Source organism: Streptomyces kryoterrae, from assembly GCF_054072135.1.
The window spans coordinates 8733466-8790492 of the sequence record NZ_CM133358.1 but is presented as its reverse complement, the minus strand read 5'-3'; the positions used below and the strand labels follow the sequence as shown (position 1 = coordinate 8790492).

General features: G+C 72.1%; 50 protein-coding genes (2 of these 50 cut by a window edge). 30 read left to right on the top strand and 20 right to left on the bottom strand.

Going from position 1 to position 57027, the window contains the following annotated elements; all coding sequences use genetic code 11:
* The 3 genes in view from bioB to bioD are tightly spaced (at most 2 nt apart) and all read left to right on the top strand, a layout consistent with a single transcriptional unit that may run on beyond the window.
* A protein-coding gene (gene bioB, locus ACW4TU_RS39125; protein ID WP_457421277.1) for a biotin synthase BioB crosses the window boundary here: on the top strand, positions 1 to 815 show its 3' portion. The gene continues 340 nt to the left of window position 1, outside the view; the window shows 815 of its 1155 coding nt (coding positions 341-1155); its start codon lies off the left edge, out of view; it ends in the stop codon at positions 813 to 815.
* The gene (locus ACW4TU_RS39120) at positions 808 to 2088 is read left to right on the top strand and encodes an adenosylmethionine--8-amino-7-oxononanoate transaminase (RefSeq protein WP_457421275.1); all 1281 of its coding nucleotides are present in this window, start codon (positions 808 to 810) and stop codon (positions 2086 to 2088) included. The genes bioB and ACW4TU_RS39120 overlap by 8 nt, the downstream gene beginning before the upstream one ends.
* Before the next feature lie 2 nt (positions 2089 to 2090).
* Positions 2091 to 2813: a dethiobiotin synthase gene (gene bioD / locus ACW4TU_RS39115; protein WP_457430540.1), complete on the top strand. Its 723-nt coding sequence runs from the start codon at positions 2091 to 2093 to the stop codon at positions 2811 to 2813.
* Between the two features lie 68 nt (positions 2814 to 2881).
* On the opposite strand, the gene ACW4TU_RS39110 is transcribed toward bioD, so the two are convergent.
* Positions 2882 to 5230 carry a helix-turn-helix transcriptional regulator gene (locus tag ACW4TU_RS39110; protein ID WP_457421273.1) on the bottom strand — a complete coding sequence of 783 codons (2349 nt, stop codon included), beginning with the start codon at positions 5228 to 5230 and terminating at the stop codon, positions 2882 to 2884.
* A 115-nt stretch (positions 5231 to 5345) separates the two neighbouring features.
* Between ACW4TU_RS39110 and ACW4TU_RS39105 the strand changes: the two genes are divergently transcribed.
* Entirely contained in the window at positions 5346 to 6032 is a 687-nt protein-coding gene (locus ACW4TU_RS39105) for an esterase/lipase family protein (protein ID WP_457421271.1), read from the top strand.
* A 107-nt stretch (positions 6033 to 6139) separates the two neighbouring features.
* Positions 6140 to 6844, top strand: coding sequence for a class I SAM-dependent methyltransferase (locus ACW4TU_RS39100; protein WP_457421269.1), 705 nt, complete (start codon positions 6140 to 6142; stop codon positions 6842 to 6844).
* Between the two features lie 15 nt (positions 6845 to 6859).
* On the opposite strand, the gene ACW4TU_RS39095 is transcribed toward ACW4TU_RS39100, so the two are convergent.
* Positions 6860 to 7234: a fic family toxin-antitoxin system, toxin component gene (locus ACW4TU_RS39095; RefSeq protein ID WP_164323466.1), complete on the bottom strand. Its 375-nt coding sequence runs from the start codon at positions 7232 to 7234 to the stop codon at positions 6860 to 6862.
* A 4-nt stretch (positions 7235 to 7238) separates the two neighbouring features.
* On the bottom strand, positions 7239 to 7478 hold the full coding sequence (locus ACW4TU_RS39090) for a toxin-antitoxin system HicB family antitoxin (RefSeq protein ID WP_164323469.1): 240 nt from the start codon (positions 7476 to 7478) through the stop codon (positions 7239 to 7241).
* Positions 7479 to 7649: 171 nt separating this feature from the next.
* On the opposite strand from ACW4TU_RS39090, the gene ACW4TU_RS39085 reads away from it, so the two are divergent.
* From ACW4TU_RS39085 to ACW4TU_RS39060, 6 genes are all read left to right on the top strand, one after another.
* Positions 7650 to 8504 (top strand): ABC transporter ATP-binding protein, encoded by an 855-nt coding sequence (locus ACW4TU_RS39085; protein WP_457421267.1) that lies wholly within the window; start codon positions 7650 to 7652, stop codon positions 8502 to 8504.
* 6 nt (positions 8505 to 8510) lie between these two features.
* Positions 8511 to 11078, top strand: coding sequence for an ABC transporter permease (locus ACW4TU_RS39080; RefSeq protein WP_457421265.1), 2568 nt, complete (start codon positions 8511 to 8513; stop codon positions 11076 to 11078).
* A 283-nt stretch (positions 11079 to 11361) separates the two neighbouring features.
* A complete protein-coding gene (locus ACW4TU_RS39075; RefSeq protein WP_457421263.1) occupies positions 11362 to 12021 on the top strand; it encodes a hypothetical protein in 660 nt (219 codons plus the stop codon).
* 140 nt (positions 12022 to 12161) lie between these two features.
* A complete protein-coding gene (locus ACW4TU_RS39070) occupies positions 12162 to 12845 on the top strand; it encodes a class F sortase (RefSeq protein ID WP_457421261.1) in 684 nt (227 codons plus the stop codon).
* 76 nt (positions 12846 to 12921) lie between these two features.
* Complete coding sequence (locus ACW4TU_RS39065; RefSeq protein ID WP_457421259.1) at positions 12922 to 14001, top strand: right-handed parallel beta-helix repeat-containing protein; 1080 nt, start codon at positions 12922 to 12924, stop codon at positions 13999 to 14001.
* Positions 14002 to 14060: 59 nt separating this feature from the next.
* Positions 14061 to 15119, top strand: coding sequence for a methyltransferase (locus ACW4TU_RS39060; protein ID WP_457421257.1), 1059 nt, complete (start codon positions 14061 to 14063; stop codon positions 15117 to 15119).
* 69 nt (positions 15120 to 15188) lie between these two features.
* On the opposite strand, the gene ACW4TU_RS39055 is transcribed toward ACW4TU_RS39060, so the two are convergent.
* The 7 genes from ACW4TU_RS39055 to ACW4TU_RS39025 all read right to left on the bottom strand — a co-directional run bounded on the left by ACW4TU_RS39055 (position 15189) and on the right by ACW4TU_RS39025 (position 20502).
* Positions 15189 to 15521 carry a TcmI family type II polyketide cyclase gene (locus tag ACW4TU_RS39055; protein ID WP_457421255.1) on the bottom strand — a complete coding sequence of 111 codons (333 nt, stop codon included), beginning with the start codon at positions 15519 to 15521 and terminating at the stop codon, positions 15189 to 15191.
* A 25-nt stretch (positions 15522 to 15546) separates the two neighbouring features.
* On the bottom strand, positions 15547 to 16023 hold the full coding sequence (locus ACW4TU_RS39050; protein WP_006380470.1) for an SRPBCC family protein: 477 nt from the start codon (positions 16021 to 16023) through the stop codon (positions 15547 to 15549).
* Between the two features lies 1 nt (position 16024).
* Positions 16025 to 16285 carry a phosphopantetheine-binding protein gene (locus tag ACW4TU_RS39045; RefSeq protein ID WP_164323487.1) on the bottom strand — a complete coding sequence of 87 codons (261 nt, stop codon included), beginning with the start codon at positions 16283 to 16285 and terminating at the stop codon, positions 16025 to 16027.
* A 26-nt stretch (positions 16286 to 16311) separates the two neighbouring features.
* Positions 16312 to 17568, bottom strand: a complete 1257-nt coding sequence (locus ACW4TU_RS39040; protein WP_457421252.1) for a beta-ketoacyl synthase N-terminal-like domain-containing protein — start codon at positions 17566 to 17568, stop codon at positions 16312 to 16314.
* Positions 17565 to 18833 carry a beta-ketoacyl-[acyl-carrier-protein] synthase family protein gene (locus ACW4TU_RS39035; RefSeq protein WP_457421250.1) on the bottom strand — a complete coding sequence of 423 codons (1269 nt, stop codon included), beginning with the start codon at positions 18831 to 18833 and terminating at the stop codon, positions 17565 to 17567. Before ACW4TU_RS39035 ends, ACW4TU_RS39040 begins: the two co-directional genes overlap by 4 nt.
* Positions 18830 to 19312, bottom strand: a complete 483-nt coding sequence (locus tag ACW4TU_RS39030) for a cupin domain-containing protein (protein WP_164323492.1) — start codon at positions 19310 to 19312, stop codon at positions 18830 to 18832. The genes ACW4TU_RS39035 and ACW4TU_RS39030 overlap by 4 nt, the downstream gene beginning before the upstream one ends.
* Positions 19313 to 19377: 65 nt before the next feature.
* Entirely contained in the window at positions 19378 to 20502 is a 1125-nt protein-coding gene (locus ACW4TU_RS39025; RefSeq protein WP_457421248.1) for a SchA/CurD-like domain-containing protein, read from the bottom strand.
* Between the two features lie 283 nt (positions 20503 to 20785).
* Between ACW4TU_RS39025 and ACW4TU_RS39020 the strand changes: the two genes are divergently transcribed.
* From ACW4TU_RS39020 to mug, 9 genes are all read left to right on the top strand, one after another.
* A complete protein-coding gene (locus tag ACW4TU_RS39020; protein WP_457421246.1) occupies positions 20786 to 22447 on the top strand; it encodes an FAD-dependent oxidoreductase in 1662 nt (553 codons plus the stop codon).
* 90 nt (positions 22448 to 22537) lie between these two features.
* On the top strand, positions 22538 to 22963 hold the full coding sequence (locus ACW4TU_RS39015; RefSeq protein ID WP_457421244.1) for a GNAT family N-acetyltransferase: 426 nt from the start codon (positions 22538 to 22540) through the stop codon (positions 22961 to 22963).
* Positions 22964 to 23149: 186 nt separating this feature from the next.
* Entirely contained in the window at positions 23150 to 24544 is a 1395-nt protein-coding gene (locus ACW4TU_RS39010; RefSeq protein WP_457421242.1) for a hemolysin family protein, read from the top strand.
* Positions 24541 to 25578 (top strand): hemolysin family protein, encoded by a 1038-nt coding sequence (locus ACW4TU_RS39005; RefSeq protein ID WP_457421240.1) that lies wholly within the window; start codon positions 24541 to 24543, stop codon positions 25576 to 25578. The genes ACW4TU_RS39010 and ACW4TU_RS39005 overlap by 4 nt, the downstream gene beginning before the upstream one ends.
* 70 nt (positions 25579 to 25648) lie before the next feature.
* Positions 25649 to 26488, top strand: a complete 840-nt coding sequence (locus ACW4TU_RS39000; RefSeq protein ID WP_457421238.1) for an SGNH/GDSL hydrolase family protein — start codon at positions 25649 to 25651, stop codon at positions 26486 to 26488.
* Positions 26489 to 26585: 97 nt separating this feature from the next.
* Entirely contained in the window at positions 26586 to 28607 is a 2022-nt protein-coding gene (locus ACW4TU_RS38995) for a LodA/GoxA family CTQ-dependent oxidase (protein WP_457421236.1), read from the top strand.
* Positions 28604 to 29851: an NAD(P)/FAD-dependent oxidoreductase gene (locus tag ACW4TU_RS38990; protein WP_457421234.1), complete on the top strand. Its 1248-nt coding sequence runs from the start codon at positions 28604 to 28606 to the stop codon at positions 29849 to 29851. The genes ACW4TU_RS38995 and ACW4TU_RS38990 overlap by 4 nt, the downstream gene beginning before the upstream one ends.
* Before the next feature lie 203 nt (positions 29852 to 30054).
* Positions 30055 to 31497, top strand: a complete 1443-nt coding sequence (gene purB / locus ACW4TU_RS38985) for an adenylosuccinate lyase (protein ID WP_457421232.1) — start codon at positions 30055 to 30057, stop codon at positions 31495 to 31497.
* A complete protein-coding gene (gene mug, locus ACW4TU_RS38980) occupies positions 31494 to 32036 on the top strand; it encodes a G/U mismatch-specific DNA glycosylase (protein WP_457430539.1) in 543 nt (180 codons plus the stop codon). Before purB ends, mug begins: the two co-directional genes overlap by 4 nt.
* A gap of 27 nt (positions 32037 to 32063) precedes the next feature.
* Here the strand turns inward: mug and ACW4TU_RS38975 are convergent, their stop codons facing one another.
* Together ACW4TU_RS38975 and ACW4TU_RS38970 are read right to left on the bottom strand one after the other, a co-directional pair.
* A complete protein-coding gene (locus tag ACW4TU_RS38975; protein WP_457421230.1) occupies positions 32064 to 32792 on the bottom strand; it encodes an ABC transporter permease in 729 nt (242 codons plus the stop codon).
* 2 nt (positions 32793 to 32794) lie between these two features.
* Positions 32795 to 33766 carry an ATP-binding cassette domain-containing protein gene (locus ACW4TU_RS38970; RefSeq protein ID WP_457421228.1) on the bottom strand — a complete coding sequence of 324 codons (972 nt, stop codon included), beginning with the start codon at positions 33764 to 33766 and terminating at the stop codon, positions 32795 to 32797.
* A gap of 107 nt (positions 33767 to 33873) precedes the next feature.
* Here ACW4TU_RS38970 and ACW4TU_RS38965 point away from each other — a divergent pair, with 107 nt between their 5' ends.
* The 3 genes from ACW4TU_RS38965 (at position 33874) to ACW4TU_RS38955 (ending at position 37155) form a co-directional block, all read left to right on the top strand.
* Entirely contained in the window at positions 33874 to 35154 is a 1281-nt protein-coding gene (locus ACW4TU_RS38965) for a sensor histidine kinase (protein ID WP_457421226.1), read from the top strand.
* Positions 35155 to 35231: 77 nt separating this feature from the next.
* The gene (locus ACW4TU_RS38960; RefSeq protein WP_457421224.1) at positions 35232 to 35897 is read left to right on the top strand and encodes a response regulator transcription factor; all 666 of its coding nucleotides are present in this window, start codon (positions 35232 to 35234) and stop codon (positions 35895 to 35897) included.
* Between the two features lie 100 nt (positions 35898 to 35997).
* Positions 35998 to 37155, top strand: a complete 1158-nt coding sequence (locus ACW4TU_RS38955) for an ROK family transcriptional regulator (RefSeq protein WP_457421222.1) — start codon at positions 35998 to 36000, stop codon at positions 37153 to 37155.
* 131 nt (positions 37156 to 37286) lie between these two features.
* On the opposite strand, the gene ACW4TU_RS38950 is transcribed toward ACW4TU_RS38955, so the two are convergent.
* Positions 37287 to 38048 carry a GntR family transcriptional regulator gene (locus ACW4TU_RS38950; RefSeq protein ID WP_457421220.1) on the bottom strand — a complete coding sequence of 254 codons (762 nt, stop codon included), beginning with the start codon at positions 38046 to 38048 and terminating at the stop codon, positions 37287 to 37289.
* 111 nt (positions 38049 to 38159) lie between these two features.
* Positions 38160 to 39062 carry an RNA polymerase sigma factor SigJ gene (gene sigJ, locus ACW4TU_RS38945; RefSeq protein WP_457421218.1) on the bottom strand — a complete coding sequence of 301 codons (903 nt, stop codon included), beginning with the start codon at positions 39060 to 39062 and terminating at the stop codon, positions 38160 to 38162.
* Positions 39063 to 39222: 160 nt separating this feature from the next.
* Here sigJ and ACW4TU_RS38940 point away from each other — a divergent pair, with 160 nt between their 5' ends.
* From ACW4TU_RS38940 to ACW4TU_RS38925, 4 genes are all read left to right on the top strand, one after another.
* Positions 39223 to 40065, top strand: coding sequence for an alpha/beta fold hydrolase (locus ACW4TU_RS38940; protein ID WP_457421216.1), 843 nt, complete (start codon positions 39223 to 39225; stop codon positions 40063 to 40065).
* A gap of 428 nt (positions 40066 to 40493) precedes the next feature.
* Entirely contained in the window at positions 40494 to 42083 is a 1590-nt protein-coding gene (locus ACW4TU_RS38935; RefSeq protein ID WP_457421214.1) for an alkaline phosphatase D family protein, read from the top strand.
* A gap of 113 nt (positions 42084 to 42196) precedes the next feature.
* Positions 42197 to 43456 (top strand): GNAT family N-acetyltransferase, encoded by a 1260-nt coding sequence (locus ACW4TU_RS38930; protein ID WP_457421212.1) that lies wholly within the window; start codon positions 42197 to 42199, stop codon positions 43454 to 43456.
* Positions 43457 to 43577: 121 nt separating this feature from the next.
* Positions 43578 to 45269, top strand: coding sequence for a DUF885 domain-containing protein (locus ACW4TU_RS38925; protein WP_457421210.1), 1692 nt, complete (start codon positions 43578 to 43580; stop codon positions 45267 to 45269).
* 197 nt (positions 45270 to 45466) lie between these two features.
* Here the strand turns inward: ACW4TU_RS38925 and ACW4TU_RS38920 are convergent, their stop codons facing one another.
* Positions 45467 to 45949: a rhodanese-like domain-containing protein gene (locus ACW4TU_RS38920; protein ID WP_457421208.1), complete on the bottom strand. Its 483-nt coding sequence runs from the start codon at positions 45947 to 45949 to the stop codon at positions 45467 to 45469.
* A gap of 140 nt (positions 45950 to 46089) precedes the next feature.
* On the opposite strand from ACW4TU_RS38920, the gene ACW4TU_RS38915 reads away from it, so the two are divergent.
* The gene (locus tag ACW4TU_RS38915) at positions 46090 to 46536 is read left to right on the top strand and encodes an Lrp/AsnC family transcriptional regulator (RefSeq protein ID WP_164412408.1); all 447 of its coding nucleotides are present in this window, start codon (positions 46090 to 46092) and stop codon (positions 46534 to 46536) included.
* 34 nt (positions 46537 to 46570) lie between these two features.
* Here the strand turns inward: ACW4TU_RS38915 and ACW4TU_RS38910 are convergent, their stop codons facing one another.
* The 3 genes from ACW4TU_RS38910 to ACW4TU_RS38900 form a co-directional block, all read right to left on the bottom strand.
* Positions 46571 to 49555, bottom strand: coding sequence for an AAA family ATPase (locus ACW4TU_RS38910; RefSeq protein ID WP_457421206.1), 2985 nt, complete (start codon positions 49553 to 49555; stop codon positions 46571 to 46573).
* A gap of 361 nt (positions 49556 to 49916) precedes the next feature.
* On the bottom strand, positions 49917 to 51080 hold the full coding sequence (locus tag ACW4TU_RS38905) for an exonuclease SbcCD subunit D (RefSeq protein WP_457421204.1): 1164 nt from the start codon (positions 51078 to 51080) through the stop codon (positions 49917 to 49919).
* Between the two features lie 88 nt (positions 51081 to 51168).
* Positions 51169 to 51795: a YigZ family protein gene (locus tag ACW4TU_RS38900; RefSeq protein ID WP_457421202.1), complete on the bottom strand. Its 627-nt coding sequence runs from the start codon at positions 51793 to 51795 to the stop codon at positions 51169 to 51171.
* Positions 51796 to 51915: 120 nt separating this feature from the next.
* On the opposite strand from ACW4TU_RS38900, the gene ACW4TU_RS38895 reads away from it, so the two are divergent.
* On the top strand, positions 51916 to 53898 hold the full coding sequence (locus ACW4TU_RS38895; RefSeq protein ID WP_457421200.1) for an APC family permease: 1983 nt from the start codon (positions 51916 to 51918) through the stop codon (positions 53896 to 53898).
* A 21-nt stretch (positions 53899 to 53919) separates the two neighbouring features.
* Here the strand turns inward: ACW4TU_RS38895 and ACW4TU_RS38890 are convergent, their stop codons facing one another.
* Both ACW4TU_RS38890 and ACW4TU_RS38885 read right to left on the bottom strand, forming a co-directional pair.
* Positions 53920 to 54465: a SixA phosphatase family protein gene (locus ACW4TU_RS38890; RefSeq protein WP_457421198.1), complete on the bottom strand. Its 546-nt coding sequence runs from the start codon at positions 54463 to 54465 to the stop codon at positions 53920 to 53922.
* Positions 54462 to 55190, bottom strand: coding sequence for a hypothetical protein (locus tag ACW4TU_RS38885; RefSeq protein ID WP_457421196.1), 729 nt, complete (start codon positions 55188 to 55190; stop codon positions 54462 to 54464). The genes ACW4TU_RS38890 and ACW4TU_RS38885 overlap by 4 nt, the downstream gene beginning before the upstream one ends.
* A 486-nt stretch (positions 55191 to 55676) precedes the next feature.
* Here ACW4TU_RS38885 and ACW4TU_RS38880 point away from each other — a divergent pair, with 486 nt between their 5' ends.
* Positions 55677 to 57027 carry the 5' portion of an MFS transporter gene (locus ACW4TU_RS38880; protein ID WP_457421194.1) on the top strand. 113 nt of this gene lie beyond the right edge of the window, so 1351 of the gene's 1464 nt are visible here — the first part of the coding sequence; its start codon is at positions 55677 to 55679; its stop codon lies beyond the right edge, outside the window.

The following is a 57027-nucleotide window of genomic DNA, read 5'->3' as shown; positions in this document are numbered from 1 at the left end:
GGCGCGGTCCGACGGACCGGGACGTGGACCGGGTGGCCGGCACGATCAAGGCGATCAAGGACCAGAACGAGGGCGTCGAGGTGTGCGCCTGCCTGGGCCTGCTCTCCGACGGCCAGGCGGAGCGGCTGCGCGAGGCCGGGGCCGACGCCTACAACCACAACCTGAACACCTCCGAGGCCACCTACGGCGACATCACCACCACCCACACCTACGAGGACCGGGTCGACACGGTCCAGAAGGCCCACGCCGCCGGGCTGTCCGCCTGCTCGGGCCTGATCGCGGGCATGGGCGAGAGCGACGCGGACCTCGTCGACGTCGTCTTCTCCCTCCGTGACCTCGACCCGGACTCGGTTCCGGTCAACTTCCTCATCCCGGTCGAGGGCACCCCGCTGGCCAAGGAGTGGAACCTCACCCCGCAGCGTTGCCTCCGCATTCTGGCGATGGTCCGGTTCGTGTGCCCGGACGCGGAGGTGCGCATCGCCGGTGGCCGCGAGGTCCATCTGCGCACGATGCAGCCGCTCGCCCTGAACCTCGCCAACTCGATCTTTCTCGGCGACTACCTCACCACCGAGGGCCAGGCCGGTCAGGCCGACCTCGACATGATCGCCGACGCCGGCTTCGAGATCGAGGGCTCCGACCAGGTGACGCTGCCGGAGCACCGGGCGGCCGACGGCGGCTGCGGCACCGCGTCGGCGGGGTCGTGCGGCACGGAGGCGGGCGCCTGCGCCTCGGACGCGGCGACGCCGGAACCGCGTACGGACCTGGTCACCGTTCGACGCCGAGGTGCCGGAACGGACCTCGCGCCCAATGCCTGACCTGCCCCTGTCCGACCTGCTCGACCTGGACCGGCGCCACGTCTGGCATCCGTACGGGCCCATGCCGGGCCGGGTCGAACCGCTCGTCGTGGAGTCGGCGAGCGGGGTGCGGCTGCGGCTGGCCGGCGGGGTGGGTGAGCTGGTCGACGGGATGTCGTCCTGGTGGTCGGCGATCCACGGCTACAACCACCCGGTGCTCAACGAGGCGGCGCGCGAGCAGCTCTCGCGGATGAGCCACGTCATGTTCGGCGGGCTCACCCACGAGCCCGCCGTACGGCTGGCGAAGCTCCTTGTCGACTTGTCGCCGGAGGGACTCGAGCACGTCTTCCTCGCCGACTCCGGGTCGGTGTCGGTAGAGGTCGCCGTCAAGATGTGTCTGCAGTACTGGCGTTCTCTGGGCCGTCCCGCCAAGCAGCGCCTGCTGACCTGGCGCGGCGGCTACCACGGCGACACCTGGCAGCCGATGTCCGTGTGCGACCCCGACGGCGGCATGCACGAGCTGTGGCAGGGCGTCCTGCCCCGCCAGGTCTTCGCGGACGCGCCACCCACGGAGTACGAGGAGTCGTACGCCGACCACCTGCGCTCCACGATCGAGCGGCACGCCGACGAACTGGCCGCCGTGATCGTCGAACCGGTGGTGCAGGGCGCGGGCGGGATGCGGTTCCACTCCCCCGCCTATCTGCGGGTACTGCGCGAAGCGTGCGACGCGTACGGCGTGCTCCTCGTGTTCGACGAGATCGCCACCGGGTTCGGGCGGACGGGCGCGCTGTTCGCGGCGGAGCACGCGGCGGTGACGCCGGATGTGATGTGCGTGGGCAAGGCGCTGACCGGCGGCTATCTGACGATGGCGGCGACCCTGTGCACGGCACGGGTGGCCGACGGCATCTCGCGCGGCGAGGTCCCGGTGCTCGCCCACGGCCCGACCTTCATGGGCAACCCGCTGGCGGCGGCCGTGGCCTGTGCCTCGATCGGGCTGCTGCTCGACCAGGACTGGCAGGCGGAGGTCAAACGCATCGAGACCGGACTCCGGGACGGGCTCTCCGCGGCGGCGGAACTTCCCGGGGTCCGGGACGTACGCGTACTGGGCGCGATCGGGGTGGTGCAGCTCGACCACGAGGTGGACATGGCGGCGGCCACGGCGGCGGCCGTGCGCGAGGGCGTCTGGCTGCGGCCGTTCCGCGACCTCGTCTACACCATGCCGCCGTACGTCACCGGCGACGCGGACGTCGCCCGGATCGCGCGCGCGGTGTGCGCGGCGGCACAGGAGGGATGAGCATGCCGATCCTGGTGATCACGGGGACGGGCACGGAGGTCGGCAAGACGGTCACGACGGCCGCCGTCGCCGCCACGGCCCTCGCGGCGGGCCGCACGGTCGCCGTGCTCAAGCCCGCGCAGACAGGGGTACGTCCGCACGAGCGCGGGGACGCCGACGAGGTCGCGCGGCTCGCGGGCGCCGTACGGACCCTCGAACTCGCCCGCTATCCGGACCCGTTGGCCCCCGCGACGGCCGCTCGCCGGGCCTCGATGCCCCCGGTACGGCCGGCCGAGGTGGCGGAGGCCGCCGCGAAACTGGCCGCCGAGTACGACGTGGTCCTGGTGGAGGGCGCCGGCGGCCTGCTCGTACGCTTCGACGAGGAGGGCGGCACCCTGGCGGACGCGGCCCAACTGCTGGACGCCCCGGTCCTGGTCGTCGCGTCGGCGGGCCTGGGCACCCTCAACGCGACGGAACTGACGGCCCGTGAACTCGCCCGCAGAGACGTCAGCTTGACGGGCATCGTCATCGGCAGCTGGCCCGACTCCCCGGACCTGGCGGCCCGTTGCAACCTGGCCGACCTGCCGTTGGTCGCCGGGGCCCCTCTGCTCGGGGCGCTGCCAGCGGGGGCGGGGGCGCTCTTCCCGGCCAACTTCCGCACGAAGGCCGGGCATTGGCTGGCGCCGGCACTGGGCGGAACATGGGACGCGGCGGATTTCACGGGGCGCGAAGGGCCCCTTCCTTAGGGGCGCGGGGCTGAATCGATCTGCGGCTCCGCCGCGGGCGCGACCGGCCCCACCGGCGGCAGGCCAACTCACAACCGCTCCTCCCCCAACAACCGCACCAACTCGATCCGCGACCGGATCCCCAACCGCGAGAACACCCCCCGCAGATGGTGATCGATCGTCCGCGGACTCAACGCCAGCCGAACAGCGATCTCCCGATTGGTCGCACCATCCGCAGCCATCCGCGCGACCATCAGCTGTTGCGCCGTAAGGCGAGCAGTGAGATCCGCCGGCCTCGACGTGATCGTCACCGGCGCACCCAGCGCCCGCAGCTCCGCCCGTGCCTGCGTCGCACAGTGCGGCGCACCGAACGTCTCGAACGCCTCCAAGGCGCTGTGCAGCCGGTCACGGGCCTCGGTCCGCCGGCGCAGCCGGCGCAACGCGCTGCCGAACAGCAGTTCCGTGCGGGCACGTTCGAAGTCACGCGTGCCGTGGCCGTGCAGGTCGAGGGCCATGCGGTAGTGATCGACCGCTTCGGCGCCGGGGGCGAGCAGCGCGCGGCAGCGGGCGCTGAGGGCCAGGTCGTCGGGGCTGCGGACGGCGGTGGCCCAGCGGTCGTAGTCGGCGTGGGCGGCCCGGGCGACGCGGGTGTCACCGGTGCGGACGGCGGCCTCGACGTAGTGCGGGGTGGCCAGATGCCGGATGGCCCGGTGGCCGTGACCGGGGCCGAATCCGGCGAGGGCGCGCAGCCGGGCGGCGGCGCTCTCGAAGCGGCCGGTGGAGAGGTCGAGGAAGGCGAGCGCCCACAGGGCGAGCGCGGCGGGCAGACCCAGACCGTGGGCCCGGGCGTGGGTACGGGCGGCCTCGGCGCGTTCCCGGCAGACCTCGCCGTCGCCGGTCACCGCCGCGAACATGGCGAGGGCGGCCTGCAGATGACAGGCACCGTTGTCCTGACCGGTGGCGTACGCCTGCCAGAGGGCGTCGGCCGCGGCGGCCTCGGCGGCGCGTGGGCGTCCGGTCCAGAAGTCGGCGTAGGCCCGGAACTCCATGGCCTGTGGGACGGTCACCGTCTCGCCCCGGGCGCGGGCGGAGGCGGCGGCCCGTACGGTGGCGCGTTCGGCGCCGGAGTGGTCGCCGAGGAGCAGCGCGGCGATGCCGGAGTGGATGAGCAGGGTGGGGTCGCCACCGGGACCGCAACGCCCGGCGGCGGCCTTGAGGAGGTTGCGGGCGTCCTCGTACCGTCCCTCGACGGCGGCGGCGAGTCCCGCGAGGGTGCCGGGCGGGATGATGCCGAGCCGTGCGGCCACGGTGGCCGCCTCCCGGCAGCGGCGGAGGTCGCCGGTGTAGACGGCGGCCTCGGTGGCACGTGCCAACAGGTGCACGGCGACGTCCAGAGCGGGGTTCGGGACGCTGCGCGACGACTGTGAGTCCGGGTGCGGGTACCGGGTCGCGTACGGGTACGCATAGGGGTCGTCCGGTGGGCCGAATCGTTCCGGTGTGCCGGAGTGAGGCCCTTGATCCTCGGCGGAACGATTCAGCGAGCTCCCCTGCTCCAGCGCGGCCCGCGCGTGCCGGACCGCGGCCGTCAGCAGCCCGTCGAAGGCCTCGGTCGCGTTGCCCGACCGCAGGGCGAGCATCCCGTTGAGCGCGCTCTCGTCCGAGGACGCCACCAGACCGCGGGCCCGGTCCCCGTCACCGCGGTGCCAGGCGTCGGCGGCGGCCCGCGAGAGCAGCCGGGACCGTTCGCGCGGGTCGGGCGAGAGGGCGGCGGCGCGCTCGCCGAGGGCGCCGGCCAGGAGGTGGTCGCCCAGCTCACGGGCCTCGTGCGCGGCACCGCCCAGTTCGGCGGCGAGCCGTGCACTGGGACCGAGGGCGCCGGCGCCCCGGTGCCAGGAGCGCCGGGGCGTCTCGGCGTCACCGTGCAGGACACGGGCCAGCAGTTGGTGCACGTCGCGCCGGGCCGCCGAGGACCCGGACTCGTAGGCCGCGATGCGCGTCCACGCGTCGCGGAAGACGACTCCGCTCGCCGTCGCGTGGGCGATCCCGGCCGCCTCGGCGGCTTCGAGGGCGCCGGTGTCGAGGTGGGCCGCGGCGACCGCGCGCAGGAAGGCGTGGGTCGCCACCGGGTACTGGTCGGCGGCGGCGAGGAGGAGCAGCAGGCGGGTGTCGTCGGGCAGGACACGGATCGCCCGGCGGTGCGCGCGCAGCAGTTCGGGGGCGAGCGTGGCGGGTTCCGCCGGGAGCGGATCGAGTCCCGCCGCCTGCCGCTCGGTGAGGAGCGGGACGAGTTCGGCGGCGGCCCGCGGATCGCCGTACGCGGCACGCAGGACGCGCACGCGGACGCCTTCGGGAAGTGGGGGGCCGAGCTGCTGCCACGCGTCCGTGAGCTCCGGTGGCGAAGTGCGCGGCTGAGGCGGGGGGTTCACCGAGGTCACCACGCCACTCACGTTACTGGCGAGTTACAAGGCACGTAAAGACCGGCGATTTCACCGATGCGGCGCGCGTAGACCCGGCCTGACACTCCAGCCAACCCCACGCATATCAGGAGGCACCATGCAGCGCCATATGCGACGCGTCACAGCAGCCGTCTCGGCCGTCGTGTCCTCGATGCTCCTGTCCCTCTCGCTCGCCGCGACACCCGCCCAGGCCGCGACCCACAATCCGATCGTCTTCGTGCACGGCATCAGCAGCTCGTCGAGCAGCTGGAACGACTGGGTCGCCGACTTCAAGGCCGACGGCTACACGGCCTCCGAGCTGGACGCCTGGTCGTACTCCTGGTCCCAGTCCAACGTCACGACGGCCCAGCAACTGGCCACCGAGGTCAAGAGAGTTCTGGCCGCGACGGGCGCCTCGAAGGTCGACCTCGTCGTCCACTCCATGGGCGCGCTCAGCGCTCGCTACTACCTCAAGAACCTCGGCGGAACCGCGTCCGTCGACGACTTCGTCTCCACGGCCGGTACCAACCACGGCACGTCGCTCGCCTCCTTGTGCGCGTGGCTGTACACCTCTTGCTCCGAGATGAACACGGGAAGTTCGTTCCTCACCTCGCTGAACTCGGGCGACGAGACGCCGGGCAGTGTGTCGTACGCCAGTTACTGGTCCAACTGCGACGAGGCGCTCAACCCGGACACGACCGCGATCCTGAGCGGCGCCACGAACGTCGAGGTCGGCTGTGTCTCGCACGACGAGATGAACAACGACTACGGCGTCTACTCGCAGGTCCGCGACTTCATCGCCTGATCCCGCCGGATACGGCCTGATTCCGCCGGTTTCCGGCGACAGCGAGGGTGCGCGGGTCCCGTGCGGGGGACAATCGCGGTGAGGCCATTCCTCCTCAGGAGGTCCCCATGCCGCTACGGTCCACCGCAGGCTCCGGCAAGGTGCCGCGGGATCCCGTGCACCATCCGCTGTTCGCCCGTTACTACGCCCGGCTCAGCGTGGCCGCCGAGACGGGCATCGGCCTGGGCGCCCTGCGGCAGCGGCTGCTCGCCGGGCTCTCCGGACGGGTGATCGAGATCGGCGCCGGCAACGGGCTGAACTTCGCGCACTATCCGGGCACGGTCTCGGAGGTCGTCGCGATCGAACCCGAGCGCCTGCTGCGGCAGCTGGCCGTGGAAGCGGCGATGCGTGCCGAAGTGCCCGTCGATGTCGTCCCGGGCATGGCCGAGGCGCTGCCCGTGAAGGGCGAGGCCTTCGACGCGGTCGTGTTCTCGCTGGTGCTGTGCAGTGTCCGGGACGTGTCCCGGGCGCTCGGTGAGGTACGGCGGGTGCTGCGGCCCGGTGGCGAGGTGCGGTTCCTGGAGCACGGTGCCGGGGGCGGGCCCGCGATGCGGTTCACTCAGCGCGCCCTCGACCGCACGGTGTGGCCCGCGCTCGCCGGCGGCTGTCATGTGGCCCGGGACCCCATCGCCGCGCTGCGCGACGCCGGGTTCGAACTCGGCCCGTACAAGCGGCTGTCGCTGCCCGAGAAGGGGCCGCGGCTGCCCACCTCGTACTGCGTGCTGGGCAGCGCACGCCGTCCCCCTCAGCCGGGAGCGGAGCCCGGCCCGTAGACAGAGCCGGACCCCTTACAGGCTCCACTGGCGCAGTTCGTGCGCGATGTCGTGCACCGAGGCGTTGCCGGTCTTCACCAGCCGGGCCAGGTCACGCACCTGCTCGGGCGAGGTGACGACCTTGACCCCGCTGGCGATGAGGTAGGCGTAGGCGACCGCGGACGCGAACAGCGCGTTGGAGCGCTCCAACGCGGGCACGTGCAGCAGGAGTTGGAGCAGGGCGGCGGCCCGGGCGTGGGGGTTGTCGTAGACGGGGATGTCGAATATCTCGGCCTCGTGGCGGGCGACGGCGGCCACCAGGGCGCCCCAGTCGGAGACCTGGGGGTCTCCGGGCGTCTTCCGTTCCGCGATCATGAGGAGCCAGGCGAGGTCGATCCTGAGGTTGTCCAAGGGTTCAGTGACGACCTTCGCGCTTGCCTTCGCGGTCCGTGCCGAACTCCTCGGCGAAGACGGACTCGTACTGCTTCATGAAATCGGCGGCGGCCTCCACGAAGGTGTGACCCGCCTCGCCGGTGTCCTGCTGGACCAGCTCTTCTATGTAGCGGTTGACGCTCATTCCACGGGACAGGGCTTTTTCGCGCGCCGCGCGGGCGGTGCCCTCGTCCACCCGGACGTTCAGCTGAGTCTTGGCCATACCACGAAGCTAGCGCGAGAGTGCTAGCACCCGCAAGGGGGCCACCCCAGAGCGAAAAGGGATACCGGGTGTGCGCCTCGTCACACTACGCTCGGCCGGGACAAGGAACGAGGGGCGTCGGCACGACATCGGGACGGCCACGACCAGCACAAGCTACCGAAGGAGACAGCCTTGTCCACACCTGCTGCGGAGCACGCCCCCGGGCACGCGGAGGCGGACGGGACCGCGGCCCGCGCCCGCGCGCTGACCAAGGCGTACGGCTCGGGCGAGACGACCGTGCTCGCCCTCGACTCGGTCGACGTGGACATCGCGCGCGGGCGCTTCACCGCGGTCATGGGGCCCTCGGGGTCGGGCAAGTCCACGTTGATGCACTGTCTGGCGGGGCTCGACACCGTGTCGGCGGGGCAGGTGTGGCTCGGCGACACGGAGATCACGGGGCTGAAGGACCGCGACCTGACCCGGCTGCGGCGGGACCGGATCGGGTTCATGTTCCAGTCGTTCAACCTGATCCCGACCCTGAACGCCGTCGAGAACATCACCCTGCCGATGGACATCGCGGGCCAGAAGCCCGACCAGAAGTGGCTGGACCAGGTCATCGACACCCTGGGGCTGCGGGACCGGCTGAAGCACCGGCCGGCCCAGCTCTCCGGCGGGCAGCAGCAGCGCGTGGCCTGTGCCCGGGCGCTCGCCTCGCGCCCCGAGCTGATCTTCGCGGACGAGCCGACCGGCAACCTCGACTCCCGCGCCGGGCTCGAAGTCCTCGGCTTCCTGCGCGAGGCCGTCGACGACCTCGGCCAGACGGTCGTCATGGTGACCCACGACCCGGGCGCCGCCGCCCACTCCGACCTGGTGCTCTTCCTCGCCGACGGCCGGATCGTGGACGAGATGGCCCGGCCCACGGCGGAGGCGGTCCTGGAGCGCATGCGCCTCTTCTCCGGAGGACCGGGACAGCCCCAGGCCGGCTCCCCCGACGCCCCCGGCGACGCGGGCGCCCCTTCCCTCACCAAGCCCACCGACGAGGACTGACACCCCGTGCTCAAGGCAACGCTCAGGAGTTTCCTCGCCCACAAGGGCAGACTGCTGCTCTCCGCGCTGGCCGTCGTCCTGTCCGTGGCGTTCGTCGCGGGCAGCCTCATCTTCTCCGACACGGTCACCCGAACCTTCGACCGGCTCTTCGCCTCCACGTCCGCCGACGTCACGGTGAACCCCCGGAAGGACTTCGAGTCGTCGGTGCCGTCCGGCGAGGTCCTCACCCTCCCCGCCTCGCTGGCGCGGCGGGTCGCCGGTGTCGACGGCGTCGAGGAGGCCCACGCGGACGCGTCCGTCGACAACCTCACCGTGGTCGACGACCACAACGAGTCGGTCTCACCGACCTCCGGCGCCCCGACCATCGCCACCGACTGGTACCTCACCGACCGCAGCCCCGTCGAACTCACCTCCGGTCACGTCCCCCGGGGCGACGGCGAGGCGCTGCTGGACGCGGACACCGCCGACAGCAAGGACGTGGGGATCGGCGACACGCTCACCGTCCAGGCGCAGCCGGGGTCGTTCAACGTCAGGATCGTCGGGATCGCCACCTTCACCACCACCAACCCGGGCGCGGCGCTGCTCTTCCTGGACCCGAAGACCGCGCCGACCATGCTGTTGGGTGCGCCGGGCCGGGCCACGAGCATCTCGGTGACCGCCGCGAGCGGGGTGAGCGACGCCGAACTGAAGAGCCGTATCGCGCAACAGATCGGCACCAGCGACTACGAGTTGGAGACGGCCGCCGAACAGGCCGAGTCCGCCGCGGCCCAACTCGGCGGATTCCTCGACGTGATCAAGTACGTGATGCTGGGCTTCGCCGGGATCGCTGTGCTCGTCGGGGTCTTCCTGATCGTCAACACCTTCTCGATGCTGATCGCCCAACGCACCCGCGAACTGGGCCTGTTGCGGGCGCTCGGCGCCGACCGGCGGCAGGTGCGCCGGTCCGTGCTGACGGAGGCGGTACTGCTCGGCCTGGTCGGCTCGACGCTCGGCCTCGCCGCCGGGATCGGGCTCGCGGCCGGACTGATCCAGCTGATGAGCGCGTTCGGCATGAACCTCACGTCGGCCGACATGGTGGTGGGCTGGGTTACTCCCGTGTCGTCGTACGCCGTCGGGCTCGGGGTCACCTTCGTGGCGGCCTATCTGCCGGCCCGGCGAGCCGCGGTGGTCTCCCCCATGGCCGCGCTATCGGACGCCGAGATCGCGGGCGTGGGGCGGCCGTTGCGGGTACGGGCGGTGGTCGGCGCGATCGTCGGGGCACTCGGGGCCGCCGCACTCGTGGGCTGTGCCACGGCCGGTGAGACATCGACCTCCGCCTCCCTGCTGGGACTCGGTGTCGTCCTCACGCTCGTCGCGACGGTCATCGCGGGCCCGCTGCTGGTCCGGCCGGTCATCCGGGTCCTCGGCGGCGCGTTCCCGGCGATCTTCGGGCCGGTCGGCCGGATGAGCCAGCGCAACGCCCTGCGCAATCCCCGCCGTACGGGGGCCACGGCCGCCGCGCTGATGGTCGGCCTCGCCCTGGTCGGCGGAATGTCCGTGGCCAGCGCCTCGATGACCAAGTCCTTCGACCAGCAGATCGACAGGACACTGGGCGCCGACTTCGTCGTGCAGAACGACAACTTCGTGCCGTTCCCCCGGGAACTCACCGCCAAGGTGCGGGCCACGGACGGTGTCGGTCTCGTCGTACGGCAGCGGTTCGTGCCGGTCGCGGTGCGGTTCCCGGACGGCAAGCGCCTCGAAACCACGGCCGCCGGGTACGACGCGCGGCTCGACGACGTCGCCCATGTCGCCTACGCCCGGGGCGACACGGCCGCCGCGCTCGCGGACGGCCACCTGGCGATGTCCGCCGACTACGCCAAGGACCACGGCGTGCGCGTCGGCACGGTGCTGCCGGTGGAGTTCCCGGACGGGGGCCGGACCGAACTGACGGTCGGCGCCCTCACCGACCAGGACAGCGCCGAGGGGTTCGGCACGCAGGGCGGGATCTACTTCGGGATCGCCGTCGCCGAGAAGTACGTGCCGGGCGGCCAGGACTCCGCGTTGTACGTCAACGCCTCGAACGGCACGAGCGCCGACTCGCTGCGTCCCGCGCTGGAGCGGACCCTCGACCCGTATCCGCAGGTCAAGGCGCGTGACCAGGCCGACTACAAGGAACTGATCCGTAACCAGATCGCCGTACTGCTCTACCTCGTGTACGCGCTGCTGGGGCTGGCCATCGTCATCGCGGTGCTCGGCGTGGTCAACACCCTCGCCCTGTCGGTCGTGGAGCGCACGCGCGAGATCGGGCTGCTGCGGGCCATCGGACTGTCCCGGCGGCAGCTGCGCCGGATGATCCGGCTGGAGTCGGTGGTGATCGCCGTGTTCGGTGCGGTGCTCGGGCTGGGGCTGGGGCTGGTGTGGGGCGTGTGCATCCACCGGGTGCTGGCTCTGCAGGGCATGGAGGCACTGGCGATTCCCTGGGGAACGATCGTCGCGGTGGTCGTGGGTTCGGCGGTGGTCGGCATCGTGGCCGCGCTGCTGCCCGCCCTGCGTGCGTCCCGGATGAACGTACTGGCGGCGATCGCGCACGAGTGACGGGCGATACGTGCAGTCGTGTCGCCGCCGATCGGGTTGTGCGTACGGCGTGGCGCGGGCCGGGAAGTGACTGCCGGTCAGCCGATCAAATACCTGGTCAGAGCTTTGTTGCTCGCTCCGGGGACGATCGGCCGCCCGAGCCGGGTACCGCCGTGCGGGTCAGTCGGGTGGGTGGCTCGAGTGGTGCGCCGGGCCGGTCTGGCTGACGGTGGATCACGTCGGGGCCGGGTCTCGTCAGCTGACATCACGTCAGCGCCCCAGCCGCGGCGGAAGGATTTCGACCATGCGCTCTGCCCGCCTGCTCCTCGCTACCGCGACGGCCACGGCCGCTCTCGCGATCGCCGCACCCGGCGCCTTCGCCGCCGACGGCGGCGACTGGGACAACGGTGACTCTTCGTACAGCAAGGAGCACGACAAGGACAGCAAGCACGACAAGCCGAGCGGTGGAGTGCACACGGGTGGCGGTGCGCTCACCGCGGTGAACGAGGGCGGCGACTGGAGCAAGGACGACAGCGCGGACGAGAGCAAGAAGGGCGACTGGAGCAAGGACGACAACACCGACGAGGCCAAGAAGGGCGACTGGAGCAAGCACGACAAGCCGAGCGGTGGAGTGCACACGGGTGGCGGTGCGCTCACCGCGGTGAACGAGGGCGGCGACTGGAGCAAGGGCGACAGCGCGGACGAGAGCAAGAAGGGCGACTGGAGCAAGGACGACAGCACCGACGAGAGCAAGAAGGACGACTGGAGCAAGGACGACAGCAGCGACGAGGGCGGCAAGGGCGACTGGGGCTCCAAGCACGAGAAGCCCAGCGGTGGCATGCACACCGGTGGCGGCGCGCTGGCGGCCCCGAGTGTCACGGCCGGCGGGCTGGCGGCCCTGGCGGTCGTCGGCGCCGGTGCGTTCGCGATGCGTCGCAGGAACGCGGCCGACGGCGCGTCCTGACCGATGCCTGACATAGCAGCCGGGGCCGTCGCGTGCGCACATCCGCCTGTGCGCACTGCGGCGGCCCGGCCGGTTCACTCCCTCGGGTCCCTCTCGGTCCCCTACGTGCTGTGCCCGTGTTCCAGTGAGGTGGTTTTCCGATGGCAACCCGGTTGCCTTCCCCTGTTGGGTCCACATCGGTGTCGCCCCGGCGGCGCTTCGTCGTACGTCTGCTCGCGTGGACCGTCGTTCTCCTGATCCCGGCGGTCTTCCTCTTCTCCGGGAACGGCGGGTCGACCGACGACGCCCGCGCGCCGCGCGCCGCCGCGGCCCACGCCCCGTCCTCGTCGGCGGCGCCGAGGTCCTCGGCCGCGCCGCAGCCCGGAAAGCATCTGCCGCGGGCCCGGCCGACGCGCCTGCTCATCCCGGCCATCGGCGTGGACGCCCCCTTCGTCGGCCTCGCCATCGGCGACACCGGCCAGCTCGAACCCCCGCCCGCCGACGACGTGAACATGGTCGGCTGGCAGGAGAACGGCGTGTCCCCGGGCGAGGCGGGTACCGCGATCATCGCCGGGCACGTCGACACGGCGACCGCCCCCGCGGTCTTCGCGGGGCTCAGCGAACTGAAGAAGGGGAACCGCTTCTCCGTCAACCGGTCCGACAGGCGCACGGCCGTCTTCGTGGTCGACAGTGTCGAGACCTTCGCGAAGGACGACTTCCCCGACCAGCGCGTGTACGCCGACACCCCGCAGGCCCAGGTCCGGCTGATCACCTGCGCCGGTGACTACGACCACTCGGCGCGGGACTACACCGACAACCTGGTGGTCTTCGCCCACCTCGTCTGACCCGTCGGCGTCCGGCGGGGGCCCACCTGGGGGATCAGCGGTGGCGAGCCGGAACACCCGCTCCTAGCTTCGGCATATGACCAGACGACAGATCACCCACCTCGTATGCACCGCGGCAGTAGTGGCGTCGGGGCTGGGTGCCGCCGCGCCGGCGGACCACCGCACGGCGCATCAGATGCTCCGAACCCACCGGGTACAGCCCGGCGAATCGATCCAGCAGGCGGTGGACGCCGCCCGGCCGGGGGACACCGTTGTCCTCTCCCCCGGCACCTACCACGAGAGTGTCCGCATCACGGTGTCGGACCTGACGCTGCGGGGTTCCGTCGCCGGACCCGCCGTCATCGTCCCCGGCCCGGCCGCCGCCGACAACACCTGTGCCACCGCGGGCAACGGCATCTGTGTGACCGGCACCAAGAGCCACCCCGTCAAGGACGTCACCCTGCGCTCACTGACACTCCGGGGCTTCGCCAAGAACGGCCTGTGGGCGTCGTGGACCGATCGGCTGAAAGTCAAGTACGTGACCGCCGAGAAGAACGGGCAGTGGGGCATCGCCCAGGAGCGGTCCGTGCGCGGTGTGTTCAGCCACAACACCGCCGAGCGCAACGGTGACGCCGGGCTCTTCGTCGCCAACACCGTCGACCGCGAGGACGGGGCCCAGGACTCCAAGGGCACCGAAATCAATCACAACCGGCTGCTCGGCAACCGCATCGGCGTCACCGTGCGGCGCCTGCGGAACCTGACCGTCGAACACAACGAGGCGACCGGCAACTGCGCCGGGGTGTTCGTCGTCGGCGACGAGGGCAAGCCGCGCGCCGGGGCGATGTCCGTGAGCCGGAACCACATCCACGCCAACAACAAGCTGTGTCCGAAGACCCCCCGGCTGCCCTTCCTGCAGGGCTCGGGCATCGTCCTCACCGGCACCGAGAAGACGCTGGTGACGAAGAACAGGGTCGAGGACAACGTGGGCACCTCCCCGCTGTCGGGCGGCATCGTGCTGTTCAAGAGCTTCGTGGGCGCCCCCAACGAGAGCAACGAGATCCGCGACAACGTGGTGCTTCGCAACAGCACGGCCGATCTCGCCGACCGGGACACCGGCACGAACAACACCTTCCGCGACAACACCTGCGGGGTCTCCGAACCCGCGGGACTGTGCTGACCGACCGACGCCCCACCACTCCCCCCCCGCACGGCACAACCACAGAGGCGAGGATCCACATGACGACCGTTGACCCGGCACCCCCCACTTCCATGGCTCCCCCCGCTCCCCCGGCTCCCATGCGGCTGAGGGAGCTCGTGTTCGGGGCGGCCTGCGCCGCCGCCGTACGCGCCGCCGCCCGGCTGGGCGTCGCGGACGCCCTGGACGCCGACACGCCCACGACCGTGGAGGACCTGGCGGCGGCGGTGAAGACCCAGCCCCACACCCTCAGGCGGCTGCTGCGCGCGCTGTCCTGCCAGGGCGTCTTCGAGGAGCGCCCCGACGGCACCTTCGTCCACACGGAGATGTCCCGGCTGCTGCGCGAGGACGACCCGCACAGCCTGCGGTACATCGCGCTGTGGTGCACCGAGCCGTGGACGTGGAACGTCTGGCCCCAGCTCGACGAGGCGGTGCGCTCCGGGCGCAACGTCTTCGAGGACATGTACGACAGGGAGTTCTTCGCGTACCTCAACGAAGAGGCCCCCGAGTCGGCGTACGTCTTCAACCGGGCCATGACGACGTCCAGCGAGCAGTCCGCGCGGGACGTCGCGAACCTGCTGGACCTGACCGGGGTGTCCTCGGTCGCCGACATCGGCGGCGGACAGGGGCAGGTCGTGGCCAGCCTGCTGGAGAAGCACCCCGGGATGCAGGGCACGCTGCTCGACCTGCCCGGAGTGGTGGAGAACGCCGATCCGCGGCTGCGCGCCGGAGGTTCACTGGCCGCTCGGGTGAGCGTCGTGGCCGGGGACTGCCGGGAGGACATCCCCGTACAGGCGGATGTGTACATCATCAAGAACATCCTGGAGTGGGACGACGAGAGCACCCGCAGGGCGCTGGCGAACGTCCGGAAGGCGGCGCGGCCCGGTGCGCGGGTCGTCGTGATCGAGAACCTCGTGGACGACACACCGTCGATGAAGTTCACGACCGCGATGGACCTGCTGCTGCTCCTGAACGTCGGCGGTGCGAAGCACACCCGGCAGAGCATGGTCGACCGGCTGACGGACGCGGGCCTGGTCATCGGCGAGATCCGCCCGGTCAACGCGTATCTGCACGCCTTCGAGTGCACCGTCCCCAGCTGACCGCACCACAGCCGAAACCCCGAGGCCGGTACCGCGAATCTCGCGGTACCGGCCTCGGGGTTTCGGTGCTCAGGAGCTGCCGGTGCGCTCCCACTGGTAGAAGCAGCGCGCCATGGCGTCCTTGGGGCTGCGCCACGTCAGCGGGTCGTACGCGGAGACGTACGCGGACAGCTTGTCGCTGACGCTCCGGAACTCGGGGTGGCCGGCCACCTTCGCGATGGCGGGCGCCGGGTCCTGGTCGGCCTCGATGAAGTGCAGGTACACGTCGCCGTACTGGAAGAGGCTGCGGCGGGTGACACCGACGAGGTGCGGGAGTTCGCCGCTGTCGGAGGCGGCGAACAGGTCGGCGATCGCCGGCGCCGACTCGGGTGCCATGCGGGCGACGATCAGGGCGTGGTGCATCGGGGGTCCTTTCCGGGCCGGTGGCTCAGCGGGGCAGGGGCGCGTTCTGGCGGTCGCGGGCGACCTGCTCGATCCGGTCCCGGATGAGCGCCATCTGCGTGCGGGAGTTGCGGTTGATGTTGTCCGTCATCCAGTCGTCGTCGACCGGGGCGTCGGGCTTCATCGCGAAGTCCTGCGTCCAGCGCATCTGGGTGCCGCCCGGCAGCTCCGTGTACTCCCACAGGATGTTCATGTGGGCGAAGGGGCCCGTCTCCACCCGGCGGGCGCGGACGGTCCGGTTGGCGCGGTCCACGGTGCGTTCCGAGACCCAGCTCCAGACCTTGCCGTTGTCGTCCGGGTACATGGTCAGACGGAAGGCCGTCGTGTCGCCCTCGCGGGAGAGCACTTCGAGCGACGAGTACTCGGTGAAGAGCCGGGGCCAGTTCTCGATGTCGTTGGTGATGTCCCAGACGAGGTCGAGAGGGGCGTCGACGGTGATGCTGTTCTCGGTGTGTCCGGCCACTTCAGGCTCCAGCCTTGAGGGTGCTGTTGACGAGGTCGAGGAACTCCTGGGGCGTCCTGCAGCGCTCCGAGTCGGGGGGAAGCGAGCGGCCGTACTGGTTCTCCAGCTCGCCGACGATGCCGAGCAGGCCGAGCGAGTCGAGGCCGAGGATCCCGAAGGGGGTGTCCGAGGCGCGCTCCAGCTCGCCGGGGTCGACGGTGACTCCGGCTCCCCTCTTCATCAGGGCGGCCAGCTCGTCGTAGGTCACTTGGGTGGTGAGCATGCGGGTGTCTCCTTCCCGCCCGGTGGTCATCGGGCGGAGTCGTCTCCACGGCGCACTACCAGCGCCGCGTTGGAACCCATCAGTCCCCGGCTGAGGACCAGGGCCGTGCGCGGCTCGGCGGGGCGAGCGCGGGACATCACCAGGTCGAGGTCGTGGCAGATGTCGAACACGTTGGGGGTGGGCGGGATCAGGCGGTGCTCCATGGCGAGCACCGCGGCGGCGATGTCCAGCACGGGCGCCCCGCAGTAGGCGCGCCCGATGCCGGTCTTGGGCGCCGTGACCGGGACCTTGGCACCGTGCGCCCCGAGGGCGTCGGCGATGGCACCGGCCTCGGCGCGGTCCGCCTCCGGGACGCCCAGGGCGTCCGCGAACACGACGTCGATCTCCTCGGGGGCGCACCCGGCCTCGTCGAGTGCGCCCCTGATCGCGTGGGCGAGCCCCTCCCGGGACCGGTCCCAGCGGGAGGCGCCGGTGAAGGTGGCGGCGTGACCGGCCACGGTGGCCCGGACGGCCGCTCCCCGTTCCCGGGCGCGGTTCTCGTCCTCGACGACGAGCATGGCGCCGCCCTCCGCGGGCACGAACCCGCAGGCGCCCTTGGTGAAGGGACGGTAGGCGCGGGCCGGGTCCTCGACGGTGCTGAGTTCGGCGTAGCCGAGCTGGCAGACCATCGAGTAGGGGGCGAGGGGTGCCTCCGCACTGCCGACGACGACCGCGCCGGTGCCGCGCCGTACGGCCCGGGCGGCGTGCGCGACGGCGTCCAGACCGCCGGCCTCGTCGCTCGCGACCACCCCGCACGGTCCCTTGAAGCCGCCGCGGATGGAGATCTGGCCGGTGCTGGCGGCGTAGAACCAGGCGATGGACTGGTACGGGCCGACGTACCGGGATCCCTGGCCCCACAGCTTCTGGAGCTCCCGCTGCCCGAACTCGCCGCCGCCGGACCCGGCCGCGGTGACCACACCGATGTCGAAGGGCTCGGTGGGCTCGCCCCGGCCGATTCCGGCGTCGTCGAGGGCGAGTGCGGCGGCTGCCATGGCGAAGTGACTGAACGGGTCGGTCTGGACGAGGAAACGTTCCTCGATGAGGTCCGCGGCGTCGAAGCCCCGGACCTCCCCGGCCACCCGGAGCGGCAGGTGTCCGCAGCCGTCGCGGGTGATCCCGTCCAGGACGACGAGGCCTTCGCCGACGGCCTTCCAGTACGCGTCGGTCCGCAGGCCGTTGGGCGCGATCACACCGATACCGGTGATGGCCGCGCGCGGGGTGCGCCGAGTCTGCCGTGTGGTCATCGTTTCCTCCCGCCCGGCCCGGTCAGCAGTACGGCCGACTGGAAGCCGCCGAATCCGCTGCCGACGGAGAGCACGTTCCTGAGCCTGCGCTGGCGCGCGGTGCGCGGCACGTAGTCCAGGTCGCACTCGGGGTCGGGTGTCTCGTAGTTCGCCGTCGGCGGTACGACCTGGTGCTTCAGCGCCAGGACGCACGCGACGATCTCGATCGCGCCGATCGCGCCCAGTGAGTGACCCACCATGGATTTGATGGAGCTCATGGGTGTGTCGTAGGCGTGGGCGCCCAGGGACCGTTTCACCGCGGCGGTCTCGTGCCGGTCGTTCTGTTTGGTGCCCGAGCCGTGCGCGTTGACGTAGTCGATCAGCGTGGGATCGAGGCGGGCCTGGTCGAGCGTGGAGTCGATCGCCCGGGCCATCTCCAGTCCCTCGCAGGTCAGACCGGTCATGTGGTACGCGTTGCCGAACGTGGCGTAGCCGCCGACCTCGCAGTAGATGTGCGCGCCGCGGGCCCGGGCGTGCTCGTACTCCTCCAGGACGAGCACCGCCGCGCCCTCGCCCATCACGAACCCGTTGCGGCGGGCGTCGAAGGGCTTGGAGGCGTGTCCGGGGTCGTCGTTGTTGTCCGACGTCGCCTTGATGGCGTCGAAGCAGGCCATGGTGATCGGCGATATCGGCGAGTCCGCCGCCCCGGCGATGCAGATGTCGGCCCGGCCCTCCTCGATGGTGTGGAAGGCGTAGCCGACCGCGTCGATCCCGGAGGTGCAGCCGGTGGAGACGGTCTGCACCGGGCCCTGGGCGCCGAACTGCTCGGCGACGACCGAGGCGAGGGTGCTCGGCGAGAACGCCCGGTGCAGTTCCGGGTCGGCGCCGCGATGGTCCACGTCCCACCGCCGGCCGCCCTCGCTGACCTTGACGTAGTCGTGCTCGAGGCGGGTGGTGCCGCCGACGGCGCTGCCCAGGGAGACCGCGACGCGCCAGGGGTCCTGGGTGCCGGTGTCGAGGCCCGAGTCGCCGACGGCTTCGGCGGCGGCGACCATGGCGAACTGGATGTAGCGGTCCGCGTGCTGGCTCAGTTCCGGGTCCAGGCCGTGCGCGAACGGGTCGAAGTCGCATTCGGCGGCGATGCGCGAACGCAGTCCCACCGGATCGAACAGCGTGATGCCCCTGGTCGCGGTACGGCCGCCGGCGAGGAGGTCCCAGAACGCCGTCGCCCCGGTGCCGCCTGGAGCGACCACACCGATACCGGTGACAGCCACCCGCCGGGTCACCGTATGGCCCCGCTCCGCTCGGACCGCTGTCCGTGGTCCGGAGCGAGCCGGTCCGGCCCGCCGACGGCGAACTCCGTGCCGGGTACGGCGGTTTCGGTCACCTCCGTGTCGACGTGCCCGAGGCTGGGGCGGGGGGCGAGCGGGCCCAGGTGGAAGACCATGCGGGCCTCCACGTCACCGACGTTGCGGAAGCGGTGGCGCACGTCGATCGGGATCAGGAGGCCCTGGTCGGGCCTGAGGGCGTGCGTCTCGCCGTCCAGATCCACTTCGAGGCTGCCTGCGACGACGTACACGAACTCCTCGGAGTACGGGTGGTAGTGCTCCCCGATGCGCTCACCGGGCTGGACGATCGCCAGGCCCATGAAGCCGCTGGTGGAACCCACCGTGGCGGGCGTGAGCATGGCCCGCAGGTCGCCTCCGCGTCTGCGGTTGGGTTCTGTCTCGCTCAGGTCCACGATGCATGGGTGCTGCTTGTTCATGGTTGACACCTCCGGGTGGGGCTGGGAAGTCGTCCGGGCGGCGCGGAGAGCGCCGGGGCGGTCGGTCAGGAACGCGCCGAGCTGCGGTCGGTGACGGGCATCATGTCGGCGTGCGACAGGAGGCGGTTGAGGTTGCGGTCCGTCTCCAGGGAGCCCTCGACACCGATCGCGGAGCCGTCCAGGAGACGCTCCAACTCCGCTGCCTTTCCGGGGCCCTTGAGGCCGAGGGAGGCCATCGGGTCGGCGTCGAGCTCGCAGGTGATGTCGACGAGCCTGACAACGATGTCATCACGCTGGAAGACGGTGCTGCCGTACACCGGGCAGGCCGGGTCGTCCGCCGCGGCCTCGTCCTGGTGGGCGAGCAGCCGGGCCAGGTCCATCCCGCGGCCCTCCTTCGCCGGGTAGTACAGCGCGTGGCGCCGCAGTCCGGCGGGTGCCTCCTCGGCTGAGACCACGTGGTGGACCGCCGGGAGCGCCGCCCGGGTGAAGAACACCCGCGCCGAGTCGGGGTCGCTGAGGTCCCGGTCCTGTTCCAGGTACGGGTTGATGGCCTCCTCGACGGCCCGCACCTCGGGCTGGCGGGCGACGTGGCGCAGGGCGGCGAGGAGGTCGCCCTCGACCTCCACGGCCCGTACGACGCGGTTGCCGTGCATGAAGAGGGAGGTGCGGCGCAGCCGGGTGGTGTCGTCGACCTGGGCCTCGGGCGAGGTGTAGCCGGCCAGGATCTCGGCGACCTTCGACTCGGAGCCGGGCTTGACGGTGAAGGTGAGGGCGTGGCGTGCGACACCGTCGCCCACGCGGGCCGCCACCTGCATGCCGGCTGTCGACTGCTCCGGCGTGAGGGGGGCGTTGGGGGTCGTCTCCCGGACGATGCTGTAGCGCATCGAGCGGGTGTCCCGGACGCAGCTGTGCATCGGCCGGACGGTCTCGACGTGCTCCTCGCTGTTCACCCAGGCGAGGAAGGGCGGGGCGCTCTCCCACTCGCTGGTGATGAGCCACTGCGAGGGGTTCTCGATCGACTGGCAGAGCTGGTCACTGAGGTGACCGGGCACGGACGCGACCTGGTTGCGCATGAGTTCGTACGCGTCCAGGAACTGCTGCTGGGCTCCTTCGTACAGGTCGAGCAGCAGGATCACCCGCAGCCTGGAGCCGTCGAACGCCGACTGCGATATGCGTCCCGAGATGGTCATCCGGCGCACCTCTCCTCTTCGTCGTGGAAGTCCGTCATGGAACTCGTGGTGGATGTTCGCCGTGGAAGGCGGGAGCGGCCGTCGTGTCCGAAATGCCCGGTCCGCCATGAGCCGATCGTTGACGCGAGTGGCGATGTGCGCGACTCCCACGGGGTCGGGCGGGTGAATCGTGCGCCATCCGGGTGCCCCCGGCGGGCGGAACGGTCCCCGGGGAGGCACTGTGCAGGGGCATCCCCTCGCTGACCCGCGTCCGGCCTCGACCGGCAGACACTGGAGGCATTCAATGAACCGCGCGGAAGAGGCCGACGGCACAGGCGGCCACCACACACCCGTTCTGATCGTCGGCGGCTCCCTGGTAGGGCTGTCCACCTCCCTGTTCCTCGGGCGTCTGGGGGTGCCCCACACACTCGTGGAGCGTCACTCGGGCACCTCGATCCATCCACGTGGGCGCGGGAACAACGTGCGCACCATGGAGTTGTTCAGGGTGGCCGGAGTGGAGCGGCGCATCGAGGAGGCGGCGTCGGTCCTGGCGGACAACCACGGCATCCTGCAGACGCCGGGCCTGGTCGGCGACGTGGGCGAGTGGCTGTTCAAGGAGATCGACCCCGGCGGCGGGCTCGCCCGGTTCAGCCCCAGCGGTTGGTGCCTGTGCAGCCAGAACGACCTGGAGCCGGTCCTGCTGGAGAACGCGCGGGCGCTCGGCGGGGATCTGCGGTTCTCGACCGAGCTGATGTCGTTCGAGCAGGACCCCGACGGGGTGACCGCGCGGCTCAAGAGCCGGGAGACCGGTGAGCACACCACCGTCCGGGCGGACTACCTCGTCGCGGCGGACGGTCCGCGCAGCCCCGTCCGCGAGCAGCTCGGCATCGGGCAGAACGGCCCCGGCGACCTGTTCCACAACGTGAGCGTCACCTTCACCTCCCGCGGCCTCGCGGACGTGGTCGGCGACCGGCGCTTCATCGTCTGCTACCTGACCAGCCCGGACGCCGACGGGGCCCTGCTGCCGGTCGACAACCGGGAGCGCTGGGTGTTCCACGCGCCCTGGCACCCCGAACAGGGCGAGACGCTGGAGGAGTTCACCGACGAGCGGTGCCGGGAACACATCCGGCGGGCCGTCGGCGTACCGGACCTGGATGTGGAGATCACCGGCAGGGCCGCCTGGCACGCCGCCGAGCGGGTCGCCGAACGGTACGCGGACCGCCGGGTGTTCCTCGCCGGCGACTCGGCCCACGAGATGTCCCCCACCGGGGCGTTCGGCTCCAACACCGGTATCCAGGACGCCCACAACCTCGCCTGGAAGCTGGCCGCCGTGCTGGGCGGCTGGGCGGGTCCCGGTCTGCTGGGGTCGTACGACATGGAGCGCAGGCCGGTCGCGGAGGCGACGAGCGCCCGTGCCTCCGCGCGGTCGGTCGAGCACAGCCACCCCGGGTACACGCCCGCGCCCGGAGCCGCCGGCCCCGGCGGCAGGAAGGGCGGAATCCTCAACGTGGCCCTCGGTTACCGCTATCCGCGGGGCGCGGTCCTCGGCGCCGATCCGGCGGTGCCGGTCGTGCCCGAGGGCGTACGGCTGACGGGTGAGCCGGGGAGCAGGGCTCCCCACCTGTGGCTGAACCGCGCCGGCACCCGGATCTCCACGCTCGACCTGTACGAGGGTTCGCTGGTGCTCCTCAGCTCGGCGGGCGCGGACGGCGGATGGCACGACGCTGCGACCGAGGTCGCACGGCAGCTGTCGGTGCCGCTCGACGCGTACCGGATCGGCAGCGGGCCGGACGCCGAGCTGTCCCCCGCGAGCGACCTGGAGTGGGCGGAGGCGCACGGCGTCACCCCGGAGGGAGCGGTGCTGGTGCGCCCCGACGGGTTCGTCGCCTGGCGCTCCGAAGGGCCGCAGGCGGACCCGGGGGCGGTGTTGCGGGAAGCTCTGTCGGCGCTGCTTGACCGGGACTGACCACTCGGTACACGTCCGTGCACGGAAACTTCACTTCCGTGCACGGAAACGAGTTGGCCAGATAGGTCGCCGCTCTGCTTGGCTCGGCCCATGAGTGATCTGCGCATCCGCCCCGCCACCCACGCGGACATCGACTCCGTGCTGAGGTTCTGGCGCGAGGCCGCCGAGGGAACCAGCATCAGCGACGACCGCGACGGCGTGGCCCGACTCGTCGACCGGGACCCGGAGGCCCTGCTCCTCGCGGAGCGCGACGGGGTGCTGTCGGGCACCGTGATCGCCGGTTTCGACGGCTGGCGCTGCCATCTCTACCGGCTGGCGGTGCACCCGGAGCGGCGTCGGCAGGGCATCGGTTCGGCGCTGCTGGCCGCCGCTGAGGAACGGTTCGTACGACTGGGCGGGCGGCGCGCGGACGCCATGGTGCTGGAGCGCAACGAGAGCGGGCAGCATGCATGGCGTGCGGCCGGGTACGGGGCCCAGGAGCAGTGGCGGCGCTGGGTGAAACCCCTCACCGACTGAGCCACTTTGCGCATCCTTTACTATTGGTGGACCAGTTGGTTCCCGGTACTTCCCCGGTACCTCCCCGGTACTTCTCCAGGAAAGGTGTGAGCGTCCGCCCATGGGCGAGCCTCCCAGTAGCGACAGCACCACTCGACGTCGAGCGATCCCGCCGGCCCTGCCCGATCATGGGACGGAGGTGACCCGATGACAGAAGTGCTCCTCCTCCTGGTGGCGATCCTGCTCTCCCTGGCGTGCGGTGCCTTCGTCGCGGCGGAGTTCTCCCTGACCACGGTCGAGCGCGGTGAGCTGGAGCGCGCGGTGGAACGCGGTGAGCGGGGTGCCGCCGGCGCCCTGAAGGCCGTGCGGAACCTCACGTTCCAGCTCTCCGGCGCGCAGCTCGGCATCACGGTCACCAATCTCGTGGTCGGTATGCTCTCCGAGCCGTCGATCGCCGCGCTGATCGCGGGCCCGCTCGAGTCGCTCGGCGTCTCGGCCTCCATGTCCTCCACTCTGGCGCTGGTGATCGGGACGGCGCTGTCGACCGTCTTCCTGATGGTCTTCGGCGAACTGGTGCCCAAGAACTGGGCGATCTCCGCACCGCTGGCCGTGGCCAAGCGGGTGGCGACGCCGCAGCGCCTGTTCAGCGCCGCGTTCCGGCCGTTCATCACGCACCTCAACAACACGGCGAACCGCATGGTGCGCCTCTTCGGCATCGAGCCCGCCGAGGAGCTGGCCTCCGCGCGCGGCCCCCAGGAACTGGCCGCGCTGGCCCGGCACTCCGCCAAGGCGGGCGCCCTGGAGCCCGACACCGCGGAACTGTTCGTACGGACCCTGAACCTCGCCGACCTCACCGCGGAGAACGTGATGACACCGCGCGTCCAGGTCGTCGCCCTCGACGCCCAGGCGACCTGCGAGGACGTGGCGAACGCGACGCGCGCGACCGGGCTCTCCCGGTTCCCCGTCTACCGCGGCAACCTCGACTCGGTCGTCGGCGTCGCGCACATCAAGGACTGCCTCGCGGTGCCCGCGGAACGCCGCACCCGGGTGCCCGTCTCCGAACTGATGCGCGAGCCGCTGCTGGTCCCCGAGTCACTGACCGTCGACCGGCTCCTCGACCGGCTCTCCGGCAAGCGCACGATGGCCGTCGTCATCGACGAGTACGGCGGTACGGCGGGCGTGGCCACGCTGGAGGACATCGTCGAGGAGGTCGTCGGCGAGGTACGGGACGAGCACGACCCGCACGAGACGTCCGACCTCGACCCGGCCGGCGTGGACGACGAGGGCCGCACCCTCTACTCCGCGGACGGCGCCGCCCGCACCGACCAGCTCGCCCGCGTCGGCCTCCGGCTGCCCGAAGGGCCGTACGAGACGCTCGCCGGCCTGATCGCGACCGAGCTGGGCCGTATCCCGCAGGCCGGCGACACCGTCGAGATGGCCGACTGGCGCCTGGACGTACTGGACGCCTCGGGCCGCAGGGCCGCCCGCGTCCTGCTGCACGCACCGCGCGCGCACGAGGAGCCCGAGGGACCCGACGCGAGCAGGGCAGACAGGGCAGACAAGCCGGAGAAGACAGACGCGAAGGAAGGGGAGGCGAAGTGACCACCGTCCAACTGCTGATCGGTCTGGCGACGCTGGTCGTCAACGCCTTCTTCGTGGGGGCCGAGTTCGCGCTGATCTCCGTACGCCGCAGCCAGATCGAGCAGTACGTCGAGGAAGGCGCCGACGGGGACCGTGCGGACGGCGACCGGCGGGCGAAGAGCGTGCTGTGGGGCCTGGAGCACGTGTCCGCGCTGCTGGCCGCGGCCCAGCTGGGCATCACGCTGTGCACGCTGATCCTCGGTGTGGTCGCGGAACCGGCGATCGCGCATCTGCTGGAGCCGGTGTTCCACGCGGTGGGCGTCCCCGAGAGCGCGGGCCACGCGGTGTCCTTCGTGATCGCCCTCGCCCTGGCGACGTATCTGCACATGCTGCTCGGCGAGATGGTGCCGAAGAACATCGCGCTCGCCGAGCCGGTGCGCAGCGCGCTGCTGCTCGGTCCGCCCCTGGTGGCCGTGGCGCGGGCACTGAAACCGGTGATCTTCACGATCAACGCCTTCGCGAACATGCTCCTGAAGCTGCTGCGCGTCGAGGTCAAGGACGAGGTCACGGCGACCTTCTCGGACGCCGAACTGGCCCGTCTGGTCCGGGACTCCGGCGAGGCGGGGCTCATCGACGACCGCGCGCGGGAACGCCTTCACGACGCCCTGGAACTGGGCCGGCGCCCGGTGCGTGACGTCGTGCTCCATCTGGAGAGCGTCGTCTACGCGCGCGTGGGCGTCACTCCGGAGGAGTTGGAACGGCTGTCGGCCGAGTCGGGCTTCTCCCGCTTCCCGGTGGTGGACGACGAACGCCGGATCGCCGGGTACCTGCACGTCAAGGACGCGCTGGACGCCGCGCCCCGGGACCTCGCCTTCCAGGTCCGGGACATGCGGCCCATCGCGAGCGTACAGGCGGACACCCCCCTGGACGACGTCCTCACGGCGATGCGGCGCAGCCGTACGCACCTGGCGGCGGTACAGGGCGAGGACGGGCTGCTGGCGGGCATGGTGACGATGGAGGACGTGTTGCGCGAGCTGTTCGGACAGCCGGCGTAGACCGCTGCGGGACGCCTCCCACAGGTCGACCGACCGCCGGGTATGTGTACGGGTTATCATCTCTGTCGCCATGCAGACGAATGCCTCTTACACCAGCCTTGTCGCGGTCGGCGACTCCTTCACCGAGGGCATGTCGGACCGGCTGCCGGACGGTACGTACCGCGGCTGGGCCGACCTCCTCGCGGCCCGGATGGCCGCCCGCACGCCCGGCTTCCGGTACGCGAACCTCGCCGTGCGCGGCAAGCTCATCGGGCAGATCACCGCCGAGCAGGTGCCCGTGGCCGTGGCCATGGAGCCCGATGTGATCACGCTCGTGGGCGGGCTCAACGACACGCTGCGCCCCACGTGCGACATGGGGCGGGTCCGCGGGCTCCTGGAGGAGGCCGTGGAGCAACTGGCACCCGCGTGCAAGCAGCTGGTGCTGATGCACAGCCCCGGCCGCCAGGGCCCGGTCATGGAGCGCTTCCGGCCGCGCATGGAGGAGCTGTTCACCTGTATCGACGACCTCGCGTCCCGGCACGGCGCGCTCGTGGTCGACCTGTACGGGGCCGCCTCGCTCGGTGACCCCCGCCTGTGGGACGTCGACCGGCTGCACCTGACGGGCGAGGGCCACCGGAGGGTCGCCGAGGCGGTCTGGCAGACCCTCGGCTACGAGGCCGAGGACCCGGAGTGGCATACGCCGGTGCCGGCCACGTTGCCTCCCGGCTGGGCCGCCCGCCGGGTCGCGGACGCCCGCTTCACCCGGCAGTACCTACTGCCGTGGATAGGCCGCCGGCTGACGGGGCGCTCGTCGGGGGACGGCCGGACAGGCGCCCAGTTCAGCACCGAGCTGGGCAAGGCCTTCTGGATCACCCCTGCGGACCACACGGACCCCGGCCCTGTGACGGACTGGCGCCGGGTAGGACCCTGACCGGAACCCCGCCCTCGGAACGCGAGCTTGGCCTGCGCCCTCTTCATGTGCGACCACATACCTTCGACCGGTTGAACCCTCAACGGAAGGTTCTTTGATGGACAGTCACATCGTGCAGGTGAAGATCCACCCCGCCATCGGTGTCGCCCGGGTCGGCAACAGCGCGGAAGCACCCTTCATCGGCCCGGAATCACCGGACCAGAAACCAGCGGACGCCGGCTCCTACAAGGACGCTTCCGGGGCGCTCCGGAGGCAGGCCGCACGATTCCGCGTGTACGGCTACAACGCCGCGGGGGAGGTCGTACGGGAGCTGAAGCCGGGTACCGAGGGGGTCACCGAGATCCAGTGGACGGTGCATCTGGCCAACAAGAAGGCCGCCTGGTACCAGTTCCATCTGGCGCTGGACATCCCCGAGGGCAAGACGCTCACGGCAGAGCAGTACGGCCGACGCAACGCCGCCGTCGTGGTCGCCGACAGGAAGAAGCTGGTCAACGATCCCGGCACCCGCACCGTTCGCGGCTCGAAGACCGAGACGCAGAAGTTCGACACCGGCAAGGTCATGGACAAGGCGGTGTACCTCGGTGAGATCTCCACCCGTTCCGACGGCCGCCTGGTGGTGCTCGGCGGCCGGGGAAACTCCGCCTCCTACAAGAACCAGCCGATCACCGGGGTCACCAACAACGACACCTGGTACGACGACGTGTCCGACGGCCCGGTGACAGCGAAGGTCACAATCGACGGCCACAATCTAACCGCCGTGCCGGCCTGGGTCGTGGTGGGACCTCCGCACTACGCCCCCGGCGTGAAGTCCGTCCGTACCCTCTACGACCTGCTCTTCGACGTCTTCGTCCAGGCCGGTTCGCTGACCCGCCCGCAGCAGATCTCGTACACCGATCACATCGAGCCGATATTCCGCAGGTTCTGCGATCTGCAGTGGGTCAACCACGGTTTCGCGACCCAGTTCGGCTGGAACGGCCCCAACTTCTTCCTCTCCCCGGCGATGCGCAAGAGGCTCGCCGATCCGTCCAACCGAACCCGGGAACTGCGCCGCCAGGTGTACGCCTCCTTGCGCGACTACGACCGCGACGGAAAGTCCCCGCTGCCGTGGCCTTGGCTGTACGGCGACGCCATGGCCAGCAAGCCGAAGTCCGTGCTTCAGCACCTGACGCTGTCGCCCACCCAGGACTGGATGCTGCAGCGTTGGGCGGACGGGGCGTTCGTGGCCGGACCCCTGCGGCAGCCGCGCCCCACGGTCGACGAGGCCCCTGCCGCCGAGCAGCCGGGGCTGCTGGACCGGGCGGCCCTGGAGGGCTGCGCCGCCGACGCGTTCCACCCGGGGATCGAGGTCACCTGGCCGATCAGGCACGCGAGCATGTTCAGCGCACCCTTCCGCATCCGGCACCGCGCCCCCGCCACCGCGGAACCCGACTACGGGCCCACCCTCACTCCGGAGGAGGCGGTCTCCGCCACCGGCCCCCTGCAGGCGCAGGGCCCCGGGGACCTCACCCGCTGGATGGCCGCCCCCTGGCAGGCGGACACCGCGAGCTGCCGCTCGGGCTACGAGGTGCTGGCCAACCTGGGGCCCCGGTACAGCCCGTACCTGCCGACCTTCTGGCCTGCGCAGGTGCCCAACCATGTGCTCAAGCTGGAGGACTTCGAGAAGGTCAACACGCCGTCGGCCGGGAGCGACGACAGCGCCCGGGAGGAGGCGTTCGAGCGGCGGGCGACCTGGCTGCGCGGACTCACCGGCACCATGAACGAGCAGCGCACCCAGATGATCAAGGACTGGGCCAAACTCGGCGTCGTCGAGGTGCGCGACTACACCGTGGGCGACGGGAAGTTCCCCGCACGGATCCTGGTGGAGTCGCGCCCGGGACAACCGCTCGATCAGGCACCGGCCACGGCGAACCTCGTCAACGTGCAGGTGCCCGAGGTGGGGCCGCACGTGTTGGCCGCGGCGGCGGGCCGCTCGCCCGAGGGAATGCTCGCCCCCGAAACCGTCGAGGCCGAGTCCGCGGCACGGGCGGTCGGCGAAGCGGCCAGGGCGACCGGCTACCGCGAGGAGGAGATCACCGCCGGGTACCTCGAGAAACTCGACCCGTTCCGCGACGCGCGGTGAGCGCCGCACTCCCTCCCGGCGCGGACACCTACGACGTCGTGGTGGCGGGCGGCGGCCCGGCCGGCTGCGCCGCCGCGCTCATGCTCGCCCGGGCCGGCCGTACGGTTCTGCTGGCGGACGCCGGCACCGGGCCGCCCAAGGTCGGCGAGACGCTCGTGCCCGCCGGGCGGGTCCTGCTCGGCGACCTCGGCGTCGCCGACCGCGTTCTCGACTCCGGCCATCTGCCCTGCTACGGCAGTCTTTCGGCGTGGGGCTCGGCCGACCTGCACGCCGTCGACTTCATCAACGACCCGCACGGCCATGGCTGGCACCTCGACCGGCGGTTGTTCGACCGGCGACTGCGCGACGCCTCCCGCGCGGCGGGGGCCGAGGTCGCCGAGGGCACGACCGTACGCGAGACGACGCGGACGCCGGACGGCGGCTGGACTCTGGTCCTGCGCGGAGGCACGGGCCCTGCCGGCACCGGGTCGGGGTGCGGGTCCGGGTCCGGCGGCGAGTCCGGCGGCGGGAGCGGGTCCGCAGGCGGAGGTGGGTCCGGGGGCGGGTCCGGGTCCGCGTCCGGTGGCGAGCGTACGGTGCGCTGCCGCTGGGTGATCGACGCCACCGGCCGCGCCGCCGCGATCGCGGTCCGGTACGGGGCCCGGCGGCGGGTCCGGGACCGGCTCACAGCCCTGTACGTGCCCCTGGAGGCGGACCCGCTGGACACCGACCGCCGCGCCCTCGTCGAGTCCGACGAGGACGGCTGGTGGTACACCGCCCCGCAGCCCTCCGGCGGGCGCCTGGTCGCCTACTTCACCGACACCGACCTGCCCGCCGCCACCCACACCGCACGCCACTTCCACCGACGGATGTCGGCCACCCGCCACGTGTCCCGATGGGTCCACCGGGACGGGCCCCCGACCACGTCACCCACCGCACCCCGCCGGGCCGCCGCGCACACAGCGCACCTGGACCGGGTGTACGGAGAGGGCTGGACCGCCGCCGGGGACGCGGCCGTCGCCTTCGACCCGCTCTCCTCCCAGGGTGTGCTGACCGCCCTCTACACCGGGCTGAGCACGGGCCTGGCCGTCGATGACCATCTGAGCCGCGTTGCTGACGGCGCGGACTCGGCCCTCGCCGCGTACGCGGAGCAGGTCGTGGCCGCACAGCGCGCGTATCTGCGCGGCCACCGTGTCATCCACGCCCAGGAGGCCCGCTGGACCGACCGCTCCTTCTGGGCGCGGCGCGTGGCCGACATGCCCTGACAGCCTCGGCCGGTGCGACCTGAACTGCTCAAGCCGCATCGGCCTGAGCAGTTCAGGGGCAGACTTCCGGTGATCCGCCGCGCTGCCGAGAGTTGCGCACCTTCCGGCGCGGAGATCACGTCGTACAGCGGCGGCCTCTCGTAGCTTCCTCCGAACAGGACCGTGGCGCCGGCCTGCACGAAGCGCCAGTAGAATCCGTGCACGTGACCGCCGCACCCGCAAAGCCCCGCATCCCGAACGTCCTCGCCGGACGTTACGCCTCCGCCGAGCTCGCCACGCTCTGGTCGCCCGAGCAGAAGGTGAGGCTGGAGCGCCGGCTCTGGCTCGCCGTGCTGCGGGCCCAGAAGGACCTCGGTATCGAGGTGCCCGACGCCGCCCTCACCGACTACGAGCGGGTCATCGACACCGTCGACCTGGCGTCCATCGCCGAGCGCGAGAAGGTCACCCGGCACGATGTGAAGGCGCGGATCGAGGAGTTCAACGACCTCGCCGGGCACGAGCACGTCCACAAGGGCATGACCTCCCGCGACCTCACCGAGAACGTGGAGCAGCTGCAGATCCGGCTCTCGCTGGAGCTGGTGCGCGACCGTACGGTGGCCGTGCTGGCGCGGCTCGGGAAGCTCGCGGGTGAGTACGGCGAGCTGGTCATGGCCGGCCGCTCGCACAACGTGGCCGCGCAGGCCACCACCCTCGGCAAGCGGTTCGCGACCGCCGCCGACGAGCTGCTCGTCGCGTACGCCCGGGTCGAGGAACTGCTCGGGCGGTATCCGCTGCGCGGCATCAAGGGTCCCGTGGGCACCGCCCAGGACATGCTCGACCTGCTCGGCGGCGACGCGGCCAAGCTCGCCGAGCTGGAGCAGCGGATCGCCGGTCACCTGGGCTTCTCCACCGCCTTCACCTCCGTCGGCCAGGTCTACCCGCGTTCGCTCGACTACGAGGTCGTCACCGCGCTGGTGCAGCTGGCCGCCGCGCCCTCGTCGACCGCCAAGACGATCCGGCTGATGGCCGGGCACGAGCTGGTGACCGAGGGCTTCAAGCCCGGCCAGGTCGGCTCGTCCGCGATGCCGCACAAGATGAACACCCGTTCCTGCGAGCGCGTCAACGGGCTCATGGTGATCCTGCGCGGCTACGCCTCGATGACGGGCGAGCTGGCGGGCGACCAGTGGAACGAGGGTGACGTGTCCTGCTCGGTGGTGCGCAGGGTGGCCCTCCCCGACGCGTTCTTCGCCCTCGACGGTCTGCTGGAGACCTTCCTGACGGTCCTCGACGAGTTCGGCGCCTTCCCGGCCGTCGTCGCGCGCGAGCTGGACCGCTACCTCCCCTTCCTCGCCACCACCAAGGTGCTGATGGGCGCGGTGCGCGCTGGTGTCGGGCGTGAGGTCGCGCACGAGGCCATCAAGGAGAACGCCGTCGCCTCCGCGCTCGCCATGCGCGAGCAGGGCACCGAGCGCAACGAGCTTCTCGACAAGCTCGCCGCCGACGAGCGCATCCCGCTGGACCGCGCTCAGCTCGACGCGCTGATGGCCGACAAGCTGTCGTTCACGGGCGCCGCCGCAGACCAGGTCGCCGCCGTGGTCGCGCGGATCGAGGAGATCGCCAAGCAGCACCCCGAGGCCGCGGCCTACACCCCCGGAGCGATCCTCTGACCCGCTTCACCCAGGCCGAACTGGAGGCCGCCCGCGACCGTCTCGTACCGGACGTCGTCGCGGACGGCCTCCACGTCCTGTTCTGCGGCATCAACCCCGGCCTGATGACAGCGGCTACGGGCCATCACTTCGCCCGCCCCGGCAACCGCTTCTGGCCCGTCCTCCACCTCTCCGGGTTCACTCCGCGACTCCTGAAGCCCGCCGAACAGGGCGAGTTGCTCGCGTACGGGCTCGGCATCACGAACGTCGTCGCGCGGGCGACCGCCCGGGCCGACGAACTGTCCGCCGAGGAGTACCGCGAAGGCGGCCGGCTGCTGGCCGCGAAGGTGACACGGCTGCGGCCCCGCTGGCTGGCCGTGGTGGGCGTGACGGCGTACCGGGCCGCGTTCGACGACCGCAGGGCCCAGGTGGGCCCGCAGGAGCGGCTGATCGGGGACTCGCGCGTGTGGGTACTGCCCAACCCGAGCGGTCTCAACGCGCACTGGACAGCGGCGACCATGGCCGAGGAGTTCGGACGGCTGCGGGAGGCGGCTTCATAGGTCCCGTGCCACGTGCGCATACGGCCGTCACGCGTCCCGGTGTCGTACGGTCCACGCGCCCGCCAGCAGCGCGGCGGCCGCCCACAGTGCGGTCACCCCGAGGCCGGTCCAGGGACCCAGTGAGCCGTCCCAGGTCTGGTGGAGCACCACCTGGCCCGCCTTGTCCGGCAGGAAGTCGGCGACGGTGCCCGAGACGCCGCCGACCACGAACGAGACGATGAGCAGGAACGGGACCAGGATGCTCAGCGTGGCGACTCCGCTGCGCAGCAGGGCGGTCAGGCCGGCCGCGAGCAGGGCCATCAGCGTGAGGTAGAGGCCGCAGCCGAGCACCCCCCGCAGGCCTTCGGCCCAGGTCAGGCCGTTCGCGTCGGCGCCGAGGACCGCCTTTCCGACGGCCAGGCTCACTCCCCCGGCGACCAGTCCGACGGTCACGACAGGGAGGGCGATCGCGGCCGTCTTGGCCAGGAACCAGCGCCCCCGGCGGGGCACCGCGGCCAGCGTGGCGCGCAGGCCGCCGCCATGGAACTCGGACGACACCGCCGTGGCGCCGAAGGCAACTGCCGCGATCTGCCCGAAGCTGATGCCGGAGAACGCCGCGAACAGCGGGTCGAAGTCCGCCTCGCCGGCGCCGGAGTCGAGCCCGGCGAGCGCCGAGAACAGCCCCGTGACGAGGACGACCGCGCCCAGCGCCCCGAGCAGCGACCGCAGGGTACGGATCTTGATCAACTCAGCGTGGAGTACGGGTACGAAGGACATGCTCAGGCCTCCTGGGACCGCTGGGACTGCTGGGGCTTCAGGGCGGGCGCTGTGGCCGGAATCGTGGTGAACTCGGTGTCCGACGCCGTCAGGTCCAGGTAGGCCTGCTCCAACGTGCCCTCGTCGGCAGCCAGTTCGAGGACGGTCAGGCCTGCGGCGGAGGTGAGCCGGCCGATGTGCTCCACGCGCGCGTACTCCACGGTCCAGTGGCCGTCGGGGCCGTCGTCGTGCGCGGCGGCCTCGTAACCGTGCTCTGCCAGCAGTCGGCGGAGGGCCGCGCCGTCCGGGGTGCGCACACGCACGCGTGGCCGTACGCGCGCGTCGATGAACTCGCGCATCGGGGTGTCGGCGAGCAGTCGTCCTCGGCCGAGGACGACGAGGTGGTCGGCGAAGGACGCGGTCTCGTTCATGAGGTGGCTGGAGACCAGGACCGTACGGCCCTCCTGGGCCAGCCGGCGCAGCAACCCGCGGATCCAGACGATGCCTTCGGGGTCGAGGCCGTTCGACGGCTCGTCGAGCATCACCACCTCGGGGTCACCGAGGAGCGCAGCCGCGATGCCGAGCCGCTGGCGCATGCCCAGGGAGTACGTCTTCACCCGGCGGCGCGCCACGGAGGCGAGCCCTGTCTCGGCCAGCACCTCGTCGACCCGGCGGTCCGGGATGCGGTTGCCCACCGCGAGCGCCCGGAGGTGGTCGCGGGCGGTACGGGAGCCATGGGCGGCCTGGGCATCAAGCAGGGCGCCGACCGTGCGGAGGGGCTCGCGGAGGGTGGCGTAGGCCTGGCCGCCGACGGTGGCGGTGCCGTGGGTCGGCCGGTCCAGGCCGAGCACAAGCCGCATGGTGGTGGACTTTCCGGCGCCGTTGGGGCCGAGGAATCCGGTGACTCGGCCGGGCCGGACGCTGAAGGTGAGGTGGTCGACGGCTCGTACGGTGCCGTGCTCCTTGGAGAGGTCATGGACGTCGATGCTGGTCATGGCAGCAGCCTGGCGGGACGGGCGGTGACGGGCCTCCCCCGCCGGTGGAGGCCGTATCCCCCGTCCGGGGGAGGCCCGTTGTCAGTGGCGGCTGTCACGATGTCGCCATGGCCCGCTTTCTGCGCCCGCTGCTGCGGGGGACGACGTACACCCGCTTGCTGCACCTGTGGGTGCCGATGCTCCTCGTGAGCGTGTGGATGTTCATCGACATGTCGAGCCCGTGGATGCCCGCGGCGATCCTGCTGCCGGTCGGGCTGATTCCGGCCGTGCGGCTGGGCGAGGGGGTGCAGGCGCGGCTGCTGCTGACGCCGGGCGAGCGCGAGTCGGCCATCTCCGTGGCGCCGTCGGCAAGTTGGCGGGACCGGCTGCGGACGGTGCTGTGGCTGGAGGTGCGGATGGCGCTGGGGGCGGTGGCGATGGGCGCCAGTGTCTGGCTGCCGGTGACCTCCGTCGACCTGGTCCGGGCCGCCACCGGGTACTTCGCCGGCGACAACCCGTTCCTGCCGGCCTCGCAGCCGCCCTGGGTGTACGCCCTGCTCGCACCGCTGCCGCTGATCGCCTTCTACGGTGTGGTGGTCGGACTGGGCGAGCTGGTCACCGCCGCCGCGCGCAGCCTGCTGGGCCCCTCTCCGTCCGAGCGGCTCGCCGCGCTGGAGGAGCGCACGGAGCAACTTCTGGAGCGCAGCCGCATAGCCCGCGAACTGCACGACTCCATAGGGCACGCGCTCACGGTGGCGGTGGTCCAGGCGGGCGCCGCCCGGGCGGCCGGCGACCCGGAGTTCACCGACCGCGCCCTGGGCGCCATCGAGGAGACCGGCCGGGCCGCCCTGGAGGACCTCGAGCGGGTGCTGGGCGTGCTGCGCGAGTCGGACCGCCCCGCGAGCAGCCGCCCCGCCCTGACCGAGGCCGGCCGCCTCCTGGATTCCGCACGCGCCTCGGGGTCGAAGGTCGACGCCGAACTGACCGGCCCGCTGGACGCTCTGCCGGGTCCGGTGTCCCGCGAGGGCTACCGGATCCTCCAGGAGTCGCTCACCAACGTGCTGCGGCACGCGGGTCCGGTCCCGGTGCGGGTCCGGGTGGCGTTCGCCGACGGCACGCTGGTGCTCGACGTCCGCAATCCGACGGCCGCCGCGATACCGGGTCCGGGCCGGGGCAGCAACGGCCTGCGCGGGATACGGGAACGGGCGGCGCTGCTGGGCGGGCGGGCGTGGACGGGCGTGGAGGTGGGGGCGGCGGGCGAGTGGCGGGTACGCGTCGAACTGCCGGTCGGGGACGGCCGGGTGAGGCCGGGAGCCCGTCTCGGCGGACCCGACGCAAGGGCCAAGAGGCTGCCACGGAGCGGACGACAACGACCGGGTGCGGCCCTCGGTGCCGGGAGAAGCGGCTGACCGGCCACGCGCCCTCCCCCGGCCCCGCCGCTCCTCCGCGTCCGGCGCCGCGCATGCGGTTGATCTACGCTGCCCGGATGCCCATAACCGTGCTCCTGGTCGACGACGAGCCCCTCGTACGGGCCGGTCTGCGGGTCGTGTTGGAGGCTCAGCCCGATATCGAGGTCGTCGGGGAGGCCGCTGACGGGGCCGCCGTCATACCGTTGGTCAGGCAGTTGCGGCCGGACGTCGTCGCCATGGATGTGCGGATGCCCTTGATGGACGGCATCGAGGCCACGCGCGCGCTGCTGCGGACCGTGGCGGAGCCGCCGAAGATCCTGGTGGTGACGACGTTCGAGAACGACGAGTACGTGTACGAGGCGCTGCGGGCCGGTGCCGACGGGTTTCTGCTCAAGCGGGCCCGGCCGGCCGAGATCGTGCACGCGGTGCGCCTGGTCGCCGAGGGCGAGTCGTTGCTGTTCCCGGCCTCGGTACGGCGGTTGGCGGCCGAGTACGGGGAGGAGGGTGGCGGGAATCGGGCCGCCCGGGCCGTTCTGGAGCGGGCGCGGCTGACCGAGCGCGAGGCGGAGGTGCTGCGGCTGATGGCCCGGGGACTGTCCAACGCCGAGATCGCCGCCCGGCTGGTCGTCGGGACCGAGACCGTGAAGTCGCACGTCAGTGCCGTGCTGGCGAAACTGGGGGCCCGGGATCGCACGCAGGCGGTCATCGTGGCGTACGAGTCCGGGTTCGTGGCGCCCGGATGATCCCGGCCCGTCGGACAGGTCGGAGGTGTCCGGCTCTCGCACGGGTGCTCCGCGCCGAGTACGATCCGCCCCACACGCGCACGAGCTGGGAGGACGTACGTTGGGGCAGCTGACCGGTGGGGATCCCTCGCTGCTGCGAAGGATCAACTCCGCGGTGGTGCTGCACGCGCTGCGTGCCACGGACTGCGCGACACTGACCGAGATCACCCGGGTGACAGGGCTGTCCCGGCCGACCGTCGAGGGCGTCGTCGAGGGGCTCATCGAGGCCGGGCTCGTCGTAGAGAAGGCCGCCGACGAGAGCGTCGCCCGGCGGCAGGGGCGGCCCGCGCGGCGGTTCCGGTTCCGGGCGGAGGCCGGACATCTGCTGGGGCTGGAGATCGGTTCCCACCGCGTCGCCGCGCTGCTGTCCGACCTCGACGGGCGGCTGCTGGGGTCGATCTCGAAGGACGTCGACGAGGCGGCACCCGCGGACGAGCGGCTGGAGCGGCTGCGCTCCGCGGTCGCCGAGCTGCTGCGCCGGGCCGGCGTGGCCCGTGACTCCCTGCGGGCCGTGGGCGTGGCCTCGCCCGGGATCGTGGAGGCCGACGGGGTCGTACGGCTGTGCACCGCGCTGCCCGAGTGGACCGGGCTGCGGCTCGGTGAACGGCTCAGCCGGTCCTTCAAGTGCCCTGTGCTCGTCGAGAACGACGCCAACGCGGCTGCCGTCGCCGAGCACTGGAAGGGCGCGGCGGTCGACTCCGACGACGTGGTGTTCGTGCTGGCCGGGCTGAGTCCGGGCGCCGGTTCACTGATCGGCGGGCGGCTGCACCGGGGGTTCGGCGGGGCGGCCGGGGAGATCGGCGCGCTGCATCTGCTGGGCCGCGAGGCGACCCCGGAGGCGCTGCTTTCGACCCCGGGCGAGCCGTTGCACCCGCTCGACGAGGTGGCGGTCGCCGGGGTGTTCGCTCGCGCCCGCGAGGGTGACGAGCAGGCCCGCGCGGCCGTCGACCGCTTCATCCAGCGGCTGGTCCACGACGTGGCCGCGCTCGTCCTGGCCCTCGACCCCGAGCTGGTCGTCGTCGGCGGCTGGGCGGCGGGGCTGGACGGCGTACTGGAACCCCTGCGCGACGAGCTGGCCCGCTACTGTCTGCGCCCGCCCGGCGTGGCCCTGTCGCTCCTCGGCGAGGCGGCCGTGGCGACGGGCGCGCTGCGGCTGGCCCTCGACCATGTCGACGAGCAGCTGTTCGCGGTGGAGAGCACGGTGACGGCCCGCCGCTGAGCGCTCGCGGGACGTGCGGTGGGGGAAATGCCGTTGGGGAACGCGCGGGTCCGTCGTGGCTGGGCGCGCCCGAGAACGCCCGATGCCCCGAGGCTGAAGCGCTCCGGGGCATCAGGGTCGCTGTACGAGGGTCAGGACGCGTGGCGTTCCGGGCCGTGGTGTATCTCCACTCCCCCGGTGTCGCCGAAGGTCAACCGGCACGTGTCAGCGCGATAGGTCGCCACGGAGAGTGCGGCCGTGCGGCCCCGGGTGAAGAAGCGGGTCGTGACGACGAGGACGGGGGCCCCGGGGAGGCGGTCCAGCTCCTTGGCGTCGTCCGCGCGGGCCGAGCCGAGTTCCACGGAACGGTCCTGGCCCTCCAGCTCCAGGCGCTGGAGTTCGCGCAGCACCGCACGCGCGCGTGCCGCTCCGGACGGGGCGTCTATCGCCGACAGGTCGGGTACCGAGGCGGCCGGGACGTAGAGCAGCTCGGCGGCGACCGGCTGGCCGTGCGAGACGCGCGAGCGACGCACGGTGTGGACGGCCTCGTCCCGGCCGGTCTCCAGGGCGGCGGCCACGGACCCGGCCGGTACGGTCAGCGCGCTGTCCACGGCCTGCCAGGCGTCGTCCTGCGCGCCCGGCCACACGTGCTGGGCCGTGCCGACGGGGACGCCCATGCGCGGCGGGGCGACGGTCGTCCCGACACCGCGCCGGCGCTGGAGCCGGCCTTCGAGTTCGAGCTGCTCCAGCGCCTGACGGAGTGTGGCACGGGCGACACCGAAGCGGGCCGCGAGGTCACGCTCGTTCGGCAGGATCTCCCCCACCGTGAACTCGGAGTCCAGTGCCTCACTGAGCACGGTCTTCAGATGCCAGTACTTCGGCTCCGGCACCGTTTCCAACTGCGTGGTCCCCACCCTGTCCTCCGCAATCGCCGTGGTCCAGCGGCGTTTTGGCGCCCTTGTTTATTAAAGGTTGTTGCACTTTCCTGCGACCATAGGGCGGCCCTGAGGCTTGGTCAAGACCAATCAGCCTTCCTGAGGAAGGGTCAGGGAGCGCACCTTGTCCGGGTTGCGGATGATGTACACACACTGGATACGGCCGTCCGCCACATCCATCTGGAACACGGCGTCGGGCTTGCCGCCGTCCAGGACCAGCACGGCGAAGCCGCCGTTGACCTCCAGGTAGCGGAACGACGCGTCGACGAGGCCCTTGCCCGCTGTGCCGATGACGAAGCGGCCCACATGGTCGGCCGACTCCAGGATCCGGCGCGGCGCCCGCGCCAGGCCGCCGCTGTCGGCGACGAGGCAGACGTCCGGGGCGAGCAGTTCCATGAGGCCCGCGAGATCGCCCTGTTCCGCGGCGACGAGGAACCGTTCGGTCAGGTCACGGCGCTGGGCCGGGTCGACCTCGTAGCGCGGGCGGCGTTCGTCGACGTGCCGGCGGGCGCGTCCGGCGAGCTGCCGCACCGCCGGTTCGGTGCGGTCGAGCATCGCGGCGATCTCCGTGAACGGGTACGCGAAGGCCTCCCGGAGGACGAACACCGCGCGCTCCAGCGGCGAGAGGGACTCCATCACGACCATGACCGCGAGGGACACGGTGTCGGCGAGCACGGCCCGTTCGGCCGCGTCCGGAACGGTCCCTGCGGCGCCGGTGAGTTCGGTGAGGTACGGCTCGGGCAGCCACGGGCCGACGTATGTCTCGCCACGTGCCCTCACCTGGCGCAGCCGGTCGATGGCGAGCCGGGTCGTGACGCGCACGAGATAGCCGCGCGGTTCGCGTACGTCGGTCCGGTCTGCGGCGGACCAGCGCAGCCAGGCGTCCTGGACGACGTCCTCGGCGTCGGCCACCCGGCCGAGCATGCGGTAGGCGACGCCCATCAGGACGGGCCGGTGCTCTTCGAAGACGTCGTTCACGGTGTCGGCGGTCACGGCCCCATCCCAACCCGGCACCGAGCGTGATGTCCAGCGCATTGTCGGCCGCCGCCCACCGGGGGCTACCGGCCAGTATTAATTGCTGACAAGCTGTCTACGCAGTGCCCGAGGACACCCACGCAGACGTGTACGACCGTGTACGACGAGGAGCAGCCCCATGTCCGCCACCGTCACCTTCGAGGTCCCCTCTCCGTACGATCCGGCGGCCGAGCCCAGGACCGTGACCCTGTCGTACGCGCGCGTGGGCGCCGGCGAACCGCTTCTGCTGCTGCACGGCATCGGACACCACCGGCAGGCCTGGGACCCGGTGATCGACATCCTGGCCACCGAGCGCGACGTGATCGCCGTCGATCTTCCCGGATTCGGCGCGTCCCCGGCGCTGCCGGACGGTCTCGCCCACGACCTGCCGACGATGACGGCTGTCTTCGCCGCCCTGTGCGAGGCGCTGGAGCTGGACCGGCCGCATGTGGCGGGCAACTCGCTGGGCGGTCTGCTGGCCCTGGAACTCGGGCGCGAGAAGCGCGTGCGGTCCGTCACCACGCTTTCCCCGGCGGGGTTCTGGTCGCAGGCCGAACGGCGGTACGCGTTCGGAATGCTGCTCGCGATGAGGCGAGCCGCGCGGAGCATGCCGGTGCCCCTGGTCGAGCGGCTGTCGCGCTCCGCGGCGGGGCGGAGCGTCCTGATGAGCACCATCTACGCCCGTCCCGGCCGCCGTTCACCCGAGGCCGTCGTCGCCGAGACACTCGCCCTGGCGAACGCCCAGCGGTTCACGGAGACCCTCAGGGCCGGCCGCGACATCCGCTTCACGGACGACATCCCGGGCGTCCCGGTCACCGTGGCGTGGGGCACCCGCGACCTCCTGCTCGTGCGCCGCCAGGGTGTCCGCGCCAAGCAGATCATCCCCAAGGCCCGCCTGATCCGGCTCCCCGGCTGCGGCCACGTCCCGATGAACGACGATCCGGCACTGGTCGCCCGGGTACTCCTCGACGGCAGCCGCTGACCGGCGTACGAGGGCCAACGCGCCAGATCCCAGGGCGACTCCGACGCCGACAAGGGCGCTCCCGGCGGCCTGCGCGGCGCCGTGGGAGCCCGTGCCGACGGTTCCTGGAGCGGGCGGCGGCGGCCGGGATCGCGGTACGGCCGCCGGCGGACTTCGCGCACGCGCCTGTGCGAGGCGGGGGCCTGCGGCTGGTGCTGGGGTACGCGCGGTTGTCGCCCGCGCGGATCGGGGCGGGGGTGCGGCTGATGGCGGGGGCTCTCGCTTCCTGACGCCCCCCTTCCGATGCCTTCGGCCCCTGCCGTTGGCTCGCAGAGCGGTTCCCATGTCCCCGGCGGCAGTTGTTCATGTGTGGTTTGCGTGGGCGCTGCGGTGTCCCCGTAGTTGTGGCTGTGCACACTCGCCGGATCCTGTCCCCGGAGGCACGCCCCATGTCAGCTTCTCCCCTGCCCGGTCGTCGCAGCGTGCTGCGCGGTTCGCTCGCCGCTTCGGCGGCCCTGACCCTGCCCGCCGCCGTCGGTGCGGCGGCGCCCGCGTTCGCCCTGTCCGGGCGGCCGAAGGCCGGGTGGGGCGTCCAGACGGGCGACGTCACCGCCGACTCCGGGCTGGTGTGGGTACGCTCCGACCGGCCGGCCCGGATGGTCGTCGAGACGTCCGCCACCGAGTCGTTCCGCAACCCCCGGCGCTGGCACGGTCCCCTGCTCGGCACCGGCACCGACTTCACCGGTACGACCCGGCTGCGCGGACTGCCGCCGGGCGAGCAGATCCACTACCGCGTGCTGCTCGCCGACCCGGACGACCCGCGCCGCACCGGTGAGCCGGTGACCGGCACCTTCCGTACGGCACCGGTGCGGCGGCGCGACGGGGTGCGGTTCCTGTGGTCGGGGGACCTGGCGGGGCAGGGCTGGGGCATCAACCCGGAGCTCGGCGGCTACCGGATCTACGACGCGATGGGGAAGCTCGACCCCGACTTCTTCCTGTGCAGCGGCGACAACATCTACGCCGACGGTCCGATCGCCGCGACCGCCGCGCTGCCCGACGGCAGCACCTGGCGGAACATCACGACCGAGGAGAAGTCGAAGGTCGCCGAGACGCTCGCCGAGTTCCGCGGCAACTTCCGTTACAACCTGCTCGACGAGAACCTCCGGCGGTTCAACGCCCAGGTCCCGTCGGTCATCCAGTGGGACGACCACGAGGTGCGCAACAACTGGTATCCGGGGGAGCGGGTTCTCGACTCGGACACCCGTTACACCGAGAAGAGCGTCGACGTCCTCGCCGGCCGGGCCCGGCGGGCCTTCAGCGAGTACTTCCCGGTCTCCACGCTCCGGCCGGGCGCCCGGGACGGGCGCGTGTACCGCGTGCTGCACCAGGGGCCGCTGCTCGACGTGTTCGTCCTCGACATGCGGACGTACCGCAACGCCAACTCCCCCGACGACCAGACCGTCGACCCGCAGGGCATCCTCGGCGCCGAGCAGCTGGAGTGGCTCAAGCGGGAACTGTCCTGCTCGCGTGCCGTGTGGAAGGTGATCGCCGCCGACATGCCGCTGGGCCTGGTCGTGCCGGACGCCACCGAGGGCAAGGCCAACATCGAGGCCGTCGCGCAGGGCGACCCGGGCGCGCCGCTCGGGCGTGAGCTGCAGATCGCCGAGCTGCTCCGGTACATCAAGCACCGGCGGATCACCGGCACGCTCTGGCTGACCGCCGACGTCCACCACACCTCGGCCCAGCACTACCAGCCCTCGCGGGCCGCCTTCACCGACTTCGAGCCGTTCTGGGAGTTCGTGTCGGGCCCGCTGAACGCCGGGGCGTTCCCCGCCAGCGCGCTCGACGGTACGTTCGGTCCGGAGCGGGTCTTCGTGAAGGCGCCGACCGCGGCGAACGTCTCACCCGCCGGCGGCTACCAGTTCTTCGGCGAGGTCGACATCGACGGCGACAGCGGGGAACTGACGGTACGGCTGCGCGAGCAGGATGGGACCGTGCTGTTCACGAAGGTGCTGCAGCCGGGACGGGTGGGGCAGTAGGGACGCATACGACATTAACGGTAAAAAAGTAAACCAAAGGGGCGGAATGCAACTTAACCCTTCGGTCACAGTCCGTTCGTGATCACGCAACACCGTTGGCCCATGGTGGCTGCATGACTCGAAACGTATGTGAGAAAACCTCCGCGGCGGACAGCCGCCCGGTACGTCAGTGGCGGCGGGACGTCGTCGAACTCGCCGCACTGCTGCGCACATGGTGGGCAAGCCGCCACGGTCACGCACCGCCGGACGACAACGATGCCGAGACCGGCATCGACACCGGCGCGAGCGTGCTGTGGCGGATGCGGACGACGGTGCAGGACCAGCCCGGGTCGCTCGCCGCGCTGTGCACAGCACTCGCCGAGCGGCGTATCGACATCCTCAGCCTGCAGACGCATCCGCTGGCCCGGGGCACGGTCGACGAGTTCCTGCTGCGCGCCCCCGGTGACCTCGCCGCCGCCGAGATCTCCGGGTCGGTGTCCCGGGCGGGCGGCGCCGGGACGTGGATCGAGCGGGCCGACGCCCACGATCTCGTCGACGCGCCGACCCGGGTGCTGGGCCTGGCCACCCGTACGGCCCTGGACGCGGCCGAACTGCCGCTCGCGCTGCGCCAGTTGCTCGGGCGGTGCACGATCCGTTCGCTGCCCGGCGGTGACTCGGCGGCGCGCGAGGGCGTGCCGGCCGAGGGCGCCCTGGAGGAGACGGACACGGTGATGCGGCTGCGCGCGCCGGAAGGCGGAGTGATCACCGTGGAGCGGCCGTATCTGCCGTTCACCCCGACCGAGTTCGCGCGGGCGCGGGCCCTGGTGGAGCTGGACGCGCGGCTCGGTCCCCGCGTCCCGCACGGCCAGGACGTGCTGACGCTGCCGCGGGGCAACGCCATCACCGTACGGCGCGCCGACGCGGGCGACCTGGACGCGGCGAAGGCCATGCACGAGCGCTGCTCACCGCGCACCCTCTCGCTCCGCTACCACGGCCCGATGGGCGACGCCGACCGGTACCTGGGCCATCTGCTCAGCCCGCGCTACGGCCGCACACTGGCCGTACAGACGGCGTCGGGGCGGGTGGTCGGCCTCGGTCACCTCCTCTGGGACGGCGACGAGACCGAGATCGCGCTGCTCGTCGAGGACGAGTGGCAGCGGCGCGGCATCGGCGGCGAGCTCCTGCGCCGGCTGGTGTCGATGGCGCGCGAGGCGAACTGCGAGCACGTGTACGCCGTCACGCAGTCCTCCAACACCGGCATGGTCGCCGCGATGCGCGCCCTCGGTCTGCCCCTCGACTACCAGATCGAGGAGGGCACCCTCGTCATCACGGCCCGCCTGGACGCGAACCCGGTCGCGTCGCCGAGGACGTACGACCACAGCGCGCGGGACTGATCCCGTACTGGTCCCGTACTGATCGCGCTCAGGACCGGCCCGGCGGCCTCCGCCGGGCCGGTCGCGCGTTCCGGCGCGAATCGACGTGACGCAGCCAGTCGTCGCATACGAGGATGGCGGCATGTCAGACATCAAGAACCCGCTGCCCCGAGAGGTCGCCGACGCATATGTCGACGACCTCATCGCCCTCGACCCGGTCACCGGTACGTATCTCGGCGTGAAGGAGAGTTCGAGCCGGCTCCCGGACACCTCGCCCGCCGGTCAGGAGGCCCTGGCGGAGCTGGCGCGGACGACGCTGGCCCGGCTGGACGAGGCCGAGCGCCGGCCCGGCGCGGACAGTGACATCGAGCGGCGCTGCGGACGCCTGCTGCGCGAGCGGCTCACCGCCGAACTCGCCGTGCACGAGGCCGGCGAGGGCCTGTGCGCCGTCGGCAACATGCACACGGCCGCGCACTCGGTGCGCGAGGTGTTCACCGTGACGCCGACGGAGACGGACGAGGACTGGACGGCGGTCGCGGAGCGGCTGCGCGCGGTTCCGGCCGCGCTGCGGGGCTACCGGGAGAGCCTGACCCTGGGCCTGGAGCGCGAGCTGTACGCGGGTCCGCGCCCCACCGCCACCTTCGTCGGGCAGCTCGGCGAGTGGTCCGACCTGGAGGGCAAGGGCGTCGGCTGGTTCACGGACTTCGTGTCGGCCGGCCCCGGGGCGCTGCGCACCGAACTGGACGAGGCGGCCGGGGTCGCGGACGCGGCCGTCGTCGAACTGCGGGACTGGATACGGGACGTGTACACGCCGGCCGTCGAGGGCAAGCCGAACACGGTGGGGCGTGAGCGGTACGCGCGCTGGTCCCGCTACTGGAACGGCACGGATCTGGACCTGGACGAGGCGTACGCGTACGGCTGGGCCGAGTACCACCGTCTCCTCGGTGAGATGAAGCGGGAGGCCGAGAACATCCTGCCCGGCGCGGCGACACCGTGGGTGGCGCTGGCGCATCTCGACGAGCACGGCAAGCACATCGAGGGCGTCGACGAGGTCCGCGAGTGGCTCCAGGGCCTGATGGACCAGGCGATCGAGGCGCTGGACGGCACGCACTTCGAACTCGCCGAGCGGGTGAAGAGGGTGGAGTCCCGCATCGCGCCGCCCGGCAGCGCGGCGGCGCCTTACTACATGGCCCCGTCGGAGGACTTCTCCCGCCCCGGGACCACCTGGCTGCCGACGATGGGCCAGACCCGCTTCCCCGTGTACGACCTGGTCTCGACCTGGTACCACGAGGGTGTCCCCGGCCACCACCTCCAGCTCGCGCAGTGGGCGCACGTCGCCGAGAACCTCTCCCGCTACCAGGCCACCGTCGGCGGCGTCAGCGCCAACTGCGAGGGCTGGGCGCTGTACGCGGAGCGCCTCATGGACGAGCTGGGCTATCTCACGGACGCGGAGCAGCGCCTCGGCTACCTCGACGCGCAGATGATGCGGGCGGCCCGGGTCATCGTCGACATCGGCATGCACGCGGAACTGGAGATCCCGGCGGACTCCCCGTTCCACCCGGGCGAGTGCTGGACCCCGGAACTGGCGCAGGAGTTCTTCGGCGCTCACAGCAGCCGCCCCGCGGACTTCGTGGAGAGCGAACTGACGCGCTATCTGACCATCCCCGGCCAGGCGATCGGCTACAAGCTGGGCGAGCGGGCCTGGCTGCTGGGCCGGGAGAACGCCCAGCGCCGCCACGGCGACGCCTTCGACGCGAAGGCCTGGCACATGGCCGCGCTCTCACAGGGCTCACTGGGACTGGACGACCTGGTGGACGAGCTCTCCCAGCTGTGAGGCAGCCCCGCTGAGAGCAACTCGGCGGCGGGGCAAGGGGGGTTGTGGGGCCGGGAGTTCGGGGCGACACCCCGCTCCCCGCCCCTGTCCTCACGTCGGTCCGTCAGCCGCCGCAGCGGCACGAGGCCCAGGCATGCATCCGGCCCGGCTGGCCGTAGGGCACCGACGCTCGTGCGGGACTGCGGTCCGCGTCTGTTTCAGCAGCCGCAGTCCGACGCGTCGACCGGGGCCGTCAGCGCGTCGGTGGCGCGGCGCTCCCGTCCCTCCCACGTCTCGAACTCGAAGCCCTCACGCACCCAGTACTCGAAGCCGCCGAGCATCTCCTTGACCTGGTAGCCGAGTTGGGCGAGGGCGAGGGCCGCACGGGTCGCCCCGTTGCAGCCGGGACCCCAGCAGTACGTCACCACCGGGACGGACCTGTCGAGCAGCCCGGCGGCCTGTTCGGGGATCAGGGCCGTCGGCAGGTGGAGGGCGCCGGGGATGCGGCCCTGGTCCCAGGACTCGGTGGAACGCGAGTCGACGACCACGAAACCGGGGTCACCGTCGGCCGCGAGTGCGGCGGCCACGTCGGACACGTCGGCGTGGAAGGCGAGGCTCGCGGCGAAGTGGGCGGCGGCCTCGCCCGGGGAGGCGGGTGCGACGCGCAGGACGGGGTTGACGACGGGCGTGCTGACGCTCATGGGCTGCTGGCCTTTCCCTGGTGGGAGCCCGGGCCGGGACTCCCTGGCCAGAAATCTATGGCCGACGGTCACCTCACCTGAAGGTGTGATTCACGGGCTTCCGCTTGTTCAGCCGGGGATTCCCCTGCTATTCCTCGGGTATGAGCACGTTTTCCCCGGACGCCACCGACTGGCGCATCCTCGATGTCCTCCAGCGCGACGGCCGCGCCACTTTCGCCGAGCTGGCGCGCGCCGTCGCGATGTCCCCGAGCGCGGTCACCGAGCGGGTGCGGCGGCTGGAGGAGGCCGGTGTCATCCAGGGGTACTCGGCGGTCGTCGACCCGGAGCGGCTCGGCCTGCCGATCCTCGCCTTCGTCCGGCTCAGATACCCGAACGGCAACTACAAGCCGTTCCACGACCTGGTCGCCGTGACGCCCGAGATCCTGGAGACGCATCACGTGACGGGCGACGACTGCTTCGTCATCAAGGTCGTCGCGCGTTCGATGCGGCATCTGGAGGAGGTGTCGGGGAAGATCGGCGCGCTGGGTTCGGTGACCACCAGCGTCGTCTACTCCTCGCCGCTCCCCCGCCGCGCCGTCGGCCAGTGAGTGCCGGGCGCCGCCGACCGGTCCTGCCAGCGTCCTACTCGCCGCCCCGCTGGCGCACCACCGATCCCGATCTCCCCTTCACCACTTCCAGCTGGGCGTGGATCCGCCGCCGCAGGTCGGGCACATGGCTGACGATGCCGACGCTGCGGTCACGCTCGCGCAGCGAGTCGAGGACGTCGAGGACCTCGTCCAGCGTCTGGTCGTCGAGGCTGCCGAAGCCCTCGTCGATGAAGAGGGTGTCGAGGCGGACCCCGCCGGCCTCGTCCGTGACGACGTCCGCGAGACCGAGGGCGAGGGCGAGCGAGGCGAAGAACGTCTCGCCGCCGGACAGCGTCGCCGTGTCCCGCTCGCGGCCGGTCCAGGCGTCCACGACATGCAGCCCGAGGCCGCTGCGGCCCCGTCCGGCCCGGTCGTCGGAGTGGACCAGGGTGTAGCGCCCGGACGACATACGCCGCAGCCGTGCCGTCGCGGCGGCGGCCACCTGTTCCAGACGGGCCGCGAGGACGTACGACTCCAGCCGCATCCTGCGTTCGTTGTCGGCCGAGGTGCCCGCTGTGAGGGTGGCGAGGCGGGCCACCCGGTCGTGGGCGGCCCGCAGCGGCGCGAGCCGGCGCACGGCGGTGGCCGAGCGGGCGGACAGACGATCGAGTTCGATGCAGCGGCTCGCGGCGGCGTCGCGCACGGAGGCGGCCTCCCGCAGCCGCCGGGCCGCGGCCGAGGCCGCTTGTTCCGCGCCCGCGAGGTCGGCGGGCGGCTGTTGTGCGGCGGCCACGGTGTCGGGCTCGGCGAGGGCGGCCCGTACGGCGGCCTCCTCGGACTGCCAGTCGTCCAGCCGCCGTTGGAGTGTGCGGTGGGCCGCGTCGTCCAGGAGGGCGTCCGCCGCCGCGCGTGGGGTGTCGAACCCGGCGCGGTAGGCGGCGTCGGCGAGGCGGGCGTCGGCGTCCTTGAGTCGCTGGGCGGTGTCCTCGGCGGCGCGCACGGCCTCCGCTGTCCCGGTGAGCAGCGCGGCCTGTCGTTCCAGCTGCGCGGCCCGCACGGCGACGCTTTCGGCGCCACCTCGGGCCTGCGCCAACTCCTCTTCCAGCGTGGTCCGTTCGCGGTCGAGGGTGTCCCGGCGGGCGACCCGGGACGCCGTCCTGAGTGCCGCCTCCTGCTGGGCGGCGCTGCGGCGCTCGCGCTCCCGCTCGGCCCGGCGCAGCTCCTCGTGCGCGGAGTGCAGCCCGGAGGCACCCCGCCGGGCCTCCTCGTACCGCTGCTCCAACTCCTCAGCCTGTTCGGCGAGTTGCTCGGTGGGCGCGTCTCCGGCCTCGGCGGTGGCTGCCGCCAGCGCCTCGCGTACGACGCCCAGTAGGCGTTCGTCCTCGGCGCGCCGCTCGTCGGCCCGCTGGTAGGCGGCCAGCGCCCGTTCCTCCGCCTCGCGGTCGACGTGCCCGGCGATCTTCCGTGCGGGCGCCGGGTGTTCGGTGGCCCCGCAGACGGCGCAGGGTTCGCCGTCGCTGAGGTTGGCGGCCAGTTCGGCGGCGATGCCGTTCAGGCGCTGTTCCTTGAGGTCGAGCCAGTGCGCCTTCGCCTCGGTGGCACGCTCGCGCGCGGCCAGTACGCGTGCCTGCGCCTCGTCCGTGTCCCGGGCGAAGGTGTCACGCTGGCGGGCGGCCCTGAGCCGGTTCTGAGCGGGTTCCCGCTGGACGGCGAGCTGTTCGGCCCTGGTGGCTGCTTCCTGGGCCGACTCGATCCGGGTCTGGAGGCCCGCCCTTGTGGCCTCCCAGTCGCCGAGCCAGTTCTCGGCGTCATGCAGGACGTCCTCGTCGGCGCGCTCCTGACGGTCCAGTCCGGCACGCTCGGCGACGAGTCGGCCCAGCCGCTGTTCGGCGCGGCGGGCGGATTCGAGGCCGCCCAGTTCCTCGGCGGCCCGGCGTGCGGCGGCGGCCAGTCCACCGGCGCCGGCGTCCGCGAAGGTGTCCGGCAGCAGGGCACGCGCGCGCGTCTCCTCGTCGGCCGCGCGCCGGTGCTCGGCCTCGGCCGCCACCCGCAGCTCCAGCGCGGGCGCCACGGCCTCGGCCTTGCGGGCCCGCTCCATCCGCAGCCGGTCCTCCCGGTGGGCGTCCGCCCGCTCCTCCAGCCGCCCGGCCCGCTCCCGCGCCTCGGCGAACCGGCGCTGCAGCCGCGCCGCTTCACGTACGTCGGCCAGCGCGCCGTCGGCCGCGACCTGCGCGGACTCGGCGGCGGCGCGGGCGCAGTGGGCGATGGTGAGCAGCTCCCGCGCGGTGCAGCGGGCGATCGCGGCGGCGCCCATGATGGCCTCGGCCAGCCCCGGTTGCCCCGGCGTGAGGCCGGGCAGCTCCATGGCGTCACCTGCGGCCTGGTGCATGCGGTGGGCGTCGGCCAGCAACTCCGTGTCCCCGTCGCGTACTTCGGCCTCGGCGGCGCGCCGGCGATCCGCGAGGCGCTTCTCGACCTCGGCGAAGCGGTGGGTGTCGAAGAGGCGGCCGAGCAGCTTGCCGCGGGCCTCGGCGTCGGCGCGCAGGAAGCGGGCGAAGTCGCCCTGGGGCAGCAGCACGACCTGGCAGAACTGCTCGCGGCTCATCCCGAGCAGCTGGGTGACCTCCTCGCCGATCTCCTGGTGGGAGCGGCTGAGGTCCTTCCAGGCACCGGCCGAGGCGTCGTACTCGCGCAGCCAGCTCTGGGCCTTGTCCAGTGTCGTGCCCGCGCCGCGCTTCTTGGGGCGCTCCCAGGGCGGCTGCCGGGTGAGCTCCAACCGGCGTCCGTCGACGGCGAGTTCGAGGGTGACCTCGGTGCGGGTGCCGGGCTCGGCGTGGTCGCTGCGCAGCGAGCCGCCCTGGCGGGCGCCGGGCACCGAGCCGTACAGCGCGTAGCAGACGGCGTCCAGGACGGAGGTCTTGCCCGCGCCCGTCGGACCGTGCAGGAGGAAGAGCCCAGCGGCGGACAGCTCGCCGAAGTCGACCTGCTGGGTGCCTCCGAAGGGCCCGAAGGCCGTGATGTCCAGCCGGTGCAGCCTCACCGGGCGCCCTCCGTCCGCGAGTCCGTACGGCGCCGCTCGCCTCGGGCGCGGCCGGCCGGGGCGAGGCCCGTGCCGATTCGCTCGCGAGCTACCTCCCGGCGGCCCCCTGGCCTGCCGACCTGACCGGGCGTTGCCCGGCAGCTACCGCCACTGCCTCCGTGCCCCGCGCTCCATGCCGGACAGCGGCTACCCATAGCGTGACCCGTGGCCATCCACCCACGGATACCGGCCCGGCGACTCCCGAGCCTACCGAGCCGCCCGCGCACTGCCCGGCGACTCCCGAGCCCACCGAGCCGCCCGGGCATCGCACGGCAGCAACCACCGCTCCCGCCGCACCCGCGCCCCACCGTCCACCCCGGATTCAACGCGTCCCCTCCCGTACCGTCTCGTCGGCCCGCACCGCGTCGAACGCGTCCCGCAGGACGCCCCGTTCGTGCTCGTCGGCTCCCGCGCCCCGCACATGCAGGACGAAGTCCTCCGCGATCTCCTGGTCGCCGCGCCCCGCCAGGCGCCGTGCGTACGTCACGTCCGGGTCCCCGGGTGGCCGCTCCGGATCGAAGGTGAGGCTGAGGGTATGCGGGAACCGTTCCGCGAGCCGGGCCATGGGGTCGGCCGGGCGCACCGCGTCGGTGAGCGTGGCCTCGACCCACGCGTCCTCGTGGCGGGCCAGGTCCGGATCGGCGAGCAGTTCCTCCAGCGCCCCCCGGATACGGGCGAGCGAGCGCGGCACCGGGCAGTCGACGCGCTCCGCCGTGACCGAGCCGTCGCCCGCCAGATCGACCAGCCACATGCTCTTTCGGTGGTCGGCCTCCGAGAAGGAGTACGGCAGCGGGGAACCCGAGTAGCGCACGCGCCCGGTGATGGTCTGGCAGCCGTGCAGATGGCCCAGCGCCACATAGTCGACGCCGTCGAACACCCCGGAGGGCACGGCGGCGACCCCTCCGACGGTGATGTCCCGCTCACTGTCGCTGGCCTCCCCGCCCGTGACGAAGGCATGGGCGAGGACGACGGAACGGGTGCCCTCCGCGCGCGTGGCGAGGTCGGCGCGGACCCGGTCCATGGCGGCGGCGAGGACGCTCTCGTGGCTCGCCTTCTCCACCCCGAACTCGTCCTTCACGAGGGCCGGTTCGAGATAGGGCAGGCCGTAGAAGGCGACATCACCCCACTCGTCACGGAGGACCACCGGCGTCCCGGTGGCCGACGGGGCGGTGCGCAGATGGATGCCGGCGCGGTCGATGAGCCCGGCGCCGACGCCCAGGCGGCGGGCCGAGTCGTGGTTGCCGGAGATCATCACCGTCGGCACACCGAGGCCGGCGAGCCGGTGCAGGGCGTCGTCGAAGAGCTCGACGGCGGCCAGCGGGGGAACCGCCCGGTCGTACACATCACCCGACACGACCACCGCGTCGACCTCGCGCTCGCGCGCGACGGTGACGAGGTGGCCGATGAACCCGGCCTGCGCTCCGAGCATGTTCACCCGGTGGAAGGAGCGGCCGAGATGCCAGTCGGACGTGTGCAGCAGTCTCATGATCCCCGAAACTAACAGTCGGCTCTGACATCACGGGTGGTTACTCCCGTATCGGCCCGATGTGCGGCCCCCGAGGGCATCGCGGCACTCATGCTTCCCCGTACGCCTCTCCCCCGAGTGCGAACCCGGCGGTCCCCGCCGTCGCGTCCGCCAGCCAGGCCCGGAAGGCGTCCACATCGGCGTCCGGCAGCCCGATCTCGATCGTGACGGCCTCGCCGTAGCGCACATCACGTACTTCGCGCCCGGTGGACCTCAGGTCGTTCTGGACCTTGCCTGCCCGCTGGTGGTCGACGGTCACCGTGGCCAGCCGGAAACGGCGGCGGGTGCGGGTGCCGAGCACGTCGAGAGCTTCGCCGACCGCTCCCCCGTACGCCCGGATCAGGCCGCCCGCGCCCAGTTTGACGCCGCCGTAGTAGCGGGTGACGACGGCGACGACGTACCGCATGTCGCGTCGCAGCAGCATCTGGAGCATGGGCACTCCGGCGGTGCCGCCCGGTTCGCCGTCGTCGCTCGCCCGCTGGACGGAGGCGTCGGCGCCGATGACGTACGCGAAGCAGTTGTGGGTGGCGTCGGCGTGCTCCTTGCGGACGGCGGCGACGAACTCCTGGGCCTCCTGTTCGGTGGCCGCGGGGGCGAGGGCGCACAGGAAGCGGGAGCGGTTGACCTCGGTCTCGTGCACGCCCGCGTGGGCCACTGTGCGGTACTCGTCCGGCATCCGGCCACCCTATGCGCAGCCTGGCGCCCCGCCGGGGGTACGGGTGCCGACATGATGGATACTCGCTCCTCGTTGCCCAGCGGCGACGCACCAGACCGACGATCGCAAGGAGAGCACCGGATGACCGGCGCCCAGGTGGAGAGCACGGAGAGCGCCGGACCCGCGCCCTCCGGCACCGCGCCCCGCTGGCGGGCCTGGCTGCTGGAGGGGCTCAGCGAGCAGTCGGCCCGGCATCCGGGACCGCACGCCACTCCGGCCGAGGACCACCGGGGCCACAGCTGGTGGCGGGTCATGTGCCTCACGGGCGTCGACTACTTCTCGACGCTGGGATACCAGCCGGGCATCGCCGCCCTCGCGGCCGGCCTCCTCTCGCCGCTCGCCACGCTCGTGCTGATCGCGCTGACACTGCTGGGCGCGCTGCCGGTCTACCGCCGGGTCGCGCGGGAGAGTCCGCACGGCGAGGGGTCGATCGCCATGCTGGAGCGGCTGCTGCCCTGGTGGTCGGGGAAGATCTTCGTGCTGGTGCTGCTCGGTTTCGCGGCGACGGACTTCATGATCACGATCACCCTGTCGGCGGCGGACGCCTCCGCGCATGTCGTGGAGAATCCCTTCGCCCCGCACTGGACGCACGGCGGGAACGTGTGGATCACGCTCCTCCTCGTCCTCGGTCTTGGCGCGGTGTTCCTCAAGGGCTTCAAGGAGGCCATGGGCATCGCCGTGGTCCTCGTGGGCGCCTATCTCACCCTCAACCTCGTCGTCCTCGCCGTCTCCGCCTGGGAGGTGTTCAGCCACCCCGGCAGGGTCGGCGACTGGACGGACGCGATGACCGCGGAGCACTCCTCGCCGCTGGCGATGATCGGCGTGGCGCTGCTCGTCTTCCCGAAGCTGGCGCTCGGCATGTCCGGCTTCGAGACGGGCGTGGCGGTGATGCCGCAGGTCGAGGGGGACCCGACGGACACGTACGAGCGGCCCGAGGGGCGGATCCGGGAGACCCGCAAGCTGCTCACCACGGCCGCCGTGATCATGAGCTGCTTCCTGCTGCTGTCCAGTCTGGCGACGACGATCCTGATCCCGCAGTCCGCCTTCGAGAGCGGTGGCCCGGCGAACGGGCGCGCACTCGCCTATCTCGCGCACGAGCACCTCGGCGAGGCCTTCGGCACGGTCTACGACATCTCGACGATCGCGATCCTCTGGTTCGCGGGCGCCTCCGCGCTGGCCGGCCTGCTGAACCTCGTACCGCGCTATCTGCCGCGCTACGGCATGGCGCCCGAATGGACGCGTGCCGTCCGGCCGTTGGTGCTGGTGTTCATGGCGGCGGCCGTGTTCATCACGCTCTGGTTCAACGCGAACGTCGACGACCAGAGCGGCGCGTACGCGACCGGTGTGCTGGTGCTGATGCTGTCCGCGTCGTTCGCGTCGGCGGTCGCCGTGCACAAGCGCGGTCATCGGGCGGCCACGATCGGCTTCGGCGCGATCACCGCGGTGTTCGCCTACACCCTGGTCACGAACGTGATCGAGCGGCCCGACGGCATCAAGATCGCGACGATCTTCATCCTGGCGATCCTCGTCACGTCGTTCGCGTCCCGCGTGCGCCGCGCCTTCGAACTGCGGGCCGCGCAAGTGACGTTCGACGAGACGGCGGCCCGCATCATCGACGAGGCGGCAGTCGGCGGTCCGCTTCTCCTGATCGCCAACGAGCCCCAGGAGCACAGCACTCGGGAGTACCGGGCCAAGGAGTACAGCCAGCGCGAGCAGACCCACATCCCGGACGGCCGTCCCGTGCTGTTCCTGGAGGTGTTCGTGCGGGACTCCTCCGACTTCACGGCCGACCTCGCCGTGCGGGGCGACGAGAAGCACGGCGCGCGCCGGCTGCGGGTGGAGGGCGCGACCGTGCCGAACACCATCGCGGCGGTGCTGATGCAGCTGCGCGACCGCACCGGCCAGGTCCCGCACGCCTACTTCAACTGGACCGAGGGCAACCCCTTCAGCCACCTGGTCCGCTTCCTGATCTTCGGCCACGGCGAGGTCGCCCCGGTCACGCGCGAGGTGCTCCGCCGCGCCGAACCGGACCTGGACCGCCGCCCACGCGTGCACGTGGGGTAGCCGGACCGGTACGGCGTCGGGTCAGTCTGCCTTCGTCCCGCGCGGCACGAGCAGGGCCGTGAGCAGGGCCGTGCCGGGCGCGAGGTCCTGCCAGCCGTCGCCGTGCCAGGCCAGGACGGCGATCGCGGAGGTCGGGAACTTCGTCCGTACGGTGTCCAGCGCGTCGTCGAGCGCGTCCCCGGCCAGCTCCAGCACCAGTTCCTCCAGGCCGGGGTTATGCCCCACCAGCAGCAACGTCCCGACGGCGGGCGGGACTTCCCGTACGACGGCCAGCAACTCCGGTACGTCGGCCCCGTACAGCCTCGGATCGTGCCGGACCGGCGGTGGGGTGCCCCACTCGGCCGCCGCCAACTCCCAGGTGCGGCGGGCGCGTTCGGCGGTGGAGCACAGGACGAGCTCGGGCAGGCAGTCGGCCTCGGCGAGTGCCTGCCCGGCGGCGGGTGCGTCCCGCAGACCGCGCGGTCCGAGGGGGCGGTCGTGGTCGTCGACGCCCGTCGGCCAGGCCGACTTGGCGTGCCGCAGCACGACCAGACGGCGCAGCGGGCCCGTGCTGCGGCCGTCGGTCACGTCAACGACCCGATCTCGCGGGTGAGTTCGAGGCCGAGGATGCGGTCGGCGTAGGCGTACGTCTCGAAGCGGGCCCCGTCCGGCAGCCCGTCGAGGGTCTCGACGCGGCGCAGGACGTCCAGTACGGCGGGCAGGTTCAGGTCGTCCTCCCAGGCGGCGCGCAGCTCCTGGCGCACCTCCTCGGGCACGGGACGGGACGGTTGCACCGCCCAGGCGGCGACCGAGCGGCGCCAGTGCGCCAACGCGCTCCCCGCGTCGGCCAGGGCGGCCGGGGTCAGGCGGACGGGCTCGGAGCGGGGGTGCGCGAGGAGGGCCAGGCGGAGGGTGGCGGGGTCGATGTCCCCGGGGGCGCCCACACCGTCGGCGGAGCCGACCGGGGCGACATCGAGCCGGATGCCGCCCGTCACCCGGTCGCCCCGGCTCACCACATGGATCAGCTGGGCCTCCGCGAACTCCGGTCCGACATCGCGTCGGTCCTCGAAGGGCCGGACGCCGAGAGCCGCGGCGCCCGCCCGGAGTTCGGCCACCTGTTTCTCGGCGGCCAGTACGGCCCACACGGGGGTGCCGCCGATCTCCAGGGCACGGGCGAGGACATCGGCGACGAGGAGGACACGGAGGGCGGTGGCGCCGAAGCCCGGCGCATGCGCCTCGACACGGGTCAGGGCCCGGCGGGCCGGGGCGGCGACTACGGACTCGGCGGTGGTGGCGTCGAAGATGCGGAGCACGGTGCCGAGCGTAACGCTCCGCCGGGCCGGCGGTTCGTTCCGGCTCGGGTCGGCGTTAGTTGGCCGCGCTGTTCCTCGCGGCTCCCGAACCCCACCGGTTCAGGGTTGCCGCACGGCACCCGCCGCCGCGCCGGTCCCCCCACGGGCACCGGGACGGAGGCGTGCGGCTCGACGACGAGGACCAGCCTGCCGCGGATCGGGCCCTGCTCACCGACCCGGCGGGCCTCGGCAACGCCGGCGAGAGGGGAGGCCCTGTCGACGGGGAGCCGGCATCGCCCGGCCTCGATCAGTCGGTCAGTCCGCGCCTGTCGGGCGCCGATGTCCCGGTCAGCGGGACCGGAAACGGTCGCACGGCGGCTTTACGCGCAGCTTATTGATTGTACCGACCGTTAGGTCTACTTTACGCGGCAGGCGCACCGGAGTCGCAGACGGGCACGCGCCGCATCTCCCCTTCCCCATCTCCGCTCACCCCTTGGAAGGCCGCCCATGACCCAGACACAGACCGCCGCCCCGCAGGAAGGCGAAAGACCCCCCTCCTCATCCGGGCGCAACGCGCTCGTCGTCGTCGCGCTCGTGTGGACCGTCCAGCTGGTCGCGCTCATGGCCGCGTTGTCCGGCATCGCCCAGGCCGAGGTCGCGATCCACTTCCGGACGACCGAGATCGCCTGGTTCACCCTGATGACGCTCCTGACCGGGACCTTCTTCCTGCCCTTCGCGGTCAAGGCCGCGGCGCTCTTCGGCAAGAAGAAGGTGCTGCTCGTCGCCACCGGGCTGGGCTTCGTCGGTGACCTGGTCGCCGCCCTCGCGACCGACTACCGCACCCTGCTCATCGGGCGCGGCATCGCGGGCATCTACGCGGCCACCGCCCCGCTGGCCTACGCGATCACCCGCGACGTGTTCCCCCGCCGCTGGGTCGGACTCGCCAGCGGCATCCTCGCCGGCGGCGTCGGCCTCGTCGCCTTCGGCGGGCCCTTCCTGTCGGGCTGGCTCCTGGACGACTACGGCTTCCGCGGCGTGCTGTGGTTCATGGCCATCAGCACCGCGGTGAGCTTCGCCCTGGTGGCGGCCTTCGTGCCCGAGAGCCCGATCCGTGCGGCCGGCGGCCGGATGGACTGGCTCGGCGGCATCCTCCTCGGCGGCGGGATCACGGCGCTCGTCTACGCCGTCGGCCAGGGCTCGCACTGGGGCTGGGACAGCGGAGAGTTCGCCGGCTGGGTCGCCGGGGCGCTGATCGCGCTGATCGCCTTCGTCCTCGTCGAACGCCGCGTCGCCGAACCGCTGTTCCCGCCGGCCATGACCCGGCGTCGCTCGGTGTGGACCGTCCTGCTGGCCACCTCCGTGGCGGCCGGCTCGCTCAGCGCCGTCGGTGTCGTGATCCAGATGCTGATCCTGATGCCGAACATCCCCCACGTCTCCGAAGGCCTGGGCTGGTCCGGTACCCACAACGCCATCGTCACGAGCCCCATCAGCGTCATGATCATCGTGGCGGCGGTCAGCACCGGCTTCCTCGCCCGCCGGATGGACGCCCGGATCCTTCTGGGCGCCGGCTCCGCGCTCACCGTCCTCGGCTACGGCATCGGCACCCAACTGCACCACAGCGCGCCCCAGATCGTGGGGATGGGCATCATCGCGGGGACCGGCACGGGCATGGTCATGGCCATCGCGCCCATCATGATCATCGAGGTGGTCACCCCGGAGGAACAGGCGCTGGCCAACGGAGCCCAGACACTCGGTCAGGGCGTCGCGCAGATCATCGTGTCCCAGCTGGCCTTCGTCGTGATGGCCCAGCACGGGGCGATCCTGCAGGGCACGCAGTTCTATCTCGACGCGGGCTTCA

Excerpts from the sequence above, each read along its gene's own strand:
- ACW4TU_RS39120 (WP_457421275.1), top strand. The coding sequence starts at position 808 with ATGCCTGACCTGCCCCTGTCCGACCTGCTCGACCTGGACCGGCGCCAC.
- bioD (WP_457430540.1), top strand. The coding sequence starts at position 2,091 with ATGCCGATCCTGGTGATCACGGGGACGGGCACGGAGGTCGGCAAGACG.
- ACW4TU_RS39105 (WP_457421271.1), top strand. The coding sequence starts at position 5,346 with ATGCAGCGCCATATGCGACGCGTCACAGCAGCCGTCTCGGCCGTCGTG.
- ACW4TU_RS39100 (WP_457421269.1), top strand. The coding sequence starts at position 6,140 with ATGCCGCTACGGTCCACCGCAGGCTCCGGCAAGGTGCCGCGGGATCCC.
- ACW4TU_RS39090 (WP_164323469.1), bottom strand. The coding sequence starts at position 7,478 with ATGGCCAAGACTCAGCTGAACGTCCGGGTGGACGAGGGCACCGCCCGC.
- ACW4TU_RS39075 (WP_457421263.1), top strand. The coding sequence starts at position 11,362 with ATGCGCTCTGCCCGCCTGCTCCTCGCTACCGCGACGGCCACGGCCGCT.
- ACW4TU_RS39070 (WP_457421261.1), top strand. The coding sequence starts at position 12,162 with ATGGCAACCCGGTTGCCTTCCCCTGTTGGGTCCACATCGGTGTCGCCC.
- ACW4TU_RS39065 (WP_457421259.1), top strand. The coding sequence starts at position 12,922 with ATGACCAGACGACAGATCACCCACCTCGTATGCACCGCGGCAGTAGTG.
- ACW4TU_RS39060 (WP_457421257.1), top strand. The coding sequence starts at position 14,061 with ATGACGACCGTTGACCCGGCACCCCCCACTTCCATGGCTCCCCCCGCT.
- ACW4TU_RS39055 (WP_457421255.1), bottom strand. The coding sequence starts at position 15,521 with ATGCACCACGCCCTGATCGTCGCCCGCATGGCACCCGAGTCGGCGCCG.
- ACW4TU_RS39045 (WP_164323487.1), bottom strand. The coding sequence starts at position 16,285 with ATGCTCACCACCCAAGTGACCTACGACGAGCTGGCCGCCCTGATGAAG.
- ACW4TU_RS39040 (WP_457421252.1), bottom strand. The coding sequence starts at position 17,568 with ATGACCACACGGCAGACTCGGCGCACCCCGCGCGCGGCCATCACCGGT.
- ACW4TU_RS39030 (WP_164323492.1), bottom strand. The coding sequence starts at position 19,312 with ATGAACAAGCAGCACCCATGCATCGTGGACCTGAGCGAGACAGAACCC.
- ACW4TU_RS39025 (WP_457421248.1), bottom strand. The coding sequence starts at position 20,502 with ATGACCATCTCGGGACGCATATCGCAGTCGGCGTTCGACGGCTCCAGG.
- ACW4TU_RS39020 (WP_457421246.1), top strand. The coding sequence starts at position 20,786 with ATGAACCGCGCGGAAGAGGCCGACGGCACAGGCGGCCACCACACACCC.
- ACW4TU_RS39015 (WP_457421244.1), top strand. The coding sequence starts at position 22,538 with ATGAGTGATCTGCGCATCCGCCCCGCCACCCACGCGGACATCGACTCC.
- ACW4TU_RS39010 (WP_457421242.1), top strand. The coding sequence starts at position 23,150 with ATGACAGAAGTGCTCCTCCTCCTGGTGGCGATCCTGCTCTCCCTGGCG.
- ACW4TU_RS39000 (WP_457421238.1), top strand. The coding sequence starts at position 25,649 with ATGCAGACGAATGCCTCTTACACCAGCCTTGTCGCGGTCGGCGACTCC.
- ACW4TU_RS38995 (WP_457421236.1), top strand. The coding sequence starts at position 26,586 with ATGGACAGTCACATCGTGCAGGTGAAGATCCACCCCGCCATCGGTGTC.
- ACW4TU_RS38975 (WP_457421230.1), bottom strand. The coding sequence starts at position 32,792 with ATGTCCTTCGTACCCGTACTCCACGCTGAGTTGATCAAGATCCGTACC.
- ACW4TU_RS38970 (WP_457421228.1), bottom strand. The coding sequence starts at position 33,766 with ATGACCAGCATCGACGTCCATGACCTCTCCAAGGAGCACGGCACCGTA.
- ACW4TU_RS38965 (WP_457421226.1), top strand. The coding sequence starts at position 33,874 with ATGGCCCGCTTTCTGCGCCCGCTGCTGCGGGGGACGACGTACACCCGC.
- ACW4TU_RS38960 (WP_457421224.1), top strand. The coding sequence starts at position 35,232 with ATGCCCATAACCGTGCTCCTGGTCGACGACGAGCCCCTCGTACGGGCC.
- ACW4TU_RS38940 (WP_457421216.1), top strand. The coding sequence starts at position 39,223 with ATGTCCGCCACCGTCACCTTCGAGGTCCCCTCTCCGTACGATCCGGCG.
- ACW4TU_RS38935 (WP_457421214.1), top strand. The coding sequence starts at position 40,494 with ATGTCAGCTTCTCCCCTGCCCGGTCGTCGCAGCGTGCTGCGCGGTTCG.
- ACW4TU_RS38930 (WP_457421212.1), top strand. The coding sequence starts at position 42,197 with ATGACTCGAAACGTATGTGAGAAAACCTCCGCGGCGGACAGCCGCCCG.
- ACW4TU_RS38925 (WP_457421210.1), top strand. The coding sequence starts at position 43,578 with ATGTCAGACATCAAGAACCCGCTGCCCCGAGAGGTCGCCGACGCATAT.
- ACW4TU_RS38920 (WP_457421208.1), bottom strand. The coding sequence starts at position 45,949 with ATGAGCGTCAGCACGCCCGTCGTCAACCCCGTCCTGCGCGTCGCACCC.
- ACW4TU_RS38915 (WP_164412408.1), top strand. The coding sequence starts at position 46,090 with ATGAGCACGTTTTCCCCGGACGCCACCGACTGGCGCATCCTCGATGTC.
- ACW4TU_RS38905 (WP_457421204.1), bottom strand. The coding sequence starts at position 51,080 with ATGAGACTGCTGCACACGTCCGACTGGCATCTCGGCCGCTCCTTCCAC.
- ACW4TU_RS38900 (WP_457421202.1), bottom strand. The coding sequence starts at position 51,795 with ATGCCGGACGAGTACCGCACAGTGGCCCACGCGGGCGTGCACGAGACC.
- ACW4TU_RS38895 (WP_457421200.1), top strand. The coding sequence starts at position 51,916 with ATGACCGGCGCCCAGGTGGAGAGCACGGAGAGCGCCGGACCCGCGCCC.